The organism is Mesorhizobium sp. WSM4830 (assembly GCF_055811495.1).
Genome location: NZ_JBVVQI010000017.1, coordinates 1 through 55,282, shown reverse-complemented (window position 1 = coordinate 55,282; position 55,282 = coordinate 1). Strand labels below are relative to the sequence as shown.

Sequence of the window (55,282 nt, the reverse complement as noted above, 5' to 3'; positions counted from 1 at the left end):
GCTGGTCGTGGCCCGGCCTTCGCAGCGGCGCGACGCTTTTGTCGATCAGATCGGCGAAAGGGGACTGAAGGCGCGCACTGCCTTGCCGGAAGAAGCCGTGCGCGCGGCCGACATCGTGGTGACGGCGACACCCTCGCGCGAACCGCTGTTCGATGCCGCTTGGGTGGGACCCGGAACTCATATCGTCAGCATGGGGTCGGATGCTCCGGGTAAGCGCGAATTGCCGAGCGAATTATTTCTCAAGGCACGTCTGTTTTGTGATCTGCTTTCCCAGTCCGTCCAGATCGGCGAGTTCCAACACGTGCGCGACGAGATCGACGCAGGCGTGCTTGCGGTAACACCAATCGGCGACGTCATCGAAAGGCGTGCGCCCGGACGCCGCTTCGACAATGAGATCACGGTCTTCGACAGTTCCGGTATCTCCCTGCAGGACCTCTATATGGCCGATGCGCTGATCCGCGCAAAGGTGTCCCACCGCTGATCGGCTTCGCACCGACAGGCTCCCTGCCCCGACGGATTTTTCGACACTTCTGGAGTGCTCTCTGGCAACAAGGTGACCTCGCGCGATTCTATCGTCATGTCAGCGGCGGGCAGGCCAAAGGGTTGCCCGCATGAACCACGGATCGCCGCCGATGTCGGCGACTAGCGGCTGGCGCGCCAGAACGCGAGACGGTCCTGCAACCGATAGCCCTGGATAATCGCCGGCATGAACCACGGATTGCCACGATAGAGCGGGACTGCCGAAGGCGGTCGAAAGTCGAACGCCGTGCGCGACTGCTCGCCATGCCCCATCAGTTTGTGAGCCGCACGCATGCCAATCCATGGCGCCCAGACCACGCCCGAACCGCAGAAGCCGGAGGCATAGACCACACCGTCCTTCTCGAAGATGCGGGGCAGCATGTCTCGGTTCATCGCCACATTGCCGAACCAGCAATGCGACAGGCGCACGTTCTCCAACTCCGGGAAAAGGTTCACCAGTCCCTTGCGTAGGAGAAGTTTCGGCGCTGCGGGATCGCCGACGCGAGAACTGTCACGCCCCCCCAGCAGGATACGTTTCCCGTCGGGCGAGGGACGATAATAGAAACCGAGTTGCCGGTTCTCGGTGATCGTCATCAGCTTCGGCATCAGCCGCGCCATGACATCGGGCGCAAGTTCCTCGGTGACGATGATCCGGCTGCGGACCGGAACCAGGCGGCGGCGCAGGAAGGGAGCGGCGCCGTCGGTATAGCCGTTGGTACAGACCAGAACCTGCCGTGCATCCACCGTCCCTGCCGAAGTGGCGACGCGGAACCCCGAACCGTTGCTCTCGATCGACTTGACCACCGTATGCGAATGGACCGTCACCCCGGATGCGAGCGCCACCCGCAGGAGCTCGGCGTGGAATTTTGCGGGGTGCAGCCCGCCAATGTCCATCCGAACGGTCCCGCCGCGGTAGAAGTCGGTGCCGATATAATTTCGCTGCTCGGCACGTGGAACCGCGTAGGACTCGATCCCCAGTTTCTTCGCCAGCCTCTCGGCGCCGCGCGCCATCTTCTCATACTGTTCATATCCGAAAGCGCCCTTGAACTGGCCAACCAGTCGGAAGTCGCAGTCGAGCCCTTCGGTCTTGATGAAGCCGTAGAGGAATTCGCGTGCGACCTTGCCCTCGGCCTCGATCGCCATGGCCTTCTCTTCGCCGAAGCGCCGGGTGATCGTGGCATAGTCTGGTCGGATGCTTCCGCTCGTGATCCCGCCGTTGCGGGTGGAAGCACCCTCGCCCGGATTCATCGCATCAAAAGCGGCGACCGAGCGTCCCTCGCGCGCCAGCGCAAGCCCGGCCGAAAGCCCGGCATAACCGGCGCCGACAATTGCCACGTCAAGCTTCTTTGCGACTGGCTGTCGCGGCAGCGGCATGACGGGCGCTGCTTCCCACCAGTAGGGTGTGTTCTTGTCGGCGATATGAGGCTCTTGCACGTGGCTGACTTCTCGCTGCATTGCAGGGGTAAAGATCTGCGGTCGGTGAAACTTCAGATGTGGTCGTCTCGGACGTCGAGCGCATCACGCAGCCCGTCACCGATGAAATTGAAACTGGTTACCGCAATGGTGATTGCAGCTCCGGGAATGATTGCCAGCCAAGGTGCGCTGCCTAGATATTGTTGGGCGCCATTGAGCATGTTGCCCCAACTGGGCAGTGGCGGCTGGATCCCGTAGCCGAGAAAGCTGATGTAGGCCTCCATGAGAATGGCGCGCGCGACCGTCAAGGTGGAAGCGACGATAATCGGCCCCATGGCGTTGGGCAGTATCTCGCGGAACATGATGTGGGTGCCGCTCAACCCCAGCATTCGGCCGGCGAGGACGAACTCGCGTTCGCGTAACGAGCGGACCTCCGCTTCCACGATACGAGCAACCTCCATCCAACTGGTGAGGGCGATAATGACGGTGATCATCACAGGACTGGGCTTCAGTGCGGCAGCCAGCGCCAGCAGCAGAAAGATCGATGGGAATGACAGGAATCCATCGACCGTGCGCATCAGCGTGGCCCCGATCCAGCCGCCGCGATAGCCGGCAATTACGCCGACCAGGGTGCCGATAAGCGTCGACAAAACCATGGCAAAGAAACCGACCAGCAGCGAGATTCGTCCCGCCATCAAAAGCCTTGCCGCCACGTCGCGGCCAAGCGGATCGGTACCTAGAAAGTGGTAGCCCGTCAGCGGGGGGGCAAAGCGGGCCCGCAGATCGATATACAGTGAGCTATAAGGCAGGAGATGGGGGCCGAGGACGCAAGCAAGGCTCAGGAAGATGATCATCGCCAACCCAAGCAGCGCCAAGCGATGGCGCATGAAACGACGTGCCGCGCGGTTGTTTCTCCAGCGGCTTGGAGCTGCATTTGCGGTGAGAGCGGTCATATCGGCTGTCTCCTGTCGGGGAAGTTGCGCGCTCAAGCCAGACGAATGCGCGGATCGACAATAGCGACGACAATATCGGCGATCAGGTTTCCAAGCAGAACGAGGATGGCGGAGAACATCAGCAGCCCCATCACCACCGGATGGTCGCTGTAACCAAGGCTATCGAGGAACAACCGTCCCATTCCTGGCCAGGTAAAGACGGTTTCGGTCACGAGCGCGCCAGTGAGGACGCTGGGAAGCTGCATCCCGGCCAAGGTAATCATCGGCAAAAGTGCGTTGCCGACGACATGCTTCATCAGAATCCGGCGCTCACTCAACCCCTTGGCCCGAGCCGTCTTGACGAAGTCCTGGCTAATGGCGTCGAGAGTGGCCGTCCGCATGTAGCGGCTCCAGATCGCGACATGGACCAACGACAGCACGATACTTGGCAGGATCAGATGGTGGAGGTAGCCCAGGATTGAGGCGTCGCCGATCTCGGACATATTACCCGCGGGCAGCCAACCCAACTTCAGGGAAAAGACGTAGATGCCGACAAGCCCGAACCAGAAGGTGGGGACCGACAACGCGACCATGGCCCCGACAGTTGCAAGATAATCGAACAGCGAGTAGCGGCGCGTGGCGCCGCGGATTCCAATCCAGGCGCCAATGGAGATCGCAATCGCGGTTGAGGACCCCATCAGCAGCAGCGTGGCAAAGAGATGGCTGCCGATGACCTCCAATACCGGCGCTCCGTCGCGGAAGGAGTGACCCCAGTCGCCCCGCACCAGCCGCCATGCCCAGTCCAGATATTGGATCCATATAGGCCGATCGAGGCCCAGCAGCCCCTTGAGACGCTCGATATCCTGCTGGGTCATTCCGGGATCGAGCCCGAATTGCGCCAGCGGGCCACCGGGAAGGAGGTTCAGAATGCCGAAGCCGATGATCGAAACGATCACAAGCAGCACCAGGCTCTGCGAGAGGCGATTGAGCAGGAAGCCGCGCATTCGAGTCCCTCCATTGTGGGTTGATGATTTTAGTCTGTTGCCGCCGCCGCGGCGGAACCGGGCGGCGGCAACTGCGTGGATCAGGCCTTCCACTGCCAGGCTGCGGCATCCCACGACGCTGTGCGGGTGTTGGCGTTGGGCTCGAAACCGTCCAGCCCTTTCTTGCGCCCGAGGACGATTGTATACGCGAACAGCGGCAGGAAGGGCAGATCATGGCGCACCACTTCCTGCACCCGGTTATAGATCCCGCGCCGTTCTTCCGGATCGAAGCTGCGAGCGCCTTTTTCGAGCAGGGCATCGACCTCAGGGTTGGAATATTGCCCGGTGTTCGAACCGTGTCCGCCTTGAGCGGCGATTGCCTTCGTATGGAGCCGGTTTGTGGCGTCGGGGTCCGCGGCAATCAGATAGGTGACGCCCACCATGGCGGTGTCGAATTGCGACTTCAGCCAGAACTCGCCCCACATGACTGCAGCCGGTAAATTCGAGATCGTCATCTCGACGCCGATCTCGGCAAACGTCTGCTGCAGGAACTGCTGCGTCTGCTCGCGGAGATTGTTGCCAGAAGTCGTCGAGTTGGAGAAGGACAGTCGCACCCCATCCTTGGCGCGGATTCCATCCGGCCCCGGCGCCCAGCCGGCCTCATCAAGGATTTGGCGTGCCCGGTCCAGATTGAACTCCTGAACCGGCAGGTTCGGGTCGTAGTAGTAGGACTCCTTCGGCATGAAGGTCTCGGTGAGAGTGCCAACGCCGTAGTAGATCGTGTCGACGATCGCCTTCCTGTCCAACGCGGCGTAGAGCGCCTGGCGCACTGCCAGATCCTTGAACTGCGGGCGGCCCAAATTGAGGTAGATCGACTCCAGGGATGCCCCTGTCTCCAGTGTCACCACGCGGTCTGGTAGTTCGCGGGCTTCAGTGTAATGGTCGGCGGTGATGAACGACTGATCGACCAGGTCCACGTCGCCGCTCTTGAACTGCGTGTAGAGCACCGTCATGTCGGGGATGTATTTGAAGATGAGCTGCTCAACATAGGGACCTTCGCCGGCGTACTCAGGATTGGCGACGAGCTCGATATGATCGCCCGCGACGCGCTGGCCCCATTTGAATGCGCCGGTGCCGACCGGCGCCTGGTTGAACGCGGCGGTATTAGGATCGGCCTCTTTCCCCAGAATGTGCTTGGGCACGATGAAGGTTTCGGCCAAGAACGAAAGATAGGGTGCAAAAGCCTCCTTCATCCGCCATGTAATCTCGGTCGGCGAAACCACTGTGATGTCCTGCACAAGCGAATGGCCGCTCGTGCGCCAAGCGCGAAACTTCGGGTTCGTGATGAGCTCAAGGGTGAATTTCACGTCCTCGGCCGTGAAGGGCTCACCGTCGTGCCAGCGGGCATTGTCGCGCAACCGGATGCGCCAGTTGAGACCGTCCTCCGAAATGCCGCCGTTCTTCTGGCTTGGCACCTCGGCTGCGAGGTTTGGATGTAAGCCACCTTGGGGATCCATCCGGACCAGTGCGTCGAAAACCGAGAAATGGACCGCGTCATCGACTTCGATATGCGCCATCAACGGATTGAATACGGTCGGCTCTTGCGAAAGACCGACGACGACGCGACCGGCCGGGCCTGCAGGAGGGGTCTTGGCGAAGGCGGGCTTGCCCAGCAGATTGGGCGCGATGAGGCCTGCAGCCCCACCTAGCGCCATCAGTCGCAGCGCTTCGCGCCTCGAGTAGTTGGACGTAGTCGATGAATTTTTGGTCATGGTAGTTCCTCTCTTGTTATTTCTTATGCGTTTGCTGCTACTGGACGGGCATTGCCCGGCCGCTCTCCTGGAATTGCCGCTACCAGTTGGCGTGTGTAGGCTGCTTGCGGGTTCAGGAATATTTGCGAGGGCGGCCCGCGCTCGACGATCCGGCCCTTCTGCATCACAGCGATTTCGTCGCAGATCTGGCTGGCAACGCGCAGGTCGTGCGTGATGAAGACCATCGACACGCCCGTCTCGCGCTGGATCTGGTCCAGAAGCTGCAGGATCTGTGCCTGGATCGACACGTCGAGTGCGGAGACCGCCTCGTCGGCGATCAACAGCTTCGGCTTGAACATCAGCGCACGGGCGATGCCGATGCGCTGGCGTTGCCCACCCGAGAACTCGTGCGGGTAGCGGCCAAAAGCGCCGGCATCGAGACCGACATGGGCCAGAAGCGCACGCGCTTCATCGCGCGCTTGGGCATAAGGCGTCCCGTGCGCCACCGGACCTACCGTCATGATGTGGCCGACCGTCGAGCGTGGGTTCAGAGAAGCGAAGGGATCCTGGAAGATCATCTGGATCCGCGGTCGAAGCGGGCGGAACTTCGCTTCGGAAAGCTTGGCTATGTCACAGCCCTCGAACAAGATCCCGCCGCCGTCACTGTCCAGCAGTTTGATCAGCAGCCGGCCCAGCGAGGATTTCCCCGAACCGCTCTCGCCGACGACCCCCAGCGTGCGGCCGGGCGCCAGTTCGAACGAAACCTCGTTGACCGCCGTCACAGTCCGCTGCGCGCCGAACAGCGCGCTGCCGCCGCGATAGGTCTTCACCAGACCCTCAACCTTGAGGATGGGCTCCTTGCTGGCAGCCTCCGGGCGAGAGCGATCTTCGCCGGTCAAATGTGGCACGGCCGCAATCAGGCGCTGGGTATAAGGGTGCTTGGGCGACTTCAGCACCTGCTCGGCGCTGCCCTGTTCGACGACATGGCCCTTTTCCATCATCACGACGCTGTCGGCGATCTCGGCCACCACGCCGAAATCGTGGGTGATGAACATCACGCTCATGCCCTTGCGCCGCTGAATGTCACGGATCAGTTGCAAGATCTGAGCCTGGGTGGTGACGTCGAGCGCGGTGGTTGGTTCATCCGCAATCAGCACCGTCGGCTCGAGCGCCAAGGCCATGGCGATCATGATGCGCTGCCGCTGCCCGCCCGAAAGCCGGAAAGGGTACTGGTGATACATGAGTTCGGGATCTGGCAGGCCTACTTCGGTGAGCAGCTCGATGGCGCGGTTTCGACAGGTTTGTGGCGTGCCGAAGCCATGCGCGGCCATGACCTCGTCAATCTGCGCGCCCACCGTCATCAGGGGATTGAGCGCCGAGAGCGGGTCCTGAAAGATCATCGACACGACCCGTCCACGCAGATCGCGCAGCTTGTCTGGCGACATGCCGATGATGTTCATCCCCTCCAGCTGGATGACACCCGATGAGACGCGGATCACCTTTGGCAGAAGCCCCATGATCGCGTTCGCCGTGACCGACTTGCCCGATCCGGACTCGCCTATGATGCAGAGGATCTGGCCGCGTTTCAGATCGAAGGAAATGTTCTTGACAGCATGGGTCCGTTCCATGCCTTGCGGCAAATTCACTGTGAGGTCGCGCACCGAAAGCGCCACATCGTGGGGGGCTACAGCCTGGATGCTTGCGACCATCGAGATCACCTCCCCTTTCAACCGAGCGCGTCCACCCTGTTGCAGACCGCATTATCGCCCTTTGAGCTGAAGCGCCTCACCGTAGCGGCCGTAGTCTGGCCTTCTCGGCGCTTCGCGCGCTGATGCTGCGAGAGACGGGTTCTGCTCATCCTGGCGGCTCCCTTGTGAAATCCGGTCCGTGTACCGGACTCTGTTCCCTTTTCTTGGAGAACTCTCCGAAGGGGCAAGCCCTGTCTATCGGATGTCCTCTGGAGCCTGCCTGCCATTAGGAGGGGTTGCTCCGTTCTTCCAGCCAGTGTGACTGTTCTGTTTCCGCAGAGTCTTCGAAACTTGGCCCTCGCGCGGCAGGAACTTCTGAAAAGAAGGTCGAGTTCGGCATTTCACTCTGTTCCCGTTTCGGCGCGGAAACCGGGATCAGGCAACCGTATCCTTCATCCGGCAGTAAGCGCCCATGAGGGATGGGACCAAGGCTTTCCGGTGTACATCGGCACCGTGTGCAGGCCCTGCCGCCGAGCGGATTGGTGACCGCGCGGCCCATCTCAATGTCGGCCAAGGCGCTGCCGATCAAGGTCGACGACTGCGCCGTGTACCGCGCATGCCGCAAATGACGCGACTACATGAAGTGTACTCCTGCTTGCTCCGCGCCGCGAGCTTTTCGCGCAATAATTGCCTGTCCTGGGGGCTGCTAAACGCAGGAAATTCCGTCCAGGCACAAACTCCGCAGCCTGCCTCTGTGGGCGGCAGGTTAGGATGCGTCAAATTACCGGAGTCCTATCCATGTCCGCGCCGCTCATGCACATCGACTGCAGCCCTTCCCTCCCTCGCCAAGCGGACGTCGTCGTCATCGGCGGCGGCGTGGTGGGCGTGTTCAGCGCATATTATCTGGCGCGACGCGGCCTCAAGGTCGCCCTCGTCGAGAAGGGGCGCATCGCCGCCGAGCAGTCCAGCCGCAACTGGGGCTGGTGCCGCCAGCAGAACCGCGATGCGCGCGAGCTGCCGATGGCGACCAAGAGTCTCGACCTATGGGAAAAGGTGGCACAGGAGACCGGCCAAGACACCGGCTTTCGCCGCTGCGGGCTCCTCTATCTCTCACAAGACGAATATGAGCTGGCAGGCTGGGCGAAGTGGCGCGATTTTGCGAAAACGGTCGGGGTCACCACGCACATGCTGAGCGCAGAAGAAGCCACCGAACGGGGCAAAGCAACGGGCCGCAAATGGAAAGGTGGCGTGTTCTCGCCAACTGACGGAACGGCGGACCCTTCCAAGGCAGTGCCGGTTGCGGCGCGCGGCATTATGGCGGCGGGCGGCACCGTACATCAGCATTGCGCGGCGCGCGGGCTGGAGTTGAGCGCCGGCCGGGTGAGCGCTGTGGTGACCGAAGCGGGCACCATCCAGACAAAGACCGTGATCATGGCCGGGGGCGCGTGGGCTTCTTCCTTCTGCAACCAGCTTGGCATGCGCTTCCCGCAAGCTGCCGTGCGTCAGTCCATTCTAGCCGTGGCGCCAGGCGCAAACGGTCTGCCGGATGCCCTGCATACCGCGCGCGTCTCTCTGACGCGGCGCAGCAACGGTGGATACGCTCTGGCGATCAGCGGGCGGGCGCGTGTCGATGCAACGCCGCAGCAGTTCAGGTTCAGCCGCGAGTTTGTACCTATGTTCGCCCGCCGCTGGCGCAATCTCGCCCCGGGCGCCTTCGAGGGCTGGCGTCAAGGCCATGAAAGCCTGCGCAAATGGACCGTCGACGACATCACGCCAATGGAACGGAACCGGATTCTCGACCCAAAGCCCGACATGGGGCAGATTCGGCTGACATATCGAAGAGCTTGCGAATTGATCCCCGAACTCCAACGCGTCGCGATCTCCGATGTCTGGGCAGGCTATATCGACAGCACGCCCGACGGCATTCCCGCAGTCGGTGAAGTGGAGGGGATTCCGGGCTTCATCCTGGCGGCGGGATTCAGTGGTCACGGCTTCGGGATTGGCCCCGGCGCCGGGCATATGATCGCCGACATCATCACAGGCAGCGAGCCAATTGTCGATCCACGTCCTTATAGGCCCGAGCGCCTGAAGACCGCTGCGTGGGGCAAGGTCGCTGAATTCTGAGAAGACCGTCTTGCCAAGGTACAATCGCTCGCACACGAGATTGAGGCCACGAGGCGGCCCCAGCACTGCAGACAGGGAAAGTGACGATGCGCGAATATGAGATTGCCGCCATTCCTGCCGACGGGATCGGCCCAGAGGTGATTGCCGCAGGTCTCCAGGCGCTTGAGGCGCTGCAGCAGCGCTGCGGCGACTTCAAGCTGCGTGTCCAGCACTTCGACTGGGGCTCAGACTATTACAAGGCCCATGGTCGGATGATGCCCGAAGATGGGGTGGCGCAACTGAAGCGCTTCGACGCCATCTTCTTTGGCGCGGTGGGCGCCCCCGATCTGCCCGACGATATCACGCTCTGGGGACTCCGCCTGCCGATTTGCCAAGGCTTTGATCAATACGCGAACGTGCGGCCGACCAGGATATTGCCCGGGATTGTTTCGCCGCTGGCGGGCGTTGGCCCTGGCGATCTGGATTGGGTGATCGTGCGGGAGAATTCCGAGGGCGAGTATTCGGGCCACGGCGGCCGCGCCCATCGCGGCCTCCCCGAGGAGGTCGGAACCGAGGTCGCGATCTTCACGCGCGTCGGAGTCACCCGCATCATGCGCTATGCATTCCGGCTGGCGCAGTCACGGCCGCGAAAGCTCCTGACAGTTGTTACGAAATCCAACGCGCAGCGTCATGGCATGGTAATGTGGGACGAAATCGCAGCCGAGGTGGCGCGGGAATTCCCCGACGTCGCGTGGGACAAGATGCTAGTCGATGCTATGACAGTGCGTATGACGTTGAAACCTCGGAGCATCGATACGATCGTCGCCACCAATCTTCATGCCGACATATTGTCGGACCTTGCAGGCGCGCTCGCGGGCAGTCTCGGCGTTGCACCGACCGCCAACATTGATCCCGAGCGGCGCTATCCCTCGATGTTCGAGCCAATTCACGGCTCGGCATTCGACATCGCCGGCAAAGGTATTGCCAACCCGGTCGCCACCTTCTGGACCGCTGCCCAGATGCTCGAACACCTGGGCGAGAGCGCAGCGGCCGTGCGGTTGATGAGCGCTGTGGAAACGGTGACGAGTGAAGGCGTGCTGACGCCGGACGTGGGAGGGACAGCGGCCACGCAGGAGGTGACGGACGCCGTCTGCCGGGCGATCCGTGGTTCGAATGTGTGACAGGTTCCAATGAAGCTCGACAAGATCGACATCAAGATCTTATCCCAACTGCAAAAGAACGGGCGGGTCACCAATGTCGAGCTTGCCGACCTGGTGAACCTTTCGCCGAGCCCTTGCCTGATGCGGGTGAAGAAGCTCCAGGCGGAAGGCTTCATCACCGGCTATTCCGCCCAGATCGATGTGTCCAAGCTCGGACAGACTCTGACGATCTTCACCGAAGTCACGCTCAAGCACCATCAACAGAACGACTTCGCGAGATTTCTCACCGCAATTCAGAAAGTCGATTCTGTCATCGAATGCCATCTGGTTTCAGGCGGCTACGACTATCTAGTGAAGTTTGTCACAGCGGGCATCAGCGAGTACCAGACGATTATGGAGCGCATGATCGAATTGGATATCGGGATCGACAAATATTTCAGCTTCGTCGTGCTGAAGTCACCAATCGTGAAATCCCATTTGCCTCTAGACATCATTTTCGACCGATAAGAACACTGCTCCGGCTCGATCCTCAAGCGGCGTGCGCTCGTGCCACGCTCCATCTTGTCGCGCGGCATTTGTCGAATGACGGCGTCACGCTTCGGGCGAGGCCGTCATTGCCACTCGTCTGAACGGCGCCTAGCCTAAAACTCCGACTGCATCTGGACACTTCCAGCGAACGCCTGTTGTCGCCTTATCCTCGTCAAATGGCTTGAATATATATCATTCGATGATATATAGGCAGGTAGCACGCACAGCTTGCGGAGTTGCGACAATCTGGCCTCGGGTCACCGTTGGACCAATGGCAACAGGCGAAAACATGAACAAGATTGACACTTTGATCCACCGAAGAGCTGACGATCGTCGGAAGACCGCGCAAGCTTGTGTATCGCGTATTCTCCGGAACGCCAAAGCCCGCGGGGTCGATATCTCTGTTATCGGATCCCTCCGGAAAAACCGTTTCCGCGTCCATTCGGACGTAGATCTGCTGGTTCACGGAAGCACTGATCCTGCGCGCCGGGCCATGGTAGAGCGCTTGGTCGCAGACCAGCTTCGGGGAACGAACATTCCTTATGACCTGATCTTTGCTTCAGACGTTTCGTCCGAACGAGTGCAGGAATTGCTCAATGACAGCGTTTAAGCATCCGGCATTCGCAAAACTGTCGCCAAAAATCGACCGCGCTGCGAAGGAACTGCAGCAAATCGAGGAATATCTGTCGGTTCATCGGAGTGAGATGTCCCTCGGCGAATGGGGAGCGGTCGCAGCTGTTTCGCTGGGAATCCACAATGTCTACAACGGCATCGAGGACATCCTGCTCAGCCTGTCCAACGACATAGACGGCCTCGTTCCCCAAGGGCCTACGATGCACCAGGACGTGCTCGATCAGATGTCGGCGGAAATTGCAGGCATCCGCCCGGCTGTGCTCGACCCCGAGCTTTATCAGTCCCTGAGTGAGTTAAAGGGATTCCGTCACCTGGTACGGCATCGATACGGTTTTGACCTGAAAACAGACAAGGTGCTCGAAAACCTCGACAGGGTAAAAGAGGCATTTCCGTCCTTCGTCCAGGCTGTTGTTTACTTGGAAAGCACTCTTACTGAGGAAAACACGCGCGACAGTGATGGCGGCGACGACGGCTCAGGAGGCGGGGCATCTGGTGGTCCGTGAACCAATGGCTCAGTCGTGTGCCCCGGAAGAGATTCTGCGGGCGTTGACCCCTGAGAATTGTCGGCTGGTGGCGCTGATCCATCGGTATCGACCGCAAAGCATCACGGAACTGTGCAGGTTGGCGGCGCGTCCGCAGCCGAACGTATCCCGCTCCCTGGCGGCCCTTGAGCGGGTGGGAATTGTCTCAATGGCGGGCTCCAGGCCGAAGAGACCCGAACTCGCCGTGCAACGAGTCACGATCGAACTCGCTGAGCTTCAGGATGGCAGATGCGAGGTCGACGATTCGTGGAAACAAATCGCCGGACCATCATCTTTGCTGCGCCATGGATAACAGAGGCAAAGTCGACGAGTGGGATGCGAAGCCGCCGCTGACGAGGTTTGGCAAGTATTGGACGTGAAGTCTCGGTGACGCCGAGCCGATCGCCAAGATAGTCCCAAAAGGCCCTGGTCGATGCGATGCGCCCGCTGATCATCCCTTCATCGCTGCCCGCACATCCTTGTCTTGGAGGGTTTGGTCCAGCGTCATCCGCGTGCGTTCGAGGATTCCATCAATATCGTCGTCTGTGCAGCAGAGCGGCGGCGCATAGCCGAGCATGCCGCTGTTGAAGGCGCGGATGACAAGGCCGTTCGCCCACGCGCGCTCGAAGATGCGGCGCCCCGGATCGGCGGCGGCCGGCAGCGGCGTTTTGCGCTCCTTGTCGGTGACCAGCTCGATTGCTGCCAGCATACCGCGACCGCGGATGTCGCCAACCAGCGGGTGGTCGGCGAGCGAGCGAAGGCCTTGCATCAGGCGCTTCCCGACCTTGCGCCCATTCTCGAGCAAGCCATCTTCATAGAGACGCAGGCATTCGAGCCCGACCGCCGCGCTCACGGGATGGGCCGAATAAGTATAGCCATGGCCGACGGCCGCTTTGCCGGCTCCGTCCGCGATCGTATTGTACACATGGTCCGACATGAAGACGGCGCCCATCGGCACGTAGCCCGAGGTCAGTCCCTTGGCCGTGGTCATGAAATCCGGCACGACCTCGTCTTCCTCACAGGCGAAGAGGGGGCCGGTACGGCCAAAGGCAGTGATAACTTCGTCGGCAACGAACAGAATGTCGTGTTCCTTGCATACGGCGTGCAGAGCCCTTAGCCAACCTGTCGGTGGAACGAGGACACCGCCCGAACCCTGGATGGGTTCGGCGTAGAAGGCCGCAACGCGGCCCGCGCCGAGTTCCGCGATTTTGGACCGCAGGGCCGCGACCGATGCATCGATGATCGCCTGCGGGTCGGAACCGACCGGATTGCGATAGGCGTAGTGCGAAGGAATTTTGTGCTGCCAGTCGTATGGAACGCCGAAACCCGCATGGAAAGCCGGGATCGCGGTCAGGCCTGACCCTGCCGTCGAGGATCCATGGTAGCCATACTCGACGGAGATGAACTGGTCCTTTTGCGGCATACCCTTGGCATGGTAGTAATAGCGAATGAAGCGGATCGTACTGTCGACCGCGTCGGAGCCGCCAAGCGTGAAATAGACATGGTTCAAATCGCCGGGCGCCAGTTCGGCAAGCCTGGCAGCAAGGCGAATGGCAGGCTCGGATCCCAGCCCGAAATATCCCGTCGCATAGGCAAGCTCTCTTAGCTGCTTTGCCGCCGCCTCAACAACGCTTTCCTGGCCATATCCGATGTTGACGCACCATAGACCGGCGAATCCGTCCAGCAGGGTTTTCCCGCTTGCATCGGTCACGGTTGCGCCTTTGGCGGATTTGAGCACCCGCACGCCCGTCTCCTCGTGGCTCCGATAGCATGAAAACGGGTGAACCAGATGTGCGCGATCGAGTTCGATCAGTGAGTTTGCCAGCATTTCTTCCTCCGATTCAGCGTAGTGCCTGACTGACGAGAGCGTAAGTCCGGTGTGGTGCGGTTTCGTCCTTCAGCTCGTTTTCCAGCGTGATCTGCTGCGCGGTGATGGTTCATTCCGGGCCTGAATTCTCTAGGCCCAAGATAGGCTGCTGCGGACAGCAGTTCTTTCCGACCAGAACCTGAGCGATAGGCGTTTTGACTTTCCTTTGCCGCCGGCGCCGCATCTTATGCGGAAGCACCGGCTGAAAGATCGCGCTCCCGCCGAAGCCCGAAACGAACTCAGGCGCAACTCTCTGCCAAAGCTCTCACCCAATACAAAACAATCTGCTTCAGGGCGCATCGAATGCGGCGACTAGTCTTCTCCGGTCCTCATTATGATCCTTGCTGTAAAAGGCACGCAGTGCCGACAGGATCGGAAGGATCGACGCCCATGACCCAGTTCAGACCGAAATACATCACCTTCGACTGCTACGGTACACTGACCAACTTCGACATGGCCGGCGCGGCGAGACGCGCATACGGCGCGCAGCTCTCCCCAGCTGTGATGGCGCAGTTCATTAAGGATTTCTCAGCCTATCGCCTCGATGAGGTTCTTGGCGCCTGGAAGCCGTACAGCGAGGTCGTGCACAATTCCGTGGAACGTGCCTGCAAGCGCAACGGCGTCGCATTCCGGCCCGAGGATGCCCAGCGCATCTATGCGGAAGTGCCGACATGGGGTCCGCACCCGGATGTCCCGGCGGGCCTGGCCAAGGTCGCCAAGGAGATTCCGCTGGTGATCCTGTCGAACTCCATGAAGAGCCTGATCATGTCGAACGTGGAGAAACTCGGCGCACCCTTCCACATGGTCATCACGGCCGAGGAGACCGGCGCCTACAAGCCTTCAATGAAGGGCTTCGAATATATGTTCGAAAAGCTCGGCTGCGGCCCGGAGGACATTACGCACGTGTCGTCCTCATTTCGCTACGATCTCATGACCGCCTATGATCTCGGTATCAAGAGCAAGGTCTGGGTGAACCGCGGCCACGAGCCTGCGAACCCCTTCTACGAATATACCGAAATCAAGGATATCGACGGTCTGGCCGGCGCCGTCGGACTGGAGCCCGTTCGGGAATTCGCCTGAACGTCTGTTGCTGGCGCGGTCGCGCCAGAGCGAGGCGCTCCCAAACCTTAATAGTCACTGGTTGCAACAGGAAAGGGGCGGTGAAAACCGCCCCTTTCCTGTTGTTCCAACGTTTTAGCTGCAAGTGTTTCCACCTGCATGCAATATAATTAACTAAGCCCACCAACATGAAGCGCCTTGACCTCGAGATATTCCTCGATGCCGAGCTGCGATCCTTCGCGCCCCACTCCCGACTGCTTGACACCGCCGAAAGGCGCAACTTCGGTCGAGATCATGCCTGTGTTGAGCCCGACCATACCGAACTCCAGCGCCTCGGCAACACGCCATGAGCGCTTGAGATTGTCGGTGTAGAAGTAGGCGGCAAGGCCGAACGGCGTACCGTTCGCGATGGCGATGGCCTCTTCCTCCGTCTCGAAGCGAAAAAGCGGCGCCACCGGACCGAACGTCTCTTCCGATGCCAGGAGCATCCCGGTAGTAGCCTCTCCCAGCACGACGGGCCGCGCATATTGCTTGCCCTCCGGCACAGTCTCGCTTTGGGCGATGATCTGCGCACCTTTCGCCTGTGCATCCGCGATGTGACGCTCGATCTTGTCGATCGCGGCCGCGTTGATCATCGGGCCGATCTCAGTGCCCTCGTCGGTCCCTGCGCCAACCTTCATCCGCGCCACGCGCCGGCTCAGCTTTTCGGCAAAAGCGTCGTAGACGCCCGCCTGCACGAGAATCCGGTTCGCGCAAACGCAGGTTTGACCACCATTGCGGAACTTGGATGCGATCACCCCTTCAACTGCCTTATCCAGATCGGCGTCGTCAAAGACGACGAAGGGTGCGTTGCCGCCAAGCTCCAGGCTCAGCCGCTTGATGCTATCGGCCGCGCCACGCATGAGCAGAGCACCGACGCGGGTCGAACCGGTGAACGAGATCTTGCGCACCGTCTCGTTGGCCATCAGTTCGTTGCCGATTTCGATTGGCATGCCGGTCACAATGTTGATCACGCCGGCAGGGATACCTGCCCGTTCCGCCAGAACGCCGAGCGCCAGCGCCGAGAATGGCGTAAATTCCGACGGCTTGATGACAACCGTACAACCTGCGGCCAGCGCCGGTGCCACTTTGCGTGCGATCATCGCGTTGGGGAAATTCCACGGCGTGATGATGGCGCAGACGCCGACGGGTTCTTTCAGCACCAGAATGCGGCGATCGGCCGTGGGTGACGGAATGGTCGAGCCACCGATCCGGCGCGCCTCCTCCGCAAACCATTTCACAAAAGATGCGCCGTAGCGGATTTCCGCCACCGCCTCGGCAAGCGGCTTGCCTTGTTCCAGCGTCAGCAGGAGCGCGAGATCCTGTTCGTGCTGACGGATGAGGTCGTGCCAGCGCTCCAGAAGTCCTGCACGCTCGGCATGCGTCCTTTTCCTCCAGCTTTTGAAGGCCTCAGCCGCGGCAGCGATTGCCGCTCTCGTCTCGTTCTCGCCCATTGCGGGAACGGTGCCGAGAACACTTTGGCTAGCAGGGTCAATGACATCGACCACGCCCTTGGTTTCCGCATCCCGCCAGGCACCGCCAATCAGCGCCTGCTGGCGGAAAAGGTCGAAGTCGTTGAACATGCCAATCTTCGTCATCGCATTCATGGTCTTTTCCTCTGCTCTTTCAGCTCAATCCTGCCAGCACGGCCTGCGTGATCGTTTCAGTCCTGTCCTTGCCTGCGATCGTGCCAATCCCCCGCGCGGTTGCGGACTCGATTGCCGACATCACTTGTGCCGCAGCCTGCCCCTCGCCCAGATGCTCGAGCATCATCACACCGGACCAGATCGCGGCGATCGGATTGGCGACGCCGAGATACGCGATGTCGGGCGCCGAACCATGGACTGGCTCGAACATGGAAGGCGAGCTGCGATCGGGATTGATATTGGCGGAGGCGGCGTAACCCAGCCCGCCCTGAATGGCCGCTCCAATATCGGTGAGGATGTCGCCGAAAAGGTTCGATGCGACGATTACGTCGAGGCTTTCAGGCGCGAGGACCATACGGGCGGCAATGGCGTCGATGTGGTAGTGCGAGACCTCCACATCGGCATAGTCTTTCGCCACCTCGCGCGTGACCTCATCCCAGAAAACCATGGAGTGTTTCTGCGCGTTGGATTTGGTGACAGATGCGAGCTTCCTGCGGCGCGCCTGCGCCTGTTCGAAACCGAAACGGATGATCCGTTCGACACCTGTACGCGTGAAGATCGCAGTCTCAACCGCCACCTCATCGGCCGTGCCGGAATGAACGCGCCCACCGGCGCCGGAGTATTCGCCTTCCGTATTCTCGCGGATGCACAGGATGTCGAAACCATCGGAGCGGAGGGGCCCCTGAACACCCGGCAACAGCCGGTGCGGTCGTATGTTGGCATACTGCGTGAACCCTTTCCGGATCGGCAGGAGCAGTCCGTGAAGCGATACTGAGTCGGGCACTTCCGCGGACCAGCCCACAGCGCCCAGATAGATCGCATCGAATTTTCGAAGTGTCTCGATGCCGTCTGACGGCATCATTGCGCCGGTCTCCAGGTAGTAGGCGCACGACCATGGGAATCTTGTGTCATCAAGCGCAAAACCGCCCCGCTTTGCCGCCGCCTGCAGCACCTGCCATGCCGCCTGCGTCACGTCCTTGCCGATGCCGTCGCCGGGGATGAGCGCTAGCTTGTAGGTCTTCATTGATGGACGTCCTCATTCGCACTAACGTCATGTGAACAATAGTGGACCGCCTGCCGCATTTTCCGTCGAGGATGAGCCGTCTGACGGCGTCGAATCGCGTCAGGCGAAACCTGGAAAGCCGATTGTTCTGGAACCGCCGCGCGCGCTATTCGGCCAGACCTTGAGCCCTGAACTCAGTCGTAAACGCAGACGTAGATCTTGCGCACGGTCTCGATCGTGCGCCAGACCCCGACGAAACCGGGCTTCATCACGAAACTGTCGCCGGCGCGGTAGGTCTTGGTTTCACCGCCCTTCTCCTCGATTTCGACGAGACCCGAAACGATGTGGCAAAACTCGTAGACAGTGCCCTTGATCGAATGCGTCTCGCCGGGCGTCGCCTCCCAGACGCCCGTGAGCACCTTTTCTCCCTTCGAGGCATCCTGCGCCCAGGTCTTGAAGGATGGATTGCCGGAAATGAGCCGCTCCGGAGCCGGTAGTGCCTCCTTCGGCGCGAAGCCTGGGACTGTGTCGATCGTGATCAGAAGTGACATGTGATGTTTCCTGGTTAGTAGCCGAGTGTCCGATCGACGAGGCCGATCAGTTCCTCTCCGGCGCGATGGCGCCGGATATTGTCCACGACGGATTGTGCCGCCGTATGCGGTTGCGTCACCGAGGCGATGTGCGGCGTTATCATCACCTTCGGATGCGACCACAGCGGATGGTCTTGCGGGAGCGGTTCTGGATCGGTGACATCAAGCATCGCCGCAGATACGTGACCGGTGTCGAGCGCGTTGATCAGCGCGGCCTGGTCCAGTTGCGGACCCCTGCCGACATGCAGCAGCTGCGCCCCGACGGGCAGCAAGTCGAAGAACTCTGCATCGAGGATGCCGTGCGTTTGTTCTGTGAGCGGCAGCAGGCACACGAGAATATCCGTTTGCTTCAGAAAGCCCGCGAGTTGGTCCGTGCAGTGAAAACAGGCGACGTCCTCTATCCGCTTTTCGCTGCGGCTCCACCCGGCAAGCGGAAACTGGAACGGCTTCAAGCGCTCGATAGCCGCGCGGGCCAGCATGCCAAGACCGAGGAAGCCAACCCGGCGTTCGGCCGCCTGTCGAGCGGCAATCGGTTGCCAGAGGCACCTTTTCTGCTGCTCGAGATAGGCGGGAATCTCCCGGTGGAGCGCCAACACGCCGAGCGCGACGTATTCCTGCATCATGCGTATGATGCCGTCCTCGACCATGCGCACAAGCTTCACATGGCTTGGCACCACGTCCTGCTTGAACTGGTCGACGCCCGCGCCGATCGAAAACAGAACTTCCAGATTGCGGTAGCGCGAGATCTCGTCCGGCACCGTCCAGGTGATGAGATAGCGCACCTTCTCCGGCTCCATCTCGTCTCCTGAATGGAAGAATTCCAGATCCGGGAGCTGACGCGCGAAGATCTCGCGGAAGACCGCAGCACGCGCGGTATCGGAATTGAAAAGAAACGCCATGGTGCCGCCCCTCCCTTCAGGCCGCAAAACGCGCGCCGAGCCCGTGGATCATCTTCCGGCAAGCGGCGAGTTCACCGATCTCGATATATTCGTCGGGACGATGGGCACGGCCGATGTCGCCAGGACCGCAAATGATCGCATCGATGCCGGCCTGCTGATAAAGCCCGGCCTCCGTGCCGAAACTGACGGCCGTGAGCGGCTCCTGCCCCGTCAGCTCCGTCAGAACGGCCGCAAGCTCGCTCCCGTTGGCGGGCGCAAGGGCGGGATAGGTGCTCAAATCGTGCCAAGCCACATCGAAGCCGCTGTCTCGCAGGGCGAAGAGCCGGGCCTTGACCGGCTCAAGCAGGGAGGCTGGAGAAACGCCGGGCACGGCACGCGCCTCGATGTCGGCTGTGCAGTGACCAGCGATGATGTTGACCGCCTGTCCACCGGCGATGACGCCCACCTGCAAGGACGAATATGGGGGCTCGAAATTTTGATCGAGCGGCCCGTCCGCGAGCGATTGGCCGTAGGCCACGGCATATGTGATGACGCCGGCCATGGCGTGCACGGCATTGATGCCGAGATCGGGGCGTGACGAATGGCCGGATCGCCCGATCACCTCGAGTCGTGCGGCGGCCTTCCCCTTGTGCGCGCGCACGGGCTGCATTCGGCTCGGCTCGCCGACAATCGCGCCAAGCGGCCTCTCGCATAAGCTCGGCAACGCGGCCAGGAGATGCGGCACACCACGGCACCCCGCCTCTTCATCATAGGAGAATGCGAGATGAACTGGCCGCCGCAGGTTCATCGCCGCAAGTCCTGGGAGCGCGGCCAGTGCGCAGGCGAGGAAGCCCTTCATGTCGGTGGTGCCGCGGCCGTAAAGCCTGCCGCCCTCGCGGCGAAGGACGAAAGGATCCGAGCTCCATTCCGGCTCGCCGGCCGGCACGACATCCATATGTCCGGAGATGATGTAGCCCCGACCCTGGCGCGGGCCGATCGTAAGAAAAAGGTTGGACCGGTCGCCCTCGGGACCGGGCAGAACCGTCACCTCGGCTCCGGCTGCCTGACAGTAGTCGCGGATCCAATCGACGATCGCGCCGTTTGGGGTGCCCACAACAGAGGGAAATCCAATCAGCGTCGCGAGGATTTCTTCCACGTTCATGGCGGTCCGCTCTGCTTGCACACTATCACCGGGTGCAACCAGCCTATCCGCAGGCAGCAGTGTTCCCTGCCGAATCGCGTCGCGCTTTGGCCGAATGTTGCGAAAAAGCACCTCGAACCAGCGAAACCTGCTGGCTTTCCCGTATAATGCTGCGGCAAAAGAGGCATGTCGCGACATGGCGATCGATGACAGGATCAACACCGCGTGCCTTGCGCATTCGTTGAAGGAGCGGATCGACTGAGATGCAGAGGTCAGTACGCCTGAAATCCTTCGAACTGGTCGCGCGGGACATTGATGATGTCGACGTCAAGCTACTGCACGCGCTGTCGATCTCAGTCCGCTGGCCTCATCGGCCGAAGGATTGGGACTTTCTGCGCCGTGCCGGCCGCGGCATTGTTGCCGTTGATGGTATTGGACGCGTTTTCGGCAGCGCGATGTGGTTTCCTCACGGGGAGGATTTCGCCACAATCGGCGTAGTGATCACAACGCCCCGCACGCAAGCGCAAGGAGGCGGCCGATGGCTCATGGACTTGGTCCTCGAGCAGTGCGGCGATCGCAACTTGGCACTCAATGCTACCCATGCTGCCTATCCTCTTTATGTCTCACTCGGCTTCACGACCGAGGCGATCGTATACATGCGTCAGGGGGAGGTCCCACAGGCGCTCCCAACAATGCCGGCCCTGGACGGTCAATTGCAGACGCTATCGAGCGACAGGCTGAAGGAGATCACGGCGCTGGATACGCGCGCGTTTGGGACAAACCGCCAGAGGCTGCTCGCGTTGCTCGCGGCCGATGCCTCGATCTGCACTTTGAGCCGCGGCGGCGAGATCGTCGGCTATTCCATGTGTCGCGAGTTCGGGCGTGGTCACGTGATCGGCCCCATGGTCGCGCGAAACGATCTCGACGCAGCCCATCTCACAGCCGTGCATCTGAAGGTACTGGCAGGACGGTTCGCCCGCGTCGACACCCGCGAGAAGGATGGCGTGTTTGCCGCGTTTCTCCAGCACTGCGGTTTCGGCATTGCCGAGACCGTTACGACCATGTCCAAAGGGCGTCACTTCCTGAACCGTGAAGACGATGGGCCTTGGGTCTACGGATTGGCCGGCCACGCCTTGAGCTGAATGCAAGCACGCTGTCGCCTCCAACCAGCGGTCAGAGGATCAGGTCGATCAGTCCGCGCGTCGATCAACCAGCATAATGCGGTTGCGATCACGCGGCAGGACCCCGGCTGCCGCTTCGAATCTGCTCCGAATCCCGGATTCAGTTCCGCTGCCGACATAATGACCGTCCGACGCCCATCCGCAACGCCATCCACGATGACATGGCCGAAGCCGCGCGCGCACGGCTCGATGCGGGCGTTGCGGTGACCCGCAGCAGATCGGATGTGATGACGTCCGGCGATGACCCGCATGCGACCAGCCGGCCGTCCGCGACGACCATTGTCTGATCCCTGAAGCGCAGGCGTGATTGACGTCGTACAGGGCGATCAGCACGACCATGCCTCGCGCCTGAGCAAGTTCCCGCATGAGGATGGCGTGAGGCGATTCCTGGTGGACCTCGGCCACGGAATTTCGCGGTATCTCGCCCGCATTTGTCGTTCTGCGCTCCGCGAAGATGAAGCCGAAGCGCCGTAAGGCTTACGCAATGCCGCCGTTATTTTCATTGCTGGTCGGACCAGTTAACCCGCTCTGCCAAAAACGACGCAAACGGCTTCACATAAAGACGCGACAGCACAGGGCGAAAGACCACTTAGGAAAGAAGCTGTACGGATTGTCCCTGCGCCGAAAGCAGTTTGAAGGCCTTCGATCAAACGAGACGAAAGTCTCCCCGCCAAGCCAGCCGCCGTCAAAATTGATCACGCCGTCCGCGAAATCACCGCCGGCATCGAGGACTGACAGTCCTGCCTCAACGGCCGGCCGGTTGACGACAACATTCGCCGTATTCAGCAATGCCCGGATCGCCGCGGCAATATTTTCGCGCTCTGTCTGGTATTGCCGGGCCAGAACCCAGGCGAACTCGCACAAGGCCTGCAAACTCACGGCCACGGTGTTCGCTTTAGCCAGCAGGTCGACGGCAATGGCCGCCGGCCTCTCATCGTCGCCGACGCAGAAGCACACTCGTGTCGGCGGTAACCCTCATTCCTTGCCGGGCCCGGCCGCGGCGCCCGCTTCCGCTATCGCCTCGTTGATCTCCTCGATGCTGAGCGCCCGGCCTTTGGTCTTGCTTCTGAGGAAGCCGTGGGGGTCCCGGAACGACCCCTTCGCCCGTGCCGCCTTCAGTTCTGCCCGACCGCCGGGCAGCAGATCAAGCTCGATCTTCTCGCCCGGCTTGATACCCAGATGTTGCAGTACGTCCTCGCGGAACGTCACCTGTCCCCTTGTCGTCACTGTCAACGTTGTCATATCAAAGCAGTCCTGTTCATTGCGCAAGATAATGCAGATCTGCATTATTATCCATGCGAATGGTCGGGCCAAGCTTGGCTTCCTGGGCGACATAATCGCGTTCGATGCCTTTTAGAAAACTGTCAGGCACTGTGGAATCGCTCGTCCAGCCGATGGTCTTGTCGAGAAGGACGGCGCGCAAGCGCAGGCTTAGTATTGACTCGCCGAAGCAACGCTAAATACCGGGATCGCCCGGCTGGCCATTATTGTCAAACTGCAAAACTTATGCGCAGTTGAGATGAGTAGCCCGCCTCCCCAAACAGCTAAAGTTTGGGGAGTGCAGGTCATGGTGATCGTGCAAAGCTTGGTGCCTTGCGATTGCTAGGCGGAAAGAAGGTTGCGCACGGCTTCGCCCTCTCCGATTGCGGGTTCTGGCCCGTTACCAGCCGTCCGTCGACGATGACCTTGGACGTCCAGTCGGGCGCCGGGTCTGGAGATCCAAGATCATCGGGTCGCCTAGAGTAGAGGCTTCGTCTCGCGCACTTCCTGGTTCTGTCCGCGATCGATCCAGCCGATTGAGCAGCATGGAATCGCCAAATTCATGCGTACGGTAGCCGTACGCCGCGCAGGATGCGGAAGCCTTGGCGAGCAGAGCATCGTCGGCAAAGGCTCGCAGGAGCTCGAAATGGCTTTCGCCGGGCTGGTGGACGCCTGTTAGAATCGCATCGACGACGCGAAGTGGCGTGCCCAGCGCGATGCGCCCTGTCGCAATGCCATTTCCGGCACGCACATTGCCGTCGGGATTGGAAGCTGCCTCAAGCGCGCGCACCACGCTCGTGCCGATTGCGATGATGCGACCTCCGCAGAGCTTCGCCCGCGCGACCTGCGCCGCGGTGCGCTCGGGAATGCGGTATGGCTCGTCGAAAGGGAGGCGCAAGTCGAGCCCGGGGTCGCCGGTGGAAGACACGCCCGCGGCATGAGTGAGTGTTGCGAAGCCCACGCCGCGCCGACGCCAGGCCTGGAGCGTGCGCCAGTCGAGTGCGAACGCTGCCGATGGCGTCTCGAACGCCACCGGCCTGGCGGCAATCTTCGTCCAAACATTCCAAAGTGCCAACGGTTCGTGAACATGCGCATATTGGATCGGCCTGCCGTGCTGCGCCAGTCCCGCAAGCACCGCTGCGCGGCTGCCTGGGAAGCGCAACTCGATAAGGCGGGGGTGATCGACAAAGCGCTCTACGATGGCTTCAAGCCGGCCGAGCCGGAGGCGATCGCCTGGTGACAGCGGGGGCGGAGGCGGCCGATTTTCGGTGCGCGTGCGGTGATCGCCCGCGCCGAAGGCAATCGCCAGGAAATTGGTTGGGTCGGGAAATGTCAGCCAGCCTGCCAGGCGGATCTCGATCGCCTCGTCGCTCGGAATATGCGTGCCGTGGAAGCTGGCAGGCAAGGTCGCGGCGTCATTGGCTACGACCAGATCGCCGGCATCGAACAGTGTCGCGAGTTTAGTGCGCGGCAGGTCGCGCGTCGCCCAGTCCGCCTCGACGACCAGCAGCCGGGCGGCGCGCCGATCCGGACGGTCGGCGGCAATCATCCACGTGCCTCGGCGAGAAGTGTTGCGCCGGCCGGCAACGTGTCGAGCATCTGTTCGATGATCTCGGCAGCAGCCAAGTCGGGACGCTTCAATGTCGACGGATCGGCGTCAGGAAGCGCCAGCGCGTGCAGTGGGGTGTCCATATCGCCGGGGTCGAGCGCGAGGAGCCGGATGCCGTCGGCTTTCGCCTCCTCGTCCCAAATCGCCGTCAGGTGAGCAAGAGCGGCCTTGCTCGCGCCATACGCACCCCAGCCGGGATAGGCGTTCACCGCCGCGTCGCTGGAGATGTTGATCACCAGCGCGCCACGGCCCTCGCGCGCGGACGCGGCAAGTGCACCGAACAGTGCTTTCGTCAGCCGGAACGCGCCGACGAGGTTGACCGCGAGCGCTTTTTCCAGCTGCTCGCACTCGGTATCGGCAAGGAGCGCCAGTGGAACGGGCCCGAGGCTCGAGGCATTGTTGATCAGAACGTCGAGCCCGCCCAGGCTCACTGTGGCCTGCAACGCGATCGGGTAGATGTCGTCCTTTTTGCCGACGTCGCCGACAATGCCATGTGCGCCCGTCTCGTCAGCGATGCGTTCGACGTCCGCGGCAGTGCGTGCAACGAAGGCGACCGAGGCTCCGTCTTTGGCAAGCTGCCGCACAAGCGCCAGTCCTAGGCCGGAGGTGCCTCCCGTGACTGCTACACGAAGTCCCTGAAGATCGATGTTGGTCAGCATTGCCGATGCTCCTTCAAACCGTATGGCCGGATGGTACAAGCTTAAGTTAACTTGAGGTCAAGCATTCATTCCGTGGATCGATGCCAACCAGATTCACGTATCGCAGCGCTGCTTCGCCTTGTCGGCCAGCGGGCTGATCGCATTTGAGCGGGCCGGCACAGGAGCAGGCGCCGCCGTGATCGGTGCCGAGTCGGATTGCCTTATCGTCTTAGCGCCGCCTATTGGCTGTCGATCGAGGCGATTTGCCCCGAGTGCGCCGTGATTATCGGACCAGTGAAGGAGGCGCATCGCGGTGACAGCGCTATCGGGTTGCGGCTGCGTGTGATCGACCGGTTTAGCATCGCAAACCCCGCCGATAACAGACGCAAGAAGGCCATGGCCATGCGCGAGACGCCGGGAGCGTTCTAACCCACGTGGCCGGGCCGCACTTCTTCGACCGAGCTGCCTTCGCGCTGAATTCAGCCGATCCCGGCGCTGCAACAAGGCTTTCATTCCAAATTGGGTTACTCGGGCCGTTCTGCGACAAAGAGAGTATCGGAGAGAAGCCCAAGCCGTTCGCGATCCGCGGTGGGTATACGATCTGAATTTATTCGGGTGACGGCAAAGCCGGCGTCCTCGATACGCTCCTTGATATCCAGTCCGTAGGCTCGCACGTGATCCGATCCACCAAAGCGCTCGTCGCGCTCCCTCAGTGACATAGATGGCGTCGCTTCGATCGTTTGGCGATAAATCAGCGGTACCTGGATCCAGACCTGTCCTCGGGGCTTAAGAGATGACCAAAGTTGCCGAAACACATGCCGATCATCAGGCACGTGTTCCATGACATGACTTAATACGACGATATCGAGATCGCTGGTGCGTCGCATGTCCATCAGGTCAATTTTCACGGTATCCGGCCCGTACCGTCCCGGCTCGAAATCGCCTTTGATTAGGTTGCCTGCTTGAGAGAGTCTCTTTGAAAGACCTTTCTCGCTAGGCGCAATCTGGAGAATTTGAAGCTGCCCCACCGGCAACTTGATAAGCCTACGGTCTAGAGCACAAATCAAAAACCGCTCGCGATCCACCGCATGACAAAGCGGGCAGACAAGAGTGTACGCTCCGAAACGGTAAAAAGCCGCTATATCGCGATCGCAGGCATTGCAGTGATGAGCCTTGCTCGTCGGGAGGACCGTCAGGGCAAAGGCTCTGAGCCAATCTCGGTATGAATGAAGTTTGCGTGTGACTCGCCGCACCGTGATACGATCACCATAGCTGCGAAAAAGAGATAGAAGTCGGCTTCCCCGAGCATTGCTCTTCCCTGATGGTTTCAGCATGTCGCCTCCAAGGTTTTTTCACCCAAGGGGCAATAATTAGTGCCAGCTTATATGAAGTCGAGTCTGCGGAGCAGCAGGTCTCCCGATCGCTCGCTGGCGATGCAGGACGTGGGAGCCGGACCCTCGCGCTGACGCTTGGATAGCCGCCACCAGGAACTCGCGCTGGCGGGCTGCTGCCAGTCCCATTGCGTGCCCTGCGTGGCGTCTCCCAATACGCAACAAGGCCCCGCGCGGGGCCTTGTCCTATTAATCTTGCCCTGAACTCATTTCCCCATCATCTGCTTGGCATTCTCTGGCGTGACCGCGGTCGTAGCCACCGTCACCGTCGGCTCAACCGACGAAGCACAATCAAGCAGAATCTTCTTCGACATCTCGATCGCCTGCTTGGCGCCGGTCGGGTAGGTGAAGGTTGCCGCCCAGTCGCCCTTGGCCACGGCCTCGATGCCGCCGGCCGGGCCCGGCAGGCCGTCGGTGCCGATAATCTTGACCTGCTTGCCCGCGCCCTTGGCTGCAAGCAGCGCGCCGGCTGCCATCATGTCGTTCGAGGCGTAGAGCACCTTGATGTCGGGGTGCGCTTGCAGCATGGCAGAAAAGGCGGTCTGAGCTTTGTCGGGCACCCAGTCGGCGGCCTGCTCGGCCACCACCTGGATCTTGCCATTTTCCTTCACACCATCCTTGAAGCCGTTGAGCCGCTCCACCGCCGGCGTCGAACTTGGCAGGCCTTCAAGCACCGCTGCCTCGCCGCCTTCCGGGAGCAGGGTCTTTGCGGTGTACTTGCCCGCTTCGAGCGCGATCTTGTAATTGTCGCCGCCGATGAAGGCGGTGTAGTCTTTACCTGGGTCGCCTACCGTCTTGCGGTCTAGCTCAATCACGGGAATGCCGGCATCCATGGCGCGCTTCACCGCCGGGGTCAGGGGCGCTGCCTCGAAGGGCGAGATCAAGAGCAGATCGACTTTTTGAGTGATGAAGTTGTCGACCTGCGATGTCTGCGTGTTGACGTTGCCCGCGCCATCAGCGATCTGCAGCGTGAACTGGGACACTTCCTTGACCGCCGCGCTCAGTTCGTCATTGACATGCTGGCGGTAGGGCTCGGCGTTGTTTGCCTGCGAAAAGCCGATGATGAACTGGCCGTCCTTGGCGCAGGCCTTGACCATTGGGTCAGCGGCCTCTGCGGTGCCCGCCATGCACAGGCACGTGCCGGCGAGCAGTCCAAGCCGCCAGGCACGCCACGATCCTCGTTCTGTGGTTCTCATGCTCTCTCTCCTCCTTTTTAGGGCCGCTTCGGCCACACCTTGGTTTCTAATGCCTTCCATCTGCCCGCCGTCTGCCTGCTATCTGCCCAAACCCTCGCGGCGGCGCACGAGAGATTGAAGCACGGCCGCCAGGACGATGATCGCGGCGGTCGCGAGCAGCTGCATGGCGGGGGTAATGTTGTTAAGCTGAAGGATGTTGGCGAGCGCGCCGAGCATGATGGTGCCGGCGACGGTGCCGACCATCGAGCCGGCGCCGCCGAACAGGCTGGTGCCGCCGATGACCACGGCCGCGATTGCGGTGAGCTCATAGCCCATACCGTCATTGGCGCTGCCGAAGTTGAATTGACCGGCGTGCACGATGCCGGCAAGGGCGGCGGCAAAGCCGGTGATAGCGTAAACCGAGATCTTGACCATCGAGACCGGCACGCCGGAAATGCGCGCGGCCCGCTCGTTGCCGCCGACGGCAAAGACATAGCGGCCGAAGCGCGTGGTGTTCAATACCAAGGTGGCAATAGCGGCGAAGACAATGAAGACAATGGTCGCCACCGGCACGGTGTTGTTGAACAGACGCTCGCCCAGCACCGCGAAAACAGGTGGCGCCAGGCCGGGACCATCGCCATAGGAAATGTTGATGTACTGGTTGCCCGATACGACCAGCGCGAGCCCCCGCGCCGCCTGCAGGCCGGCGAGCGTGACAATGAATGGCTCGAGGCGAAAGCGGCTGGAAATCATGCCCTGGATCATGCCGAAGACGGTGCCCAATGCCAGCACAGCGAGGACGGTCGGGATGAGCCCGAAGCCGCCGGAGATCATCATCGTTGCGGTAACGACGCTGGAGAGACCGAGCACGGCGCCCACCGAAAGGTCGATGCCGGCGGTGATGATGACGAAGGTCATGCCGATGGCAATGATGCCGGTCTCAGACACCGCGCGCACGATGTTGGCCATGTTGTCGGGCGCAAGGAACAGGATCTCGCCATGGCGCCTCGGCGAGAAGATGACGCCGCCGATCGCGACCAGCACCAGGCCGATCAAGCTCTGGAAGCGCACTACCAAAGCGAGCGGATCGCGATGCACGGGCGCTGCCGCCAACGGGCCGCCTGCAACCGAAGTCGTCTCGTCAGACATCACGCCTCCTTGCCGTTTGCTGCGGCCAACACCGTGTGCTCGTCGACGCCGCCGATGAATTCCGCTACATTGCGTCCCTGGCGCAGCACCACGATGCGATCGCAAAGGCCGATCAGCTCAGGCATTTCGCTGGAGGCGACCAGAATGCCCAACCCCTGAGCGGCCAGTTGCCTCAGCCGCGCATAGATCTCGCCTTTGGCACCGACATCGACGCCGCGCGTCGGTTCGTCGAGCAGCAGCAGATGCGGATTGCCTAAGATTTCCTTGGCCAGTACCACCTTCTGCTGGTTGCCACCCGAAAGCGCGCCGACGGCGATGTCGGGGTTGTTCGGCCGGATGTCGAACTGACCGAAGGATTGTTTCACCGCCTCCGCCTGCCGGCCCGGCGACATCAGTCCGGCCGGCGAGAGGCGGCGGATCACCGACATGACCAGGTTGAGGCCGACAGCCATCCTCAGCATTAGGCCGCTGCCGCGACGGTCGTCCGTGACGAAGGCGATGCCAGCCGCTCGAGCCGCCCTGATCGAATTGAGCTTCACCTGACGCCCATCGAGGACGATGTCGCCCTCCCAGCGACCGGAGAGGCCGGTGCCGTAAAGCGCGCTGAGAAGTTCGGTCCGCCCTGCCCCCATGATGCCAGCCAGTCCGACGATCTCCCCTTCATGCACATCGAGGGAAAGCCCTGTCGGGGCCTGCCAGCCGGCACTGTCGCGCGCCAGCCGGAAGGTTGCATTGCGCAAGCTGAGGAGCGCCCGGCCGACTGCTTTAGCGCGCTGGGGATAAAGCTCGTCGAGGGGACGCCCGACCAGCAGCCGCACCAACTCGGCTTGCGGCGCGTGCGGCTCGGTGACTCCCGCAACGCGCCCGTCGCGCATGACCGTCACCCGGTCTGCGATCTCGGGCACTTCCTCCAGCCGGTGCGAGATATAGACGATACCGATGCCGCCGGCGGCTAGTTTGCGCATGATGTCGAACAGCCTTTCGACCTCGGTCACCGTCAGGGCCGCCGTCGGCTCGTCCATGATCAGCACTCGCGACGCGTAGGACAGCGCCTTGACGATCGCCACCACCTGGCGCTGGCCGATCGAGAGATCGGCGACCAGTCGTGCCGGGTCAATGGCGAGTTCGATCGCTTCCAGCCGTCTGTGGGCCTCGCGGCGCATCGCTGCCACATCGAGCAAGCCGCCCGGGCGCACTAACTCGCGGCCCAGGAAGAGGTTCGACGCCACATCGAGCGTCGGCACAAGATCGAGTTCCTGAAAGATGGTGGCAATGCCAGCGCCCTGGGCTTCGCGTGGATTGCTGAAGCGTACTGGCTTGCCGTCGATCTCAATCACGCCCTCGTCCGCCGCATAAACTCCCGACAACAGGTTCATCAATGTCGACTTGCCGGCACCGTTCTCGCCCAGCAGGGCGTGGATCTCGCCTCGCTTGAGATCGAAATCGACTCCCCGTAGTGCCTGGACGCCGCCGAAGCGTTTTACGGCGCCTGTAACCGATAGAAGCGGCGCGCTCATGCCGGCCTCCCGCAAGATTGGCGGGCATGCAGCGTCGCCTGAAGCCGCACCGAGCGGGGCTCGATATCGGTGGATGCAATTCGGGCACTAAGCAAGGATGCCGCCTGCCGGCCGATTTCGGTGCAAGGCTGCGCAATAAGCGTCAGTCGAGGCTCAAAACAGTCGGCCCATTCGAAGTCGTCAAAGCCGACAAGTGAAAGATCCCGAGGTATGGCGAGACCTTTTTCGCGAACCGCGCGGACCGCTCCGATCGTTGCCATATTGTTGCCGGTGACCAACGCTGTAGGTGGCGAAGGCAATGACAACATCGCGTGGGTCGATGCCGTAGCGCTCGCCGTGTCGACGTTCCCGAGCGGCAGATATTCCGGCACGTAGGCAAGTCCGTTGGCCATCAAAGCTGACTTGAACGCATCGATACGTTCGCGAGTTGTAGCAAGGCCGGGCTGCCCTGCAATGAACCCAATCCGCTGGTGGCCGAAAGATGCGACGTGATCGATAAGAGCCCGCATCGCGGATTGGTTTTCAACGCCGATCTGATCGAAGCGCTCGTCGGCGAAGCGGTCGATCAAGACGCAGGGCAACTTCTTCTCGGCCAGATAGTCGATCGCCCGCTGCGGTGCGCCCGATGGCGCCAGAATGACGCCGTCGACCCGCCGCTGATGGAAAGCACGGACCACCGAAAGTTCGCGATCCGGGTCGTCCTGGGTGTCGGACAGGAAAACCATAAGACCGAGACGCGCGCACTCGGCCTCCACTGCGCAGATGATGTCGGTGAAATAGGGATTGGAAATTGCCGAGATTGCCAGACCGACGCTGTTGGTCGTCGAGGCCTTGAGAGAGCGCGCCAGCTCGTTGGGCTGATAGCCCATCGAGGCAATCACGTCGTTGATGAGCTTCGCCTTCTCGGGTGATACAAAACGGGTGCGGTTAACGACATGCGACACGGTCGAAACCGACACGCCCGCGCGGCGCGCCACTTCAGCCATTGTCGGCATGGCGGCTCAAACGGGGTGCTCGCAAGCGCTCCTCCCTAACTGCGTTTCCCATTCGCTCTTGTTCTGATTGGCGGATTGAGCGAAACGATACCGCAGTCGAAACGTTTGCGCAATCGTTTCGATGCTCAACATGCCGGAAACGAGATCAGCGGCAGTTGCAGTTGATTGCCCAATGACGCTGCTAGAGGAAGCCGGAGGGGCAGTCACCTCATCGCCTACTTTGGGAAGCTGCTTGGTTTCGTGCGAATGTCTTGGAAGGTGGGGAAGCCGACGCTGGCGACGCTTACAATGGGCGACCTTTCAGACCCCGATCTGGCCGGGAGACGACGCACCTAGCCCAGTTCCCAGAGACGAGAGATCGTGCTGCGCCCCAGCGCACTTATTGCGGGGTTGGTGCGATGATAATACCACACGAGACCCATTGCCTGGTGGAACGCCCAAGCGACACCACGGTTCCACCAAAGATCTTCAACTTGAAGGACGCACTGGTAGGTCGCCCTTCGCTCGGCTAGAAGATGCCACGCGACTACTAAATCCAGCGACGGGTCTGCTGGTCCGAAACTGCCGCCATCAAGCACTCCGACAAGACGCCCGCCCTGCACGAGAAGGTTTGCTGGGATAAGGTCCCTATGACTCATCACGACAGACCCAGCTGATGGCAACTCTCGGAAGCGAGTCCACAAATTGCGCAGTCGAGCTACATCAAGAAGACCCTCGCTGTTTTCAAAGCAGACACTCGTCCCAATCATCATGATCGGAGAGATGTCCACCACGTCCTTGCCCGTCGAGCGTCGGCCTCGTGTGTCCGCTTGGCGCAACGATGCCACGAGGTGTGCAAGGTCCAGTGCGAACGCCGATTCCCGATGTATCCGCTACGTTGCCAACGAAGCGGAGCTGGTACTTGCATCAGGCGCGGAGCCCGCATAGCAGCCCCGGGAAGTGACAGCGCGCGGCCCGCGAGAGCCACCACTGATGCTGGCACCGGAATGACGCCGGCACATCCGGCGCTACCTCGTCATTGCGGCTTCTCGTTGGACTTCAAACTAGAGTCGCCCCACTTGGCCGGTCCGCGGAACTCGATCCCATAGCGGCCTGCCAGTTCCGCCACTTCCGTTATTTGATCAGGAACGCGCAGTTCGCGAGCGGCCGCTTCAACGAAGAATTCCTCCAGCCCTCCGGGGGTCAGGATCGTAAGGTTGCGCCCTGGCCCGGCACTCACAACGCGAAACGTATGCGGCACGCCGCGCGGCAGGAAGATCGAGGCACCCCCTGCCACTGGAACAGCCTCACCGTCGAGCCAGAATTCATAGTCGCCCTCGATCACATGGATTACCTCGTCCTCATTGTGGTGCACATGCACCGGCGGTCCACCGCGCGAAGGCACGGTCGACTCGAAGATGCCGACGATGCCGCCACTCTGGTATTTGCCGACGTTGATTGTGTAGATCGTGTCCATCCATTTCACGATGCGCGCTGCGCGCATCGAAGCTGTGGCGATGTTCATCGAGATTTCCTTTCCGCATCCAGTTGGCTAGGTTGTGCTGCAGCGCAGTTTGCATGTTAGGGCGATGATCTGAGTGGTGAAAATCGATTGATTATATGCGGGGTATTGGCCCTGTGAATTTGGCCGCGTTCGATCTCAAGCTGCTGCGCGTCTTCGATGCCATGATGCTGGAGCTGAGCACGGTGCGCGCCGGTGAACGGGTCGGCCTGTCGCAGCCGGCGGTCAGCTCGGCGCTCGGGCGCCTCCGCTCTATCCTAGGCGACGAGCTTTTCGTGCGCGACGGCAACCGCATGATGCCGACACCTCGCGCTCTCCAGCTAAAGGAGCCGGTGCACCAGGCGCTGGTGCAGATCGAAGAGGCGCTTGCGGCAAACGCAGTCTTTGATCCTCAAACGTCGACGCGGTCGTTCATGCTGATCGGGTCGGATTATTTCTCGACCTTGCTGATGCCGAAGCTGGCGGCGAGGATCACCCCGATCTCACCATCGATCATTCTCCAGATGATGGACTACCCCTCGATCGACGTTTTGGGCCTGCTGAGCGACGGCAAGGCCGACATCGTGCTGGACAGGGGGTTTGAAACTCCGGAGTGGATCCTCAGCCGCAAGCTGTTCCTTTCATGGCTGGTTTGCATCGCCCGCCGCAGGCACCTCTTGCTGAGCGCGAGAGGCATCCGGCCTGCGGAGGCCATTCCAGCCGATGTTTTCTGCGCCATCCCGCAGGTATTGCGCTCGGCGGACGGGAGCAGGACCGGAACCATAGATCCCGCGCTTGAAAGGCTCGGTCTATCACGCAAGGTTGCCATCACCGTTCCGCATTTCCACGCCGTGGCGCTAGCCGTGGCGACGAGCGATCTGCTCGGCAGCATCCCGGTCCACTTTGCGCGTCTGGTCGCCGAACGTCTCGATTTGGACATTTTCATGCCGCCGATGGAATCGCCGGCAATGGACGTCACCATGTACTGGCACCGCCGATTCGACCGCGACGCCGGCAACGCGTGGGTGCGAGGCCAGCTCGCAGCGGTCGCTTCGTTCGATGCGTAGGCCGACGAGACCGAGCCACAATTCGGCGGATAGGGTGATTGGCCAGTTCCTGCCTGCACGGCTGCCCGTCGTTCACGTCCCGGCAGGATCGTACTGTCGCTTCCCGAAAGGCTCATAGGAATACTCACCGAACGAAAGCCAGCTGCCGGAGTCGATCAGTATCGGCACCAGCCAATCTCATTGGGGACCGTTCGGGACGTGGCGCGTCGGACAGTGATGGCCGTGATCGAAGGTTACTTGGTCTCTTGGGCTCATGCTGCAGGGCATACATCCCAGCAAAGACCGGGTGATAAACGCACGAGGCGAAAAAACCTCATTCCGATCAGCGAATCTATCAGTTGCAACGCTAGACTATCCGCCTGCCAGTTGACCGACACTCCTGTGGAGAACATAGCCCGCGACGACAATTACGAGTACGCCAAAGATCCGATTAAGCATGTTCTTGTACGAAGCGAGGCGTGTCGCCACAAACATGCCGATCAACCCGCCGCCAATGCCGCCTCCAATAAATTCTGCGGCCAGTTGCCAGTCGACCATTCCCGACAGGGCGTAGTTGAAGGCAGTTGCAAGGCCGAAAGCTGCGACGGCAAGCAAAGACGTCCCGATCGCGTTGATCGTTGGCATTCCGGTCGCCAGGATCAATCCGGGAACGATAAGAAAGCCGCCGCCAATTCCGAAGAAACCAGAGGCCGCACCGGCGACGGCGGCGACTGCAGCAGTCGTCTTACACATCTTGGCATCCACAAGTCGGCCTGCTGTCGAAGAACGGCGCCGGGGGCGAAGCATCAGTGCGCCGACCACAAGCATAAGCAATCCAAAGAAGAATAGCAGATGCGTCCCATCGATCGACTTTCCCAGGGTCGAACCTGCGAGCGCCCCAACCGAGCCCAGTCCTGCAAATACGATTGCACAACGCCACCAGACGTGCCCCTTAAGGGCATGGCCTCCAAAGTTCGCCAATGCGTTGGCGGCCACCGCCAGGGCGCCCGTGCCGATGGCAATATGCGGCTGAGCGACACCGACAACATAGAGCAGGAGCGGCGTGGCAAGGATCGATCCGCCGCCTCCGACCAGACCAAGAGTGAAGCCCACCAGACTCCCTGAGCCCACAGCAGAAAACAAACTACCTGTCATGATGCTCTTCGGACAAAGCAGCGGTCATGAGCAACCATCCCCGCCAGCATTAAGGCTACGAAAAGTACCGGCGCTAGCCCCAGAGACAACGAAGCTACCGCGGGACCAGGACAGAGCCCGCCCAGTCCCCATCCAAGGCCGAAAATCGCCGAACCTAGAACCAGGGGGGCGTCAATCCGCGCACTGACAGGCAAATGGAAGGTCGCCGCCAGAAATGGTCGTGACATCTGCCTCACCAAGGCCGTGCCTCCCGTTGCAACTGCAACGGCGCCGCCCAGCACGAATGCGAGGCTCGGATCCCACGCGCCAGAGACGTCGAGAAAACCCTGAACACGGACAGGATCAAGCATACCCGACAACGCCAGACCGTAGCCAAAGATGGTGCCCGCGGCCAGGGCCGCCATGACCTGTAATTTAGCGTGTCTCACAATACTGCTCCGTGAAGAAGCGCGACCGCTAGAGCGCCGCTCACAAGGAACGTCACAACGGCGACAATTGACCGCGGCGATAGCCGCGCCAGCCCCATTATTCCGTGACCACTTGTGCAACCCGAACCCATGCGGGATCCGAAACCGACCAGAAACCCAGCCATCATAACCAGCGGCAGTGACGCAGTGATGGTTGCGGTCGGCCAACGGTGAAAAGTCAGGAAATACCCGACCGGGCCAAGCAGCAGCCCGGCGACGAAGGCAGCGTTTGTCCACCTATTATTGCCTTGGAGCAAACCGCCAACAATCCCGCTGATGCCGGCAATTCTACCGTTCAGGATCAAGAGCATCATAGACGAAAGTCCGATCAGGGCCCCGCCCAGAAGCGAAGGGAGATAAGAGGTCATGACGGGCCGTCCGAACAGAAGATCGTGTAGAGCGCCGAAACCAATTGGGCAGCCTTATCGGCGGTCAACCGGTAGAAGATCTGTTTTCCATCGCGCCGGGTTTCCACAATTTTGGCGTCCCGCAACACTGTCAGCTGCTGGGATAGGTTTGGTTGATGGATATTAAGTTCTTCTTCCAATTGGCTAACCGAATGCTCTTCTTCAACAAGGGTGCAGACGAGCATCAGTCGCATTGGATGCGCTAGTGTCTTTAGAAGAGCTGCAACTTCGCCGGCGCGGGATTCCATTGCGGCAAGCGACATCTCCATTTCGGTTTCATCGACAAGGATTTCGCTCACCACACTGCTTCTCCCAATGCGTTGAGGGGAAATTTTAGGTAGCGCTTACCGTTTGCTTCCGGCTCTGGCAAACGCCCAGCCCGGATGTTGACCTGCAAGGCATGGAGGATCAGCTTCGGCATAGGCAGCATACGGTCTCGCGCTTGACGCATTGCGGCGAAGCCTTCTTCGGTCATGTCGGTCAGATGTGTATTGGTACGCTTCTGAGTGCCTACCGTGCTTTCCCATTTGGGTTCGCGTCCGCCTGGCTGGTAGTCGTGCCCAGTAAACAACCGCGTTTCGTCAGGAAGCGCCAGAATGGACTGGATCGATCTCCACAGCGTGCGAGCGTCTCCACCAGGGAAATCAGCGCGAGCCGTTCCGCTGTCAGGCATGAAGATGGTGTCGTGAACAAAAGCCGCATCACCGATCACATAGGTGATCGAGGCCAGGGTGTGACCGGGCGAAAACATTACGCGCGCCTCGATTGAACCGACCTTGAAAGTGTCTCCGTCCGAGAAAAGCCTGTCCCATTGCGAGCCGTCTATGTGAAGTTCAGCTCGGTTGTAGATGCCTTGCCACAAACGTTGCACGTCGACGACCCTCGCTCCTATCCCAGTCGGCGCGCCGGTCTTCTCCTTCAGGTACTGCGAAGCAGAAAAGTGGTCGGCATGAGGATGGCTATCGAGAATCCATTCAACGGACAGCCGCTTCTCGGCAACATAATCAAGCATCGCATCGGCGTTGCATGTTCTGGTCGCCCCGGACTTGTCGTCAAAATCGAGCACCGGGTCGATAATCGCGCATTTGCGGGTACCGGGATCCGAAACTACATATTGCACGCTCCATGTTCGGGGGTCGAAAAACCCCTTCACTACCGGTCGGGTCCGCCTGTACCCTTCCAACCAGCGGTTTGCTGCCGATAGGTCTACCCCGAGATTCTGGCCCATTGCAGTAATCTCAACAGGCGACATTCGGCCATCGAGCGCCTCGCCCAGCGCAAATAGGCTCAATGCGCGAGTGCCGGTCTTGCAGTGGGCAAAGACCGCGCCACCAACATCGGCCATAGCTGCCTGGAAGGACCGCACGTCCCCTTCTGTGATGGTCGGCATCGTGACAGGGATGAATTTGTAGGAGATGCGCGCTCGATCGGCAGCCTCTCGTTCAGCTTCGTTTCCGGGCTGGACGGGCTCTTCCAAATCAGGCCGAACGTTTATCACTCCTGCGAACTCCTGGTCGGGAAGCAACAGAATTTCAGATAATGCGGGCTGGGGACCTACAGAAAGCCTATCGTTCACACGGATCATCTCATGTCTGCTCCTACCATCAATATACAATTGTATATAATGTATAATGATAATTGACGCAAGGTGTCACGGCTAAAAAATGGGCGGGCACTTATGGCCACAGTCTTTCCGCCCGTAAGGTCATCGCCGCCCCTGCCGGCATCATCATTCTATCGACGAACGATACCTGGAGACCGCTCGCCGGGCAGATCGAAAGCTCATGGCTGCCCAGCCGAGGTTCACGATCGAGAAAAATCGGTCGCTGCCCTTCTTGTAGCCACATGCCTGCGCCCGTGAGCGTTCCTTGTGAACTGAGGCCGAGCATGCTTCGACAGCACTGATTTTCATGAACCCGAGGCTGTATCTGACCCTTGCCTTCATCGGCCAATCAGAAACTTCCCCGCATCGTTCCGTACGGCTACGGCGGCTGAACATAGTGGTTCGTCTTTGCCCTCGATCAATGAAAACCTAATTCGTACAGGTAGGCTTTGGGGCATCAACACCAAAAGGTGCACTGGCGAGGAATGACTATCGATCTGCCAAAATATCACTAACTGAGGGGAATATAGGGGATGTCCCTTCTGGTGCTTGTGTCGAATTGACAGCGTGGTGATTGAAGGCGGAACCTGATGCCATGCCAAGTTTGCCTCTTCTGAGGCAGGCTGCTCCAGGAGCCGAAAGGGAGGATGAACATGAGGGAGGATTTGTCCGGTCGTCATGCCGATCGCATTCAGGCCGCGATCGCTTCGCACGCCGCCGCGAAATCCGCGCTGGTCGCCTCCTGGCGTCGCTCTTCCAGTTTGCACCGGCTCGATCCGGCCGATTGCACGCCGCCACGCTATCTGACGGAAATCGAGTTGATCGCGGCCCGGCAACGCATTGAACCGCTCGTCCGGGCGGCCCAATCCACGCTGGACCGTCTCTATCTCGCGGTGGGCGGCATTGGCTGCTGCGTGCTTCTTGCCGATCGTGACGGCGTGCCGGTCGAGCGGCGCGGCGCGCCCGTCGACGACGAGACTTTTCATTCCTGGGGCTTGTGGACCGGCTCCGTCTGGAACGAAGAAAGCCAGGGCACCAACGGGATCGGCACCTGCCTGGTGGAACAGCGAGCGCTGACAATCCATCGCGACCAGCACTTTCACACGCGCAACACGGGGCTGAGTTGCACCACGGCTCCGATCTACGATCACCGGGGAGATCTTGTGGCTGCGCTTGACGTGTCTTCGTGCCGGGCCGATCTGACCGAAGCCTTCGCCAATCTTATTTCGGTGGCCGTGGTCGACGCAGTTCGTCGGATCGAGGCGGAGAACTTCAGGATGGCCTTCCCGAAGGCGCGGATCCTTCTAGCGCCAGTGGCCGATAAGGGCTCCGGCGCGCTGATCGCGGTTGATGCGGACGACCTTGTGGTCGGCGCGACGCGGTCGGCTCGCCTGGCGCTTGGATTAACCCAGCTGTGTCTCGACAAGCCGATGCCCGCGGCCGATCTGCTCGGTTGGACGGAGAGCGGCCCCGCAGTTCTCGCCGAGGCGGAGCGCGGTGTTCTGCAGCGGGCGCTGGCGCGAGCCGACGGAAATGTGTCGGCTGCTGCGCAGGCGCTTGGGATCAGCCGCGCGACGCTTCACCGCAAGCTCAACCGTCTGGACGTCCACAGGTCCCACTAACCATTCGAAACCTCACATGACTGTCGCAATTCTGCGACACACCGCGCCTGGCTACTGTCCTTGACACGGTGACAATGGCAGCGGAAATCGCAAGTCTCTCCGCTTAAGCGTCGCATCCCGCGGCGTCGATTTTGGGAGGAGAACATGAACAAGGTAGAATTCTCACGCGCGGTCAAGGCGCCGTTCGACAAGCGCTATGGCAACTTCATCGGCGGCAAGTGGGCCGAGCCGCACTCCGGCCGCTACTTCGAGAACCAATCACCGGTAAACGGTCAGCTGCTGTGCGAAGTGGCGCGTTCGGATGCCCACGACATCGAGGCGGCGCTTGACGCGGCCCATGCAGCCAAAGACGCCTGGGCGCGCACCAGCGTAGCCGAGCGGTCGCTCATCCTCAACCGCATCGCCGACCGGATGGAGGAAAACCTCGATCTGCTCGCATGCGCCGAAACCTGGGACAATGGCAAGCCGATCCGCGAAACGACCGCGGCCGACCTGCCGCTCGCCATTGACCATTTCCGCTATTTCGCCGGCGCCCTACGTGGCCAGGAAGGCAGCCTTTCGCAGATCGACGAGGACACCGTCGCCTATCATTTCCATGAGCCTCTCGGCGTGGTCGGCCAGATTATCCCATGGAACTTCCCGCTGCTGATGGCCTGCTGGAAACTTGCACCAGCACTCGCCGCCGGAAACTGCGTGGTCCTGAAGCCTGCCGAGCAGACCCCGGCCGCCATCTTGCTGTGGGCCGATCTCGTCGGCGATCTGTTGCCGCCGGGCGTGCTCAACATCGTCAACGGCTTCGGCCTCGAGGCCGGCAAGCCGCTCGCCTCCTCGCCGCGCATAGCCAAGATCGCCTTTACCGGCGAGACCACGACGGGCCGCCTGATCATGCAATACGCCAGCCAGAACCTGATCCCGGTCACGCTGGAACTGGGCGGCAAGTCGCCCAACATCTTTTTCGAGGATGTCGTCGCCGAGGATGATGATTTCTTCGACAAGGCGATCGAGGGTTTCGTCATGTTCGCGCTGAACCAGGGCGAAGTCTGCACCTGCCCCAGCCGCGCCCTCATTCATGAGTCGATCTACGACAGATTCATGGAACGTGCCCTCAAACGTGTCGAGGCGATCGTGCAGGGCGATCCGCTCGATCCGGCGACGATGATCGGTGCCCAGGCCTCGTCCGAGCAGTTGGAAAAGATCCTGTCGTACATCGACATTGGCCGTCAGGAAGGCGCGGAAGTGTTGACCGGCGGCACCCGCAATCTTTTGCCGGGTGACCTGGCGGGTGGCTATTACGTCAAGCCCACGGTGTTCAAGGGCAACAACAAGATGCGCATCTTCCAGGAGGAGATTTTCGGACCGGTGGTTTCGGTCACGACCTTCAAGGACGACCAGGACGCGCTGGCAATAGCCAACGACACGCTCTACGGCCTTGGCGCCGGTGTGTGGACGCGTGACGGCAACCGCGCCTACCGCTTTGGCCGCGCGATCCAGGCCGGCCGGGTCTGGACCAATTGCTACCACGCCTACCCCGCGCATGCCGCCTTCGGCGGCTACAAGCAGTCGGGCATCGGTCGCGAGACGCACAAGATGATGCTCGACCACTACCAGCAGACCAAGAACATGCTTGTCAGCTATAGCCCGAAAAAGCTTGGCTTCTTCTGATCGCCTTGTCGTCTACTGCGCGGCCCCGCGCGGGCCGCGCTCCAGGTAAAAAATCGGAAAAGCCATGCATGCGAAAGTCACGGCAACGCCGGCAGCGCTCGAACTGATCGCGGAGATCGTTGCCGAGCATGGACCGGTGCTGTTCCACCAATCCGGCGGCTGCTGCGACGGCTCTTCGCCCATGTGCTATCCGCGTGCCGGTTTCATCATTGGCGATCACGATGTGTTGCTCGGCCACATCCAAGGCGCGCCGTTCTATATCGGGGCTTCGCAATTCGAGGCCTGGAAGCACACGAATCTTGTTATCGATGTGGTGCCTGGCCGCGGCGGCATGTTCTCGCTCGACAATGGGCGGGAGAAGAGATTCCTGACGCGCTCGACGATCTGCGTCGTTTAGGCGTGAGGTAGGCTGAACTGCCTCTTGTTTGCCTCAGCGCAACGAACATCCCTGAACCCAGCAGCAGGATGTCGCTGTTCAAACGTGGACAAGCGGCATGAAACGCAAATTCAGCGACGATGCGACGATGGACGAAATCATGCGTGGGTCGCCGGCGACCATCCGCGTGGTGCTCCAGCACGGCATGCTTTGCGTCGGCTGCCCGATTGCTTCGTTTCACACCGTTTCCGACGCGGCACGAGAGCACGATCTGAGCGAAGAAGAACTCCGTCGCGACCTGCTGGCGGTGACGAATGCCGGTGGCCCGGATTAGGCTTGATCACGCCCTTCCGCAATTACCAGGAGCCGGTGAGGCTCGACCACCGTCACTTTCTGGCGTCCGCTTTTGACCAATCCTTGGTTTTCCCATGCCGAGAGCAGCCGGCTGACTGTGTGAAGTGTCGTGCCGGTCATCTCGGCAATGTCCTGACGTGAGATCGGGAAATCTATAAGGATGCCCTCGTCGGTCTTCTTGCCTGATTGCTTGACCAACTTGAGCAGCCCACGGGCAACGCGCTGTTCCACCTGCTCGGTGGACATCTCGATGACGCGCGAATGAGCGTCCTGAAGCCTGCTGCCCACGGCCTTGTACGTATTGGAGCCGAAACTGGGGAAATCGGTGGCAAATGTCGGCCATAAGCGACTCGGCCAGGCAAGAACGATACAATCAACTGCGGCAATCGCACTTGCCGGGTAGATAGTGAGGCCAAGCGCATGGGCGATGCCCATCAACTCACCCGGACTTATGTATCGCACCGTCACCTCGTGACCGTCGGGAGTTGATTTCACCACGCGCACATGTCCGTCGAGCAACAGGAAAAAGGAATCTGCTTCCTGCTCCTGCTCGAACACCGGCTGGTCCTTGGCAATCCTCAACGACCTGGCCTGTCCGATTATGCAGTCGAGATCCGTAGGGGCTATGCCCCCAAAGACAGGAAGCCCGGCAATCAGCGAGCGATCGAGGCTACCCAACGCTGTGCCCTCCCAAGTGCTGTTGCGCCCAATGCATCCAGGTTCGCCCTCAGCCCGAGCATAGAATGTGTCATGGGCGGCCCTCCTGCGGCAAGAGGCGCTTATTCGCCGCCTATCCCTGAAATTCCAAATCTTGTTTGCGCTGCGGCAAACTCCGTCTGCCCAGTCACCATAGAAGGACCGGAGTGGCGGCCGTCCATGTTGTCACCTATCACGCCCACCTGTTTTTCTCCTTGAAGGGAAGTCATGGCAATTCCACGAACACGGCCGAGCACCTATCCGGCTGTTCTCTCATACGGGTTCCGGCCGTTCTTTCTTATCGGTTCACTGTATGGCGGTGCGGCGATGCTGTTCTGGCTGCTTCTGTTTTACGGCAGGCTCGAGACCTCCAGCAGCTTCTCGCCAGTGGACTGGCATATTCACGAATTGCTGTTTGGTTATGTGGTGGCCGTTGTGACCGGTTTCCTATTGACCGCAATCCCGAACTGGACCGGAAGGCTTCCCGTGCAGGGCCTTCCCCTGCTGGGCCTGGTATTGCTTTGGTCCGCGGGGCGGTTCACCGTCTTCTTTTCGGCGCAGGCAGGCTGGCTGCTCAGTGCCGTCGTAGACTGCGCCTTTCTTCTCGCAGTCGTTGCCGCTGCCGCAACGGAAATCATCGCGGGCCGAAACTGCGAAACCTCAGGGTCCTGCTGCCGGTGATGGCACTTCTGGCGGCGAATATGATGTTTCATGCTGCGGCGCACTATCAAGGCGTGTCTGACATCAGCCGCCGTGTCGGTCTTGGCGCGGCGGTCGTCCTTGTCATGATCATAGGCGGCCGCATCATTCCTTCCTTCACCCGGAACTGGCTGGTGCGTGAGAGACCGGGGCGCCTGCCGGTCCCGTTCGGCAGGTTCGACGTGGGAACGATCGCACTCTCGGCGGCCGGATTGGCGGCCTGGGCCTTCTTTCCCACCCTTCCGGGCACCGGCGCGGTGCTGATCGCCGGAGCGGTCCTCAATGCGGTCCGGCTTGCTCGTTGGGCTGGCGACCGGACGCTGCGCGATCCTCTCGTGCTGGTCCTGCATGTGGCATTCGCCTTCGTGCCAATCGGCCTCCTGATTGCCGGCCTCGCTGTCTTCGTGCCCGAGACAGTGCCCGCGGTGGCCGGCATTCATGCGTTCGGCGTCGGAGCGGTGGCCTGTATGACGCTGGCCGTCATGAGCCGCGCCACGCTCGGACACACGGGCCGTGAACTGCGAGCAAGTACAGGCACGTGCAGAATCTTGCCGCTGTCGTGCTTGCGGCCATTTTTCGGATCGCAGCTGCGTTCGCGCCCACCGAGGCAGTGCTCCTTCATATCTCTGCGGCACTGTGGATCGCATCCTTCGTTGGCTATGCGGGTCTGTTCGGCGGCATGCTCGTTCGACCACGGTAGCAAGTGCGGCAGTCAAGAACCGCAGCTTGAAGGCGGGCGGGAGCAGGCTCGCCGGGCGAGACGGGCTCTCCTATGCACATTTCGCACGCCAATTTGCGCCAGCGCAAATCACCACGTCTGCCGGTCCAGTAGAAGAGCGCAACGGTTAGTGCCGTGACGAAGTCAAGAAAGGAATTCCAATGAAACTTCCCCTGATTGCCGCCGCTATCGCCCTGCTCTCAATCGCCGGTGCGGCAAATGCCGAAGAACATGTCGTACAGATGCTGAACAAGGGAGAGAAAGGCTCAATGGTCTTCCAGCCTGCCTTTGTTCGTGCGGCGCCCGGGGACACGATCAAGTTCGTGCCCACCGACAAGTCCCACAACGCCGAAAGCATCAAGGGCATGATTCCGGACGGAGCTGAAGCCTTCAAGGGCAAGCCCAGCACGGAAATTGCAGTGACCGTTACGCAGGAGGGGGTCTATGGCGTGAAGTGCGCTCCACATTATGGCATGGGCATGGTTGCGCTGATCGTCGTCGGCAAGCCGGTCAACCTGGCGGCGGCGGAAGCCGTCAAGCAGGTCGGGAAAGCCAAGCCGGTATTCGCCGAACTATTCGCCGAGGCGACCAACACCGCTTCTAACTGACCTTCATTGCAGATCTCGCAGATCCCCTCCGCTTAGGCGGCCGGGGGAAGGCCGGGTGGACCGAGGGGGAGGTCCAGCCCGGCCTATTTGATTCTCGATTCCATGCAGCAAAGCCGATGCCTTCCGTCGGTACATTAGTCTCCAAAACAGAGACAACTGAAATGACGCAGTGGATTTGCGCTAGCGCAAAGACTTGGCTGACGCCGAGGCTATTCTGATGACATCGGATGGCCGACACCAAGGAGATGGAAATGCTTACGAGACGCGAAGCTTTGTTGGGCTCTGTTCTTACCGCAGCCGCGGTCGCCACCATTGGTGCAATGCCGGCAGTGGCAAGCGTCAAGGATGTCGCCGGGCTGCCCCGTGAAAAGATAACGCTGGTCCCGCCGCCATTCGTGCATGCTCACGATCAGGTCGCCAAGGGCGGTCCAAAGATCGTCGAATTCACCATGACCATCGAGGAGAAACCGATGGTCATTGACGCCGACGGCACGCAGCTCAATGCGATGACCTACAATGGTTCGATCCCAGGCCCTCTGATGGTCGTGCATGAAGGCGACTATCTTGAGCTTACCCTCATCAATCCAGACACCAATACCCTCGCCCACAATATCGATTTCCATGCTGCCACTGGCGGGCTCGGCGGCGGCGAGCTGACGCTAGTCAATCCGGGCGAGCAGGTTACGCTGCGCTTCAAGGCCACGCGGGCCGGAACGTTCGTATATCACTGCGCACCCGGCGGCGCGATGATCCCGTGGCACGTCGTATCGGGGATGAGCGGCGCGGTTATGGTGCTGCCACGCGACGGCCTCAAGGACGACAAGGGCAATCCCGTTCGGTATGATCGCATCTACTACGTCGGCGAGAACGACTTCTACATCCCCAGCGACGAGCAGGGAAGATTCAAGAAATATGAAACCGCCGGCGACAATTACGACGATACTCTCAAGGTGATGCGCGGGCTGATCCCGACGCATGTGGTGTTCAATGGCAGGGCTGCTTCGCTGACCGGCGACAATGCCATGAAAGCAAAGGTCGGTGAAACCATGTTGCTCGTTCATTCCCAAGCCAACCGCGACACGCGTCCGCACCTGATCGGGGGTCATGGCGACTTTGTCTGGGAACAGGGCAAGTTCGCCAACCCACCGGCCAAGGATCTGGAAACCTGGTTCATCCGTGGTGGGTCGGCAGGGGCGGCGTTGTATACGTTCCTGCAGCCGGGCATCTATGCCTACGTCAACCACAATCTGATCGAGGCAGTCGAACTCGGCGCGACCGCGCATTTCACGGTCGAGGGAAACTGGGACGACGATCTGATGATGCAGGTCGAAGCGCCCAGGGCGATCACCTCGTAGACCGGAGATCCGATCCTCGGTGCGACCCCGCGGCGGAGCCAAAGGGGTTGCGCTTGCGGGCGGAATTGGCACCATGTCCTTTGACCCCGTCATTACCTTCGGAACAACTGCGGCCGTCGCGTTGATCGGTTGGGGCGTAAGCCATGCGCTCGACACGCGCCCTTTTGGGCTCCCCCATCAGACCGCAGTGAGCGAAATGGTGGTCCTGGGATCCGGCTCGTTCGAGCACCCACAGGCTGGGGAGTTCCTCAAGGGGAACCATCCCGTCGCAGCGCCCATAGTGCAGCAAACCATTAAGGCGCCGCTGGAGATCATGAAATACCAGGTAAGCATTTCGGAATACGGACGCTGCGTGGCGGACCGCGCCTGCAAGCCCGTCGACTCACGCAAGAGTGGCAACAACATTCCGGTCACCGGCGTCAGCCACATGGATGCCGAAGTCTATGCGACCTGGCTGTCAGCCCGCACGCGACAGGCATGGCGGCTGCCAACGGACGTCGAGTGGGCTTATGCGGCCAGCGAAAAGTTCCGAGGTGACATCGAGGGCGAAGGCGACCCGAACAACCCGGCGCGGCGGTGGCTCACCCGGTATCGGCTCGAGACTGCGCTTGGGCGGAAACCCGATCCGGAACCGAGGGCTCAGGGGTCCTTCGGCACCAATTCAAAAGGCGTGGCAGATATTGGGGGAAATGTCTGGGAATGGACCTCAACATGCTATTCCCACGCCATAATAGCGATTGATGGCAAGCGGATCGAGAGTTCTATCGACAATTGCGGCGTACACGTTGTCGAAGGATTTCACCGCACCTACATGTCTGACTTCATTCGGGATGGAAAGAGCGGCGGTTGCGCGGTCGGAACGCCGCCTGACAATTTGGGTTTCCGGCTTGTCCGTGACCGACCGAGCCCCGTGCAGGCTGCCCTCCGGCGCCTGGGATTTTCCTGACGCACAAACACATTTCCTAACGCATACACGAGTGCATGATGACATTGAAATCAGCTTTTGCCCATCGGGCGGGTCCTGTCGCGGAACGGCCGCTGGACCATACCGGCGTCGAGCGCACGACGATCGGAAGATTGGTCCGCGAATTCTATGCAAAGGTCAGGCAGGACGGGCGTCTTGGACCGATTTTCACGCGCGAAATCACCGGCGATTGGGAACCTCATCTCGAGAAAATGACGGATTTCTGGTGTTCCGTTATCCTGAAGAGCGGCGACTACCACGGACGACCGGTGCCGGCGCACCTCAAACTCAAGGATGTCACCGAGGCCGATTTCGATGTCTGGCTGGCCTTGTTCCGGCAGACGGCGGTCGAACTCTTCGCCCCGGAAACCGCTGCAGTGTTCGTAGACCGCGCCGAACGGATCGCGACAAGCCTGAAGCTGGCGATGTTCTTTCGTCTCGCTCCCGTTGTGATGGGCGATGGCGAACCGGCAGTCTTCGGCGAAACCCGGTCGGATTGACTTCGCGCAAGGAATGCTTCCCTCGAATTTTCGTAATTTCCTTGGATGGCTCTCAACCTCTTCGTCGGTACGATCGTCATAAGCCTGACGGTAGTGATTCACACTTTTGGCCTTATCGCAGTCACGCGCGCAATGGGACATCTGGTGGCGCGATTTCGCATGCACGGGCGCCGCAGCCGAACCGTTGCGATGATCAGCGTGGTCATGGGGCTCTTCGCCGTGATGACAGCGGAGGTCTGGGTTTGGGCCGGACTTTACCGGTTGCTCGATATCTTCGCCGACTTCGAAACCGCACTCTACTTTTCCACCATCACTTTTTCGACTGTCGGCTACGGTGACATCGTACCCGCTCACGCATGGCGCGTGTTGGCGGCACTTGAGGGGGTGAATGGATTCCTGCTGATAGGCTGGTCGACCGCGTACCTGATCGCGGCGGGGACCCGGATCGGCCCGTTCAAAGCCGGTGAGCATTTCTGAGGGTGCTCACACCGCCACCGAGTGCCTGCCCTTGCCGCTCTCAAGATATGCGTCGAACATTGCTGCGATGCTGCGAACAAAACGGCGACTTTCAGCCGGGACGACGAAATTGTCGCCATCGAGCTTCAGCAACCGGGCCGGATCGGTGATCGCCAGGGAACTTGCCTTGAAAAGGAGCCGCTGGCCACGCTCGCCGAAGCGCTCTACCAGTTCGATCGCCGAAAAGGCGAAATCGCACATCAGTCGCTCGATGATCCAGCCCCGGACGCGGTCATCATCGGACAATGCGATGCCGCGGACTGCGGCCAGTCCGCCCCCTGCAACCATGCGACCGTACTCTGTCGTCGCCGGCATGTTCTGCGCGTAACCCTGGCGAAAACGGCTGATGGATGAAGGGCCAAGCCCGATCAGTGTCTCGCAGCGATCCTCGGTGTAGCCCTGGAAATTGCGATGCAAGGTCCCTGTACGGGCTGCTTGCGCCAACGCATCGCTTGGCTTGGCGAAATGATCGAGCCCTATCGCTTCATATCCCTTGTCCACAATCGCTCGCGCAGCGAGTTGCGATTGGGCCAACCGCTCCGCGGGGCCAGGCAGCCACGCTTCGTCGATCATCGTCTGGTGCTTCTTGAACCAGGGCACATGCGCGTAGCCGAACAGCGCCATCCTGTCTGGTTCCAGGGTCAGCGCCTGCGCTACAGTGGAACAGACGCTGTCGCTGGTCTGGTGCGGCAAGCCGTAGAGCAGGTCCAGATTGACGGAACCGACGCCGCGTGAACGAACTCCGTCGACAACGCTCTTGGTCTGCAGGAAGCTCTGCTCGCGATTGATCGCCTTCTGCACCTTCGCGTCAAAATCCTGCACACCAAGGCTTGCCCTGGTCATGCCGATTTCGGCCAGTGCATCGAGGCGCGCCTCGTCCATGTCGTTGGGATCGATCTCGACGCTGATTTTTGCGTCCTTCACAAAATCGAAGCTGTTCCGCAAGGCAGTCCCCAACGCCACCATATCCTCGGGCTTCAGCATGGTGGGCGAACCGCCGCCGAAATGCACGGCGCGGACATGGCTCCTGCCGGCGACAAAACCCGCAACCGTCGCGATCTCAGCATGCAGCGAACGAAGATATGCAGTCACCGGTTCGTAATGGCGTGTCTGCTTGGTATGGCACGCGCAGAACCAGCAAAGTCTATCGCAATAGGGGATGTGCAGATAGAGCGAGATCTCGTCTCCATTTTCAAGCCTCTCCAACCAGCCCTGCTGGACAACCGCATCGACGCCCGCGTGAAAATGCGGCGCGGTAGGATAGCTGGTGTAGCGGGGCACATTCTCGCCAAGTCTGGTAGCCAATTCCGGTCGCATGTCGTCTTCCGTCATCCTTACAAAATTGAATCCTGGCTGCAGGTCCCCATCGCCGCCTTGATTTCGGTCAAGGCCGGCACGTCACGGTAGACAGCTTGAGCCGACTGCAGCGGCGTTCAGGTGCTTATCGTTCGTCGCTCACTGCGATCATGGGCAAGACGTGCTCGCGTTCGAACGCGATATGCCGGCGCATGCTTTCGAAGAACCCTCGCAGCATGAACCCGACGGCTTCCGGGTTGTGCAACCTCTCGCCATGGCCAATCGCCAGCAGGATTTCGGTCACCTCACCGGCAAAGCATTCGTCTTCGACATGCTCGGCGCGCAGCCGCCGGACTGAGGCCAGGCTGGCAGCGCTGCCAGCGACAGTGGCCTCGTAGGCGGGAAAGATAACCGTCTCTTCATATTGATGAATGTTGCGCAGCAACGGGACGATCGCGTTGGCCGTGCCAAGGCATTTCAGGCGGTCGACATTCGGCAAGGTATCCGCGATTCTTTCCAAGGCATCACAGAGCTGCAGCTTGTCCAGATGCGCGCGTTTCATCAACGCCGCTGGTACCGCCTCTCTGCCGGATATCGAACTGTCGCGGCCTGTTTCCAACCGCGACGATTCCCTCTCCCTGTTCAAAGACAACCTCCTGACCCTTTGCGAGATCAAAGCTGCCGAATCCAAAAGCAAATGGCTTTGACATGGATCAAGGCAGCAATGGGGAGACTGCTGAATTGGTATCGATGCGGATTGGCGTCCGCGCATCGGAATCCGACCTCGGGGACATGTTATGAAGTTCGGCACAGAAATCGTCGCTTTGGGCCTTTTCGCCTTTATCGCGCTGGTGGCTGCCGGGTTTGGTGTGGACGAACCTTTTCGGCAGCACATGTGGGTGCTGCTCATCGTGCTGCTTGGCTTTATCACCATCCTTCTTCGCAACACGAGCTTCGCAGCGCCCGCGGCAATCGATCCGTCCGCCTATATGGATGGACCGATCCGCTACGGTGCCATCGCCACTATGTTCTGGGGCGTGGTGGGAATGCTGGTCGGCGTGGTCATCGCGCTGCAGCTTGCCTACCCGGATCTCAACATCGAGCCCTGGTTCAACTTCGGCCGCTTGCGGCCTTTGCATACTTCCGGTGTGGTTTTTGCCTTCGGCGGCAACGCGCTCATTTGCACGTCGCTTTATGTCGTGCAGAGGACCTGTCGTGCCAGGCTGTTCGGCGGCGATCTCGCCTGGTTCGTGTTCTGGGGCTATCAGCTGTTCATCGTCATGGCGGCAACCGGCTACCTGCTCGGTATCACCGAGAGCCGCGAATACGCCGAGCCCGAATGGTATGTGGACCTGTGGCTCACCATTGTATGGGTCGCCTACCTCGTCCTGTTCCTCGGCACCATCCTGAAGCGCAGGGAACCGCACATCTACGTCGCCAATTGGTTCTATCTGTCCTTCATCGTGACGATCGCGATGCTGCATGTGATCAATAACCTGTCGATGCCCGTCTCGTTCGTGGGTTCAAAGAGCTATTCAGCTTTCTCCGGCGTCCAGGATGCCTTGACGCAGTGGTGGTACGGCCACAATGCCGTCGGCTTCTTCCTCACGGCCGGCTTCCTCGGCATGATGTATTATTTCGTGCCCAAGCAGGCCAACCGACCTGTCTATTCCTACCGACTGTCGATCATCCATTTCTGGGCTTTGATCTTTCTCTACATCTGGGCCGGTCCGCACCACCTCCATTACACCGCCCTGCCGGACTGGGCCCAGACGCTCGGCATGGTGTTCTCAATCATGCTCTGGATGCCCTCGTGGGGCGGCATGATAAACGGCCTGATGACGCTCTCGGGCGCCTGGGACAAGCTGCGCACCGACCCGATCATCCGCATGATGGTCATGGCCATCGCCTTCTACGGGATGTCGACGTTCGAAGGCCCGATGATGTCAATCAAGGCCGTCAACTCGCTCTCGCACTACACCGACTGGACCATCGGTCACGTCCATTCGGGCGCGCTCGGATGGGTTGGCATTATCTCGTTCGGCGCGATCTATTTCATGGTCCCGAAGTTGTGGAACCGCGACCGGCTTTATTCGCTGCGGCTCGTCAACTGGCACTTCTGGCTGGCGATGCTTGGGATCGTCGTTTACGCCGCAGTGATGTGGGTCTCCGGCGTCATGCAGGGCCTGATGTGGCGCGAATACGACGAGCAGGGCTTCCTGGTCTACTCCTTCGCAGAGACCGTCGCAGCCATGCATCCCTATTATGTCATGCGCGCTCTGGGCGGCGCGATGTATCTCGCCGGAATGCTGATCATGGCGTGGAACGTCGCGATGACGATCCTCGGCTATCAGCGCGAGGAGCAACCGATGCCGGATCCTGTTCCCGTCCTGCAGCCTGCCGAATAAGGAGCCGGAAAATGGGCTTGATGGACAGACATGCCGTGATCGAGAAGAACGCCACGCTTCTTCTCGTGGGCTCCCTTCTGGTGGTGACGGTCGGCGGCATAGTCGAGATCGCGCCGCTCTTTTATCTCGACAATACTATCGAGAAAGTCGAAGGCATGCGGCCCTATTCGCCGCTCGAGCTCGCCGGCCGCAACATCTATGTGCGCGAGGGCTGCTACCTCTGCCATAGCCAGATGATCAGGCCGTTCCGCGACGAAGTCGAGCGCTATGGGCATTACAGCCTGGCAGCCGAGTCGATGTACGACCACCCGTTCCAGTGGGGATCGAAACGCACCGGACCGGACCTCGCGCGGGTGGGCGACCGCTATTCGAATGGATGGCACGTCCAGCATCTCACCGACCCGCGCTCTGTGGTGCCGGAATCGATCATGCCAAGCTACGCATTCCTGAAAGATACACCGATCGAGGTGAAGGACTTCTCGACGCACCTGATCGCGAACAGGCGTGTGGGTGTGCCCTATTCCGATGACATGGTCGCTAACGCCAATGCCGATCTCATGGCACAAGCGGATGCCAACGTCGACACGTCCGGCCTCGAAGCACGCTATCCGAAGGCCAAGCTCGGTGACTTCGACGGTAATCCGCAGCAGGTCACCGAAATGGATGCCCTGGTCGCTTACCTGCAAATGCTAGGCACGCTGGTCGACTTCAATAACTATGACGAGGCCGCCGGCTACCGCTGAGGAAGATATCGATGAATTACAATCTGATGCGAGAATTTGCCGACAGCTGGGGCCTGCTCGCCATGGCGCTGTTCTTCGTCGGATGCATTGCCTTCGCGCTTCGCCCCGGCGGCCGCAGGCAAGCTGACGAAGCCGCCCGGATACCTCTCAAGGACGATTGACAATGAGCAACGAGCATATCGATGAAGTCTCGGGCATTTCAACCACCGGCCATGAGTGGGATGGCATCCGCGAGCTCAACAATCCGCTTCCGCGCTGGTGGATCACGACCTTTTACATCACCATCCTCTGGGCGATCGGCTATACCGTCGCCTATCCGGCATGGCCGATGCTGAGCTCCGCGACCAAAGGCGTAATCGGCTATTCGAGCCGAAATGATGTGAAGAACGAGCTCGCCGCAGCTGAAATCGCCAAGGGCAAGTATGTTGCGGCTGTACAGTCGAAAACTGTCGTGGAGATTGCCGCCGACGATGCGCTGCGCGAATTCGCGGGTGCCGCTGGCGCCGCCGCGTTCAAGGTCAATTGCGTGCAGTGCCACGGCTCCGGCGCTCAAGGGTCCAGCGGCTTTCCCAATCTCAACGACGACGATTGGCTGTGGGGCGGAAGTGCCGAGCAGATCCAGCAGACGATCACACACGGCATCCGCTTTGCATCGGACCCGGACACACGCCAATCCGAAATGCCGGCCTTTGGCGACATTATCACGGCTGACCAGATCAGGCAGGTCAGCGCCTACGTCGCCAGCCTGTCGGCACCTGTTCAAGGCGAAAGTCTGGTCGAGCCGGGTGCCAAGGTCTTCGCGGAGAATTGCGTGGCGTGTCATGGCGAAAATGCAAAAGGCAACAAGGAGTTTGGCGCGCCGGACCTGACCGATGCCATCTGGCTTTACGGATCCGGGGAAGCATCGATCGCCGCACAGGTTCGCGCCCCCAGACAGGGCGTCATGCCAGCCTGGGGCGGACGTCTTGGCGACACCAAAGTCAAGGAGCTCGCCGTCTACATCCATTCGCTTGGCGGTGGGGAATAGAGGGGGTTCTATTCCCGGCCCTCCGCCAGCTAAGCGACGAGGCCCGGCTAGCGCCGGGCCTCGATCGTATTTGCGGCATGGGCGATTGACTTGCATCAACGCGGCGCGGCCCATCATGCGGCAAAGTTTGGCCAGCACCCTGCGTTCCGGACGTCGCCCCACATCAGAGATGTCCGGTTGCACGGCAAAATGATCCGCTGCGACTGGAGATATTCGTGCTGGACAACATTCAGGTAGAGCGACTTGAGGCCGAGGCGGTCAACTCGGCCAAAACGCGTCAGCCGCTCTATGCCGCACGCAAGAAGATCTTCCCGAAGCGCGCTTCAGGCAGCTTTCGTCGCTTCAAGTGGCTGGTGATGGCAATCACGCTGTGCATTTACTACCTGACGCCTTGGCTGCGTTGGGATCGGGGCCCGTTTGCCCCCGACCAGGCTGTGCTGATCGATCTCGCCAATCGCCGCTTTTACTTCTTTTTCATCGAGATTTGGCCGCAGGAATTCTACTATGTTGCGGGCCTGCTGGTCATGGCCGGCATCGGCCTTTTCCTGGTCACTTCCACGGTCGGCCGGGCCTGGTGCGGCTATACCTGCCCACAGACCGTATGGGTCGACCTGTTTCTGGTTGTCGAGCGCGCGATCGAGGGCGACCGCAACGCGCGCATGAAACTCGATGCCGGCCCCTGGGCCGCGCGCAAGCTTGTGCTGCGTGTATCCAAACACGCTATCTGGCTGGTCATAGGCGCGGCAACGGGGGGTGCCTGGATTTTCTATTTCGCCGATGCGCCAACTTTAATTCGAGAGGTCTTCACTGGGACCGCAGCGCCCATCGCCTACATCACCATCGTGGTGCTGACGGCGACCACCTACACGTTCGGCGGACTGATGCGCGAGCAGGTCTGCACCTATATGTGCCCATGGCCGCGCATCCAGGCGGCCATGCTCGACGAGAATTCGCTCACCGTAACGTATAATGATTGGCGCGGCGAGCCACGTTCGCGCCACGCCAAGAAGGTGCTTGCCGCGGGGCAGCCGGTTGGAGACTGCGTCGATTGCAACGCCTGTGTCGCCGTCTGCCCGATGGGGATCGACATTCGCGACGGCCAGCAACTTGAATGCATCACGTGCGCGCTCTGCATCGATGCTTGCGACGGCGTCATGGACAAGCTCGGCAAGGAGCGGGGACTGATCTCCTATGCGACGCTGTCCGATTACAACGCCAACATGGCGGTAGCCACTGCAGGCGGTTCTTGCTCGGTGAACCCGTCGCTCGTGCGGACCGACGGCGGCGCTTTCTCCGATAGGTTGGCCCATTTCCATCTCCGCAAAATCTTCAGGCCACGCACCTTCGTCTACATGGGCGCGTGGTCGGCGATCGGTCTTGCCCTGCTCTATTCGTTGCTGACGCGCGACCGGCTCGAGGTCAGCGTTCTGCACGACCGCAATCCGCAGTTCGTGACGCTGTCCGATGGATCGATTCGCAATGGTTACACCGTCAAGCTGCTCAACATGATCCCCGAGCCAAGGACGGTTGTCGTCACCATGCAGGGCTTACAAGGCGCGGAAATGAACGTCGTCGGGCTCGACCTGCCCGCAGATCGCTCATTTGCCATCGCCGTTGAACCGGACCGGCTGAAGATGCTGAAGGTTTTCGTCCGCCAGCCGGCTGAACAGCTCCAGGGGCAAGCGCAAACATTCAAGTTCCGGGTCGAAGACAAGGCAAGTTTCGAAGTCGACGAATACACGGCCACGTTCAACGCACCGGAGATCCTCAGATGAGCATCAATATGCGAAGGCCCCGCGAATTTACCGGAAGGCATATGCTGCTTACCATTCTCGGCTTTTTCAGTGTGGTTGTTGGCGTGAATGTGACCATGGCCACGCTGGCCAGCACAAGCTGGACCGGTCTTGTCGTTGAAAACACCTATGTGGCGAGCCAGCAGTTCAACAAGAAGGCCGAGGAGGGGCGCGCCCAGGCCGCACTCGGCTGGACCGGCAAACTCATCATCGCATGGGGCGAGGTCCGCTACAGCCTCAGCGATGCCGCCGGCACGCCCATTCCCTTGCATTCTGTGAAGGTTCTGTTTCGCCACCCCGCTTATGAGGCGGAGGACAAGTCCGTCACTCTGGCCTCAACTACAGGCCAGGAATTTGCGGCGCAGCACACGCCGAGAGATGGCGTCTGGATCGTCGAAGTCGATGCCGATGCTGGTCT

Annotated in this window: 56 protein-coding genes and 2 pseudogenes (1 of these 58 cut by a window edge); 27 read left to right on the top strand and 31 right to left on the bottom strand. The window is 60.7% G+C overall.

The window, feature by feature from the left end:
- Positions 1-481 carry the 3' portion of an ornithine cyclodeaminase family protein gene (locus tag AC0L2Y_RS21255; protein ID WP_473559225.1) on the top strand. 458 nt of this gene lie to the left of the window's left edge, so the window shows 481 of its 939 coding nt (coding positions 459-939); its start codon lies beyond the left edge, outside the window; its stop codon occupies positions 479-481.
- A 161-nt stretch (positions 482-642) separates the two neighbouring features.
- Here the strand turns inward: AC0L2Y_RS21255 and AC0L2Y_RS21250 are convergent, their stop codons facing one another.
- The 5 genes from AC0L2Y_RS21250 to AC0L2Y_RS21230 all read right to left on the bottom strand — a co-directional run bounded on the left by AC0L2Y_RS21250 (position 643) and on the right by AC0L2Y_RS21230 (position 7,307).
- Complete coding sequence (locus AC0L2Y_RS21250; protein ID WP_473559223.1) at positions 643-1,974, bottom strand: NAD(P)/FAD-dependent oxidoreductase; 1,332 nt, start codon at positions 1,972-1,974, stop codon at positions 643-645.
- A 32-nt stretch (positions 1,975-2,006) separates the two neighbouring features.
- Positions 2,007-2,885 (bottom strand): ABC transporter permease, encoded by an 879-nt coding sequence (locus AC0L2Y_RS21245; RefSeq protein ID WP_473559222.1) that lies wholly within the window; start codon positions 2,883-2,885, stop codon positions 2,007-2,009.
- A gap of 32 nt (positions 2,886-2,917) precedes the next feature.
- Positions 2,918-3,868, bottom strand: coding sequence for an ABC transporter permease (locus tag AC0L2Y_RS21240; RefSeq protein ID WP_473559220.1), 951 nt, complete (start codon positions 3,866-3,868; stop codon positions 2,918-2,920).
- Positions 3,869-3,948: 80 nt separating this feature from the next.
- On the bottom strand, positions 3,949-5,619 hold the full coding sequence (locus AC0L2Y_RS21235) for a peptide ABC transporter substrate-binding protein (protein ID WP_473559218.1): 1,671 nt from the start codon (positions 5,617-5,619) through the stop codon (positions 3,949-3,951).
- Positions 5,620-5,642: 23 nt separating this feature from the next.
- The gene (locus AC0L2Y_RS21230) at positions 5,643-7,307 is read right to left on the bottom strand and encodes an ABC transporter ATP-binding protein (protein ID WP_473559216.1); all 1,665 of its coding nucleotides are present in this window, start codon (positions 7,305-7,307) and stop codon (positions 5,643-5,645) included.
- 777 nt (positions 7,308-8,084) lie between these two features.
- Here AC0L2Y_RS21230 and AC0L2Y_RS21225 point away from each other — a divergent pair.
- From AC0L2Y_RS21225 to AC0L2Y_RS21200, 6 genes are all read left to right on the top strand, one after another.
- On the top strand, positions 8,085-9,410 hold the full coding sequence (locus tag AC0L2Y_RS21225; protein WP_473559215.1) for an NAD(P)/FAD-dependent oxidoreductase: 1,326 nt from the start codon (positions 8,085-8,087) through the stop codon (positions 9,408-9,410).
- A gap of 86 nt (positions 9,411-9,496) precedes the next feature.
- Positions 9,497-10,570: a tartrate dehydrogenase gene (locus AC0L2Y_RS21220; RefSeq protein WP_473559214.1), complete on the top strand. Its 1,074-nt coding sequence runs from the start codon at positions 9,497-9,499 to the stop codon at positions 10,568-10,570.
- A 9-nt stretch (positions 10,571-10,579) separates the two neighbouring features.
- Positions 10,580-11,056, top strand: coding sequence for an Lrp/AsnC family transcriptional regulator (locus AC0L2Y_RS21215; protein ID WP_352492386.1), 477 nt, complete (start codon positions 10,580-10,582; stop codon positions 11,054-11,056).
- Positions 11,057-11,366: 310 nt separating this feature from the next.
- Entirely contained in the window at positions 11,367-11,687 is a 321-nt protein-coding gene (locus AC0L2Y_RS21210) for a nucleotidyltransferase domain-containing protein (RefSeq protein WP_473559212.1), read from the top strand.
- Positions 11,674-12,213, top strand: coding sequence for a ribonuclease toxin HepT-like protein (locus AC0L2Y_RS21205; protein ID WP_473559210.1), 540 nt, complete (start codon positions 11,674-11,676; stop codon positions 12,211-12,213). Before AC0L2Y_RS21210 ends, AC0L2Y_RS21205 begins: the two co-directional genes overlap by 14 nt.
- The gene (locus AC0L2Y_RS21200) at positions 12,167-12,544 is read left to right on the top strand and encodes an HVO_A0114 family putative DNA-binding protein (RefSeq protein WP_473559209.1); all 378 of its coding nucleotides are present in this window, start codon (positions 12,167-12,169) and stop codon (positions 12,542-12,544) included. The genes AC0L2Y_RS21205 and AC0L2Y_RS21200 overlap by 47 nt, the downstream gene beginning before the upstream one ends.
- A gap of 138 nt (positions 12,545-12,682) precedes the next feature.
- Here AC0L2Y_RS21200 and AC0L2Y_RS21195 read toward each other — a convergent pair whose 3' ends face one another.
- Entirely contained in the window at positions 12,683-14,059 is a 1,377-nt protein-coding gene (locus tag AC0L2Y_RS21195) for an aminotransferase class III-fold pyridoxal phosphate-dependent enzyme (RefSeq protein ID WP_473559207.1), read from the bottom strand.
- 429 nt (positions 14,060-14,488) lie between these two features.
- Between AC0L2Y_RS21195 and AC0L2Y_RS21190 the strand changes: the two genes are divergently transcribed.
- On the top strand, positions 14,489-15,178 hold the full coding sequence (locus AC0L2Y_RS21190) for a haloacid dehalogenase type II (protein WP_473559205.1): 690 nt from the start codon (positions 14,489-14,491) through the stop codon (positions 15,176-15,178).
- Between the two features lie 149 nt (positions 15,179-15,327).
- Here the strand turns inward: AC0L2Y_RS21190 and AC0L2Y_RS21185 are convergent, their stop codons facing one another.
- The 5 genes from AC0L2Y_RS21185 to argE form a co-directional block, all read right to left on the bottom strand.
- The gene (locus AC0L2Y_RS21185; protein ID WP_473559203.1) at positions 15,328-16,803 is read right to left on the bottom strand and encodes an NAD-dependent succinate-semialdehyde dehydrogenase; all 1,476 of its coding nucleotides are present in this window, start codon (positions 16,801-16,803) and stop codon (positions 15,328-15,330) included.
- A gap of 19 nt (positions 16,804-16,822) precedes the next feature.
- Positions 16,823-17,866 carry a tartrate dehydrogenase gene (locus tag AC0L2Y_RS21180; protein WP_473559201.1) on the bottom strand — a complete coding sequence of 348 codons (1,044 nt, stop codon included), beginning with the start codon at positions 17,864-17,866 and terminating at the stop codon, positions 16,823-16,825.
- A 173-nt stretch (positions 17,867-18,039) separates the two neighbouring features.
- On the bottom strand, positions 18,040-18,396 hold the full coding sequence (locus AC0L2Y_RS21175) for a cupin domain-containing protein (protein WP_473559199.1): 357 nt from the start codon (positions 18,394-18,396) through the stop codon (positions 18,040-18,042).
- A 14-nt stretch (positions 18,397-18,410) separates the two neighbouring features.
- Positions 18,411-19,334 carry a 2-hydroxyacid dehydrogenase gene (locus tag AC0L2Y_RS21170; protein WP_473559197.1) on the bottom strand — a complete coding sequence of 308 codons (924 nt, stop codon included), beginning with the start codon at positions 19,332-19,334 and terminating at the stop codon, positions 18,411-18,413.
- Positions 19,335-19,350: 16 nt separating this feature from the next.
- Positions 19,351-20,475 carry an acetylornithine deacetylase gene (argE, locus tag AC0L2Y_RS21165; protein ID WP_473559371.1) on the bottom strand — a complete coding sequence of 375 codons (1,125 nt, stop codon included), beginning with the start codon at positions 20,473-20,475 and terminating at the stop codon, positions 19,351-19,353.
- Positions 20,476-20,717: 242 nt separating this feature from the next.
- Here argE and AC0L2Y_RS21160 point away from each other — a divergent pair, with 242 nt between their 5' ends.
- Positions 20,718-21,596: a GNAT family N-acetyltransferase gene (locus tag AC0L2Y_RS21160; protein WP_473559196.1), complete on the top strand. Its 879-nt coding sequence runs from the start codon at positions 20,718-20,720 to the stop codon at positions 21,594-21,596.
- A 628-nt stretch (positions 21,597-22,224) separates the two neighbouring features.
- Here AC0L2Y_RS21160 and AC0L2Y_RS21155 read toward each other — a convergent pair.
- From AC0L2Y_RS21155 to AC0L2Y_RS21135, 5 genes and pseudogenes are all read right to left on the bottom strand, one after another.
- Positions 22,225-22,614: pseudogene (locus AC0L2Y_RS21155) on the bottom strand (type II toxin-antitoxin system VapC family toxin).
- On the bottom strand, positions 22,611-22,877 hold the full coding sequence (locus AC0L2Y_RS21150; protein ID WP_473559194.1) for an AbrB/MazE/SpoVT family DNA-binding domain-containing protein: 267 nt from the start codon (positions 22,875-22,877) through the stop codon (positions 22,611-22,613). Before AC0L2Y_RS21150 ends, AC0L2Y_RS21155 begins: the two are co-directional and overlap by 4 nt.
- Positions 22,878-22,893: 16 nt before the next feature.
- Positions 22,894-23,058: a hypothetical protein gene (locus AC0L2Y_RS21145; RefSeq protein WP_473559192.1), complete on the bottom strand. Its 165-nt coding sequence runs from the start codon at positions 23,056-23,058 to the stop codon at positions 22,894-22,896.
- A 237-nt stretch (positions 23,059-23,295) separates the two neighbouring features.
- Positions 23,296-24,444, bottom strand: coding sequence for an S-adenosylmethionine:tRNA ribosyltransferase-isomerase (locus AC0L2Y_RS21140; protein ID WP_473559190.1), 1,149 nt, complete (start codon positions 24,442-24,444; stop codon positions 23,296-23,298).
- Positions 24,441-25,163, bottom strand: a complete 723-nt coding sequence (locus tag AC0L2Y_RS21135) for an SDR family NAD(P)-dependent oxidoreductase (RefSeq protein WP_473559188.1) — start codon at positions 25,161-25,163, stop codon at positions 24,441-24,443. The genes AC0L2Y_RS21140 and AC0L2Y_RS21135 overlap by 4 nt, the downstream gene beginning before the upstream one ends.
- Before the next feature lie 195 nt (positions 25,164-25,358).
- Here AC0L2Y_RS21135 and AC0L2Y_RS21130 point away from each other — a divergent pair, with 195 nt between their 5' ends.
- The gene (locus tag AC0L2Y_RS21130; RefSeq protein ID WP_473559186.1) at positions 25,359-25,571 is read left to right on the top strand and encodes a hypothetical protein; all 213 of its coding nucleotides are present in this window, start codon (positions 25,359-25,361) and stop codon (positions 25,569-25,571) included.
- A gap of 95 nt (positions 25,572-25,666) precedes the next feature.
- Here AC0L2Y_RS21130 and AC0L2Y_RS21125 read toward each other — a convergent pair whose 3' ends face one another.
- The 7 genes from AC0L2Y_RS21125 to AC0L2Y_RS21095 form a co-directional block, all read right to left on the bottom strand.
- Positions 25,667-26,476, bottom strand: coding sequence for a class I SAM-dependent methyltransferase (locus AC0L2Y_RS21125; RefSeq protein ID WP_473559184.1), 810 nt, complete (start codon positions 26,474-26,476; stop codon positions 25,667-25,669).
- Positions 26,477-26,739: 263 nt separating this feature from the next.
- A complete protein-coding gene (locus AC0L2Y_RS21120) occupies positions 26,740-27,729 on the bottom strand; it encodes a substrate-binding domain-containing protein (protein ID WP_473559369.1) in 990 nt (329 codons plus the stop codon).
- A 78-nt stretch (positions 27,730-27,807) separates the two neighbouring features.
- The gene (locus tag AC0L2Y_RS21115; protein WP_473559182.1) at positions 27,808-28,857 is read right to left on the bottom strand and encodes an ABC transporter permease; all 1,050 of its coding nucleotides are present in this window, start codon (positions 28,855-28,857) and stop codon (positions 27,808-27,810) included.
- Positions 28,857-30,374 (bottom strand): sugar ABC transporter ATP-binding protein, encoded by a 1,518-nt coding sequence (locus AC0L2Y_RS21110; RefSeq protein WP_473559180.1) that lies wholly within the window; start codon positions 30,372-30,374, stop codon positions 28,857-28,859. The genes AC0L2Y_RS21115 and AC0L2Y_RS21110 overlap by 1 nt, the downstream gene beginning before the upstream one ends.
- Positions 30,371-31,369: a LacI family DNA-binding transcriptional regulator gene (locus AC0L2Y_RS21105; protein ID WP_473559179.1), complete on the bottom strand. Its 999-nt coding sequence runs from the start codon at positions 31,367-31,369 to the stop codon at positions 30,371-30,373. Before AC0L2Y_RS21105 ends, AC0L2Y_RS21110 begins: the two co-directional genes overlap by 4 nt.
- Before the next feature lie 332 nt (positions 31,370-31,701).
- Complete coding sequence (locus AC0L2Y_RS21100) at positions 31,702-32,118, bottom strand: phosphotransferase (protein WP_473559367.1); 417 nt, start codon at positions 32,116-32,118, stop codon at positions 31,702-31,704.
- A gap of 266 nt (positions 32,119-32,384) precedes the next feature.
- Complete coding sequence (locus AC0L2Y_RS21095; protein ID WP_473559178.1) at positions 32,385-32,873, bottom strand: cupin domain-containing protein; 489 nt, start codon at positions 32,871-32,873, stop codon at positions 32,385-32,387.
- 113 nt (positions 32,874-32,986) lie between these two features.
- On the opposite strand from AC0L2Y_RS21095, the gene AC0L2Y_RS21090 reads away from it, so the two are divergent.
- A complete protein-coding gene (locus tag AC0L2Y_RS21090) occupies positions 32,987-33,916 on the top strand; it encodes a LysR family transcriptional regulator (protein ID WP_473559176.1) in 930 nt (309 codons plus the stop codon).
- A 351-nt stretch (positions 33,917-34,267) separates the two neighbouring features.
- Here AC0L2Y_RS21090 and AC0L2Y_RS21085 read toward each other — a convergent pair whose 3' ends face one another.
- The 5 genes from AC0L2Y_RS21085 to blh are packed head-to-tail and all read right to left on the bottom strand — an operon-like array spanning position 34,268 to position 37,509.
- Positions 34,268-35,050 carry a sulfite exporter TauE/SafE family protein gene (locus AC0L2Y_RS21085; protein WP_473559174.1) on the bottom strand — a complete coding sequence of 261 codons (783 nt, stop codon included), beginning with the start codon at positions 35,048-35,050 and terminating at the stop codon, positions 34,268-34,270.
- A complete protein-coding gene (locus AC0L2Y_RS21080; protein WP_473559365.1) occupies positions 35,047-35,454 on the bottom strand; it encodes a DUF6691 family protein in 408 nt (135 codons plus the stop codon). Before AC0L2Y_RS21080 ends, AC0L2Y_RS21085 begins: the two co-directional genes overlap by 4 nt.
- A gap of 20 nt (positions 35,455-35,474) precedes the next feature.
- Positions 35,475-35,885, bottom strand: a complete 411-nt coding sequence (locus AC0L2Y_RS21075; RefSeq protein ID WP_473559173.1) for a YeeE/YedE family protein — start codon at positions 35,883-35,885, stop codon at positions 35,475-35,477.
- Positions 35,882-36,193 carry a sulfite-sensing transcriptional repressor BigR gene (gene bigR, locus AC0L2Y_RS21070; protein WP_473559363.1) on the bottom strand — a complete coding sequence of 104 codons (312 nt, stop codon included), beginning with the start codon at positions 36,191-36,193 and terminating at the stop codon, positions 35,882-35,884. The genes AC0L2Y_RS21075 and bigR overlap by 4 nt, the downstream gene beginning before the upstream one ends.
- Before the next feature lie 26 nt (positions 36,194-36,219).
- Positions 36,220-37,509 (bottom strand): bifunctional sulfur transferase/dioxygenase Blh, encoded by a 1,290-nt coding sequence (gene blh / locus AC0L2Y_RS21065; protein ID WP_473559171.1) that lies wholly within the window; start codon positions 37,507-37,509, stop codon positions 36,220-36,222.
- 671 nt (positions 37,510-38,180) lie between these two features.
- Between blh and AC0L2Y_RS21060 the strand changes: the two genes are divergently transcribed.
- The 4 genes from AC0L2Y_RS21060 to AC0L2Y_RS21045 all read left to right on the top strand — a co-directional run bounded on the left by AC0L2Y_RS21060 (position 38,181) and on the right by AC0L2Y_RS21045 (position 41,521).
- Positions 38,181-39,149 carry a GAF domain-containing protein gene (locus tag AC0L2Y_RS21060; protein WP_473559169.1) on the top strand — a complete coding sequence of 323 codons (969 nt, stop codon included), beginning with the start codon at positions 38,181-38,183 and terminating at the stop codon, positions 39,147-39,149.
- Positions 39,150-39,293: 144 nt separating this feature from the next.
- Entirely contained in the window at positions 39,294-40,811 is a 1,518-nt protein-coding gene (adh, locus tag AC0L2Y_RS21055) for an aldehyde dehydrogenase (protein WP_473559168.1), read from the top strand.
- A 64-nt stretch (positions 40,812-40,875) separates the two neighbouring features.
- The gene (locus AC0L2Y_RS21050; protein WP_473559166.1) at positions 40,876-41,208 is read left to right on the top strand and encodes a DUF779 domain-containing protein; all 333 of its coding nucleotides are present in this window, start codon (positions 40,876-40,878) and stop codon (positions 41,206-41,208) included.
- A gap of 97 nt (positions 41,209-41,305) precedes the next feature.
- Complete coding sequence (locus AC0L2Y_RS21045; protein WP_473559164.1) at positions 41,306-41,521, top strand: DUF1858 domain-containing protein; 216 nt, start codon at positions 41,306-41,308, stop codon at positions 41,519-41,521.
- Here the strand turns inward: AC0L2Y_RS21045 and AC0L2Y_RS21040 are convergent.
- Positions 41,518-42,219: a Crp/Fnr family transcriptional regulator gene (locus AC0L2Y_RS21040; RefSeq protein ID WP_473559163.1), complete on the bottom strand. Its 702-nt coding sequence runs from the start codon at positions 42,217-42,219 to the stop codon at positions 41,518-41,520. The two genes, AC0L2Y_RS21045 and AC0L2Y_RS21040, sit on opposite strands and share 4 nt — an antisense overlap.
- A 246-nt stretch (positions 42,220-42,465) precedes the next feature.
- Between AC0L2Y_RS21040 and AC0L2Y_RS21035 the strand changes: the two are divergent.
- The 6 genes and pseudogenes from AC0L2Y_RS21035 (at position 42,466) to AC0L2Y_RS21010 (ending at position 47,558) form a co-directional block, all read left to right on the top strand.
- A pseudogene (locus AC0L2Y_RS21035) lies at positions 42,466-43,636 on the top strand (NnrS family protein).
- Between the two features lie 179 nt (positions 43,637-43,815).
- Positions 43,816-44,262 carry a pseudoazurin gene (locus tag AC0L2Y_RS21030; protein ID WP_473559161.1) on the top strand — a complete coding sequence of 149 codons (447 nt, stop codon included), beginning with the start codon at positions 43,816-43,818 and terminating at the stop codon, positions 44,260-44,262.
- A 251-nt stretch (positions 44,263-44,513) separates the two neighbouring features.
- A complete protein-coding gene (gene nirK, locus AC0L2Y_RS21025) occupies positions 44,514-45,617 on the top strand; it encodes a copper-containing nitrite reductase (protein ID WP_473559159.1) in 1,104 nt (367 codons plus the stop codon).
- Between the two features lie 73 nt (positions 45,618-45,690).
- Positions 45,691-46,563: an SUMF1/EgtB/PvdO family nonheme iron enzyme gene (locus AC0L2Y_RS21020; RefSeq protein WP_473559157.1), complete on the top strand. Its 873-nt coding sequence runs from the start codon at positions 45,691-45,693 to the stop codon at positions 46,561-46,563.
- A gap of 38 nt (positions 46,564-46,601) precedes the next feature.
- On the top strand, positions 46,602-47,081 hold the full coding sequence (locus tag AC0L2Y_RS21015) for a group III truncated hemoglobin (protein ID WP_473559155.1): 480 nt from the start codon (positions 46,602-46,604) through the stop codon (positions 47,079-47,081).
- A gap of 45 nt (positions 47,082-47,126) precedes the next feature.
- Positions 47,127-47,558: a potassium channel family protein gene (locus AC0L2Y_RS21010; RefSeq protein WP_353015351.1), complete on the top strand. Its 432-nt coding sequence runs from the start codon at positions 47,127-47,129 to the stop codon at positions 47,556-47,558.
- Between the two features lie 6 nt (positions 47,559-47,564).
- On the opposite strand, the gene hemN is transcribed toward AC0L2Y_RS21010, so the two are convergent.
- Positions 47,565-48,914, bottom strand: coding sequence for an oxygen-independent coproporphyrinogen III oxidase (hemN, locus tag AC0L2Y_RS21005; RefSeq protein WP_473559153.1), 1,350 nt, complete (start codon positions 48,912-48,914; stop codon positions 47,565-47,567).
- A gap of 124 nt (positions 48,915-49,038) precedes the next feature.
- Positions 49,039-49,665, bottom strand: a complete 627-nt coding sequence (locus tag AC0L2Y_RS21000) for a hemerythrin domain-containing protein (protein WP_473559152.1) — start codon at positions 49,663-49,665, stop codon at positions 49,039-49,041.
- A gap of 25 nt (positions 49,666-49,690) precedes the next feature.
- Here AC0L2Y_RS21000 and ccoN point away from each other — a divergent pair, with 25 nt between their 5' ends.
- From ccoN to AC0L2Y_RS20970, 6 genes are all read left to right on the top strand, one after another.
- Positions 49,691-51,301: a cytochrome-c oxidase, cbb3-type subunit I gene (gene ccoN, locus AC0L2Y_RS20995; protein ID WP_473559151.1), complete on the top strand. Its 1,611-nt coding sequence runs from the start codon at positions 49,691-49,693 to the stop codon at positions 51,299-51,301.
- Positions 51,302-51,312: 11 nt separating this feature from the next.
- The gene (gene ccoO, locus AC0L2Y_RS20990; RefSeq protein ID WP_473559149.1) at positions 51,313-52,044 is read left to right on the top strand and encodes a cytochrome-c oxidase, cbb3-type subunit II; all 732 of its coding nucleotides are present in this window, start codon (positions 51,313-51,315) and stop codon (positions 52,042-52,044) included.
- An 11-nt stretch (positions 52,045-52,055) separates the two neighbouring features.
- Positions 52,056-52,205, top strand: coding sequence for a cbb3-type cytochrome c oxidase subunit 3 (locus tag AC0L2Y_RS20985; protein ID WP_292656579.1), 150 nt, complete (start codon positions 52,056-52,058; stop codon positions 52,203-52,205).
- 2 nt (positions 52,206-52,207) lie between these two features.
- The gene (ccoP, locus tag AC0L2Y_RS20980) at positions 52,208-53,071 is read left to right on the top strand and encodes a cytochrome-c oxidase, cbb3-type subunit III (RefSeq protein WP_473559147.1); all 864 of its coding nucleotides are present in this window, start codon (positions 52,208-52,210) and stop codon (positions 53,069-53,071) included.
- Between the two features lie 215 nt (positions 53,072-53,286).
- Positions 53,287-54,846, top strand: coding sequence for a cytochrome c oxidase accessory protein CcoG (ccoG, locus tag AC0L2Y_RS20975; protein ID WP_473559146.1), 1,560 nt, complete (start codon positions 53,287-53,289; stop codon positions 54,844-54,846).
- Positions 54,843-55,282, top strand: a 440-nt coding sequence (locus AC0L2Y_RS20970) for a FixH family protein (RefSeq protein ID WP_473559144.1), incomplete at its 3' end; no start/stop codon positions are given. The genes ccoG and AC0L2Y_RS20970, both read left to right, overlap by 4 nt.

What these genes read in the sequence shown, in the direction of transcription:
- blh (WP_473559171.1), bottom strand. Translation starts at nt 37,509, where the DNA reads ATGATCCGTGTGAACGATAGGCTTTCTGTAGGTCCCCAGCCCGCATTA.
- nirK (WP_473559159.1), top strand. Translation starts at nt 44,514, where the DNA reads ATGCTTACGAGACGCGAAGCTTTGTTGGGCTCTGTTCTTACCGCAGCC.
- AC0L2Y_RS21215 (WP_352492386.1), top strand. Translation starts at nt 10,580, where the DNA reads ATGAAGCTCGACAAGATCGACATCAAGATCTTATCCCAACTGCAAAAG.
- ccoO (WP_473559149.1), top strand. Translation starts at nt 51,313, where the DNA reads ATGGGCTTGATGGACAGACATGCCGTGATCGAGAAGAACGCCACGCTT.
- AC0L2Y_RS21150 (WP_473559194.1), bottom strand. Translation starts at nt 22,877, where the DNA reads ATGACAACGTTGACAGTGACGACAAGGGGACAGGTGACGTTCCGCGAG.
- ccoP (WP_473559147.1), top strand. Translation starts at nt 52,208, where the DNA reads ATGAGCAACGAGCATATCGATGAAGTCTCGGGCATTTCAACCACCGGC.
- AC0L2Y_RS21020 (WP_473559157.1), top strand. Translation starts at nt 45,691, where the DNA reads ATGTCCTTTGACCCCGTCATTACCTTCGGAACAACTGCGGCCGTCGCG.
- AC0L2Y_RS21235 (WP_473559218.1), bottom strand. Translation starts at nt 5,619, where the DNA reads ATGACCAAAAATTCATCGACTACGTCCAACTACTCGAGGCGCGAAGCG.
- AC0L2Y_RS21250 (WP_473559223.1), bottom strand. Translation starts at nt 1,974, where the DNA reads ATGCAGCGAGAAGTCAGCCACGTGCAAGAGCCTCATATCGCCGACAAG.
- hemN (WP_473559153.1), bottom strand. Translation starts at nt 48,914, where the DNA reads ATGCGACCGGAATTGGCTACCAGACTTGGCGAGAATGTGCCCCGCTAC.
- AC0L2Y_RS21205 (WP_473559210.1), top strand. Translation starts at nt 11,674, where the DNA reads ATGACAGCGTTTAAGCATCCGGCATTCGCAAAACTGTCGCCAAAAATC.
- AC0L2Y_RS21245 (WP_473559222.1), bottom strand. Translation starts at nt 2,885, where the DNA reads ATGACCGCTCTCACCGCAAATGCAGCTCCAAGCCGCTGGAGAAACAAC.
- AC0L2Y_RS21210 (WP_473559212.1), top strand. Translation starts at nt 11,367, where the DNA reads ATGAACAAGATTGACACTTTGATCCACCGAAGAGCTGACGATCGTCGG.
- argE (WP_473559371.1), bottom strand. Translation starts at nt 20,475, where the DNA reads ATGAACGTGGAAGAAATCCTCGCGACGCTGATTGGATTTCCCTCTGTT.
- AC0L2Y_RS21060 (WP_473559169.1), top strand. Translation starts at nt 38,181, where the DNA reads ATGAGGGAGGATTTGTCCGGTCGTCATGCCGATCGCATTCAGGCCGCG.
- ccoN (WP_473559151.1), top strand. Translation starts at nt 49,691, where the DNA reads ATGAAGTTCGGCACAGAAATCGTCGCTTTGGGCCTTTTCGCCTTTATC.
- AC0L2Y_RS21140 (WP_473559190.1), bottom strand. Translation starts at nt 24,444, where the DNA reads ATGATTGCCGCCGACCGTCCGGATCGGCGCGCCGCCCGGCTGCTGGTC.
- AC0L2Y_RS21195 (WP_473559207.1), bottom strand. Translation starts at nt 14,059, where the DNA reads ATGCTGGCAAACTCACTGATCGAACTCGATCGCGCACATCTGGTTCAC.
- AC0L2Y_RS21075 (WP_473559173.1), bottom strand. Translation starts at nt 35,885, where the DNA reads ATGACCTCTTATCTCCCTTCGCTTCTGGGCGGGGCCCTGATCGGACTT.
- AC0L2Y_RS21230 (WP_473559216.1), bottom strand. Translation starts at nt 7,307, where the DNA reads ATGGTCGCAAGCATCCAGGCTGTAGCCCCCCACGATGTGGCGCTTTCG.
- AC0L2Y_RS21220 (WP_473559214.1), top strand. Translation starts at nt 9,497, where the DNA reads ATGCGCGAATATGAGATTGCCGCCATTCCTGCCGACGGGATCGGCCCA.
- AC0L2Y_RS21030 (WP_473559161.1), top strand. Translation starts at nt 43,816, where the DNA reads ATGAAACTTCCCCTGATTGCCGCCGCTATCGCCCTGCTCTCAATCGCC.
- AC0L2Y_RS21200 (WP_473559209.1), top strand. Translation starts at nt 12,167, where the DNA reads ATGGCGGCGACGACGGCTCAGGAGGCGGGGCATCTGGTGGTCCGTGAA.
- AC0L2Y_RS21175 (WP_473559199.1), bottom strand. Translation starts at nt 18,396, where the DNA reads ATGTCACTTCTGATCACGATCGACACAGTCCCAGGCTTCGCGCCGAAG.
- AC0L2Y_RS21050 (WP_473559166.1), top strand. Translation starts at nt 40,876, where the DNA reads ATGCATGCGAAAGTCACGGCAACGCCGGCAGCGCTCGAACTGATCGCG.
- AC0L2Y_RS21110 (WP_473559180.1), bottom strand. Translation starts at nt 30,374, where the DNA reads ATGAGCGCGCCGCTTCTATCGGTTACAGGCGCCGTAAAACGCTTCGGC.
- bigR (WP_473559363.1), bottom strand. Translation starts at nt 36,193, where the DNA reads ATGGAGATGTCGCTTGCCGCAATGGAATCCCGCGCCGGCGAAGTTGCA.
- AC0L2Y_RS21185 (WP_473559203.1), bottom strand. Translation starts at nt 16,803, where the DNA reads ATGAATGCGATGACGAAGATTGGCATGTTCAACGACTTCGACCTTTTC.
- AC0L2Y_RS21010 (WP_353015351.1), top strand. Translation starts at nt 47,127, where the DNA reads ATGGCTCTCAACCTCTTCGTCGGTACGATCGTCATAAGCCTGACGGTA.
- AC0L2Y_RS21160 (WP_473559196.1), top strand. Translation starts at nt 20,718, where the DNA reads ATGCAGAGGTCAGTACGCCTGAAATCCTTCGAACTGGTCGCGCGGGAC.
- AC0L2Y_RS21125 (WP_473559184.1), bottom strand. Translation starts at nt 26,476, where the DNA reads ATGCTGAAACCATCAGGGAAGAGCAATGCTCGGGGAAGCCGACTTCTA.
- AC0L2Y_RS21180 (WP_473559201.1), bottom strand. Translation starts at nt 17,866, where the DNA reads ATGAAGACCTACAAGCTAGCGCTCATCCCCGGCGACGGCATCGGCAAG.
- AC0L2Y_RS21240 (WP_473559220.1), bottom strand. Translation starts at nt 3,868, where the DNA reads ATGCGCGGCTTCCTGCTCAATCGCCTCTCGCAGAGCCTGGTGCTGCTT.
- AC0L2Y_RS21100 (WP_473559367.1), bottom strand. Translation starts at nt 32,118, where the DNA reads ATGATTGGGACGAGTGTCTGCTTTGAAAACAGCGAGGGTCTTCTTGAT.
- AC0L2Y_RS21135 (WP_473559188.1), bottom strand. Translation starts at nt 25,163, where the DNA reads ATGCTGACCAACATCGATCTTCAGGGACTTCGTGTAGCAGTCACGGGA.
- AC0L2Y_RS21120 (WP_473559369.1), bottom strand. Translation starts at nt 27,729, where the DNA reads ATGAGAACCACAGAACGAGGATCGTGGCGTGCCTGGCGGCTTGGACTG.
- AC0L2Y_RS21170 (WP_473559197.1), bottom strand. Translation starts at nt 19,334, where the DNA reads ATGGCGTTTCTTTTCAATTCCGATACCGCGCGTGCTGCGGTCTTCCGC.
- AC0L2Y_RS21015 (WP_473559155.1), top strand. Translation starts at nt 46,602, where the DNA reads ATGACATTGAAATCAGCTTTTGCCCATCGGGCGGGTCCTGTCGCGGAA.
- AC0L2Y_RS21115 (WP_473559182.1), bottom strand. Translation starts at nt 28,857, where the DNA reads ATGTCTGACGAGACGACTTCGGTTGCAGGCGGCCCGTTGGCGGCAGCG.
- AC0L2Y_RS21095 (WP_473559178.1), bottom strand. Translation starts at nt 32,873, where the DNA reads ATGAACATCGCCACAGCTTCGATGCGCGCAGCGCGCATCGTGAAATGG.
- adh (WP_473559168.1), top strand. Translation starts at nt 39,294, where the DNA reads ATGAACAAGGTAGAATTCTCACGCGCGGTCAAGGCGCCGTTCGACAAG.
- AC0L2Y_RS21080 (WP_473559365.1), bottom strand. Translation starts at nt 35,454, where the DNA reads ATGGCGGCCCTGGCCGCGGGCACCATCTTTGGCTACGGTCTGGCGTTG.
- AC0L2Y_RS21225 (WP_473559215.1), top strand. Translation starts at nt 8,085, where the DNA reads ATGTCCGCGCCGCTCATGCACATCGACTGCAGCCCTTCCCTCCCTCGC.
- AC0L2Y_RS21190 (WP_473559205.1), top strand. Translation starts at nt 14,489, where the DNA reads ATGACCCAGTTCAGACCGAAATACATCACCTTCGACTGCTACGGTACA.
- AC0L2Y_RS21085 (WP_473559174.1), bottom strand. Translation starts at nt 35,050, where the DNA reads ATGACAGGTAGTTTGTTTTCTGCTGTGGGCTCAGGGAGTCTGGTGGGC.
- AC0L2Y_RS21105 (WP_473559179.1), bottom strand. Translation starts at nt 31,369, where the DNA reads ATGCCGACAATGGCTGAAGTGGCGCGCCGCGCGGGCGTGTCGGTTTCG.
- AC0L2Y_RS21000 (WP_473559152.1), bottom strand. Translation starts at nt 49,665, where the DNA reads ATGCGCGGACGCCAATCCGCATCGATACCAATTCAGCAGTCTCCCCAT.
- AC0L2Y_RS20985 (WP_292656579.1), top strand. Translation starts at nt 52,056, where the DNA reads ATGAATTACAATCTGATGCGAGAATTTGCCGACAGCTGGGGCCTGCTC.
- AC0L2Y_RS21045 (WP_473559164.1), top strand. Translation starts at nt 41,306, where the DNA reads ATGAAACGCAAATTCAGCGACGATGCGACGATGGACGAAATCATGCGT.